General features: G+C 63.6%; 52 protein-coding genes and 1 tRNA gene (1 of these 53 cut by a window edge). 32 read left to right on the top strand and 21 right to left on the bottom strand.

What is annotated here, in order from left to right:
* Positions 1-393: the 5' portion of a carbohydrate porin gene (locus tag FFS21_RS06440; protein ID WP_502705155.1), read on the bottom strand. The gene continues 909 nt to the left of window position 1, outside the view; 393 of the gene's 1,302 nt are visible here — the first part of the coding sequence; the start codon lies at positions 391-393; its stop codon lies beyond the left edge, outside the window.
* A 310-nt stretch (positions 394-703) separates the two neighbouring features.
* Between FFS21_RS06440 and FFS21_RS06435 the strand changes: the two genes are divergently transcribed.
* The 6 genes from FFS21_RS06435 (at position 704) to FFS21_RS06410 (ending at position 6,858) form a co-directional block, all read left to right on the top strand.
* Positions 704-1,387, top strand: coding sequence for a TetR/AcrR family transcriptional regulator (locus FFS21_RS06435; protein ID WP_137924081.1), 684 nt, complete (start codon positions 704-706; stop codon positions 1,385-1,387).
* Positions 1,388-1,401: 14 nt separating this feature from the next.
* Positions 1,402-2,364 carry an HlyD family secretion protein gene (locus FFS21_RS06430; protein WP_137924080.1) on the top strand — a complete coding sequence of 321 codons (963 nt, stop codon included), beginning with the start codon at positions 1,402-1,404 and terminating at the stop codon, positions 2,362-2,364.
* Positions 2,361-3,344, top strand: coding sequence for an ABC transporter ATP-binding protein (locus FFS21_RS06425; RefSeq protein ID WP_137924079.1), 984 nt, complete (start codon positions 2,361-2,363; stop codon positions 3,342-3,344). Before FFS21_RS06430 ends, FFS21_RS06425 begins: the two co-directional genes overlap by 4 nt.
* The gene (locus tag FFS21_RS06420; protein WP_202126646.1) at positions 3,341-4,504 is read left to right on the top strand and encodes an ABC transporter permease; all 1,164 of its coding nucleotides are present in this window, start codon (positions 3,341-3,343) and stop codon (positions 4,502-4,504) included. The genes FFS21_RS06425 and FFS21_RS06420 overlap by 4 nt, the downstream gene beginning before the upstream one ends.
* Before the next feature lie 13 nt (positions 4,505-4,517).
* Complete coding sequence (locus tag FFS21_RS06415; protein WP_137924078.1) at positions 4,518-5,975, top strand: efflux transporter outer membrane subunit; 1,458 nt, start codon at positions 4,518-4,520, stop codon at positions 5,973-5,975.
* A gap of 211 nt (positions 5,976-6,186) precedes the next feature.
* Positions 6,187-6,858 (top strand): DUF3800 domain-containing protein, encoded by a 672-nt coding sequence (locus tag FFS21_RS06410; protein WP_137924077.1) that lies wholly within the window; start codon positions 6,187-6,189, stop codon positions 6,856-6,858.
* Positions 6,859-6,869: 11 nt separating this feature from the next.
* On the opposite strand, the gene FFS21_RS06405 is transcribed toward FFS21_RS06410, so the two are convergent.
* Both FFS21_RS06405 and FFS21_RS06400 read right to left on the bottom strand, forming a co-directional pair.
* Positions 6,870-7,700, bottom strand: a complete 831-nt coding sequence (locus tag FFS21_RS06405) for a beta-keto acid cleavage family enzyme (RefSeq protein ID WP_137924144.1) — start codon at positions 7,698-7,700, stop codon at positions 6,870-6,872.
* A 26-nt stretch (positions 7,701-7,726) separates the two neighbouring features.
* Positions 7,727-9,052, bottom strand: a complete 1,326-nt coding sequence (locus FFS21_RS06400; RefSeq protein ID WP_137924076.1) for an aspartate aminotransferase family protein — start codon at positions 9,050-9,052, stop codon at positions 7,727-7,729.
* A 198-nt stretch (positions 9,053-9,250) separates the two neighbouring features.
* Here FFS21_RS06400 and FFS21_RS06395 point away from each other — a divergent pair, with 198 nt between their 5' ends.
* The gene (locus tag FFS21_RS06395; protein ID WP_137924075.1) at positions 9,251-10,156 is read left to right on the top strand and encodes a MurR/RpiR family transcriptional regulator; all 906 of its coding nucleotides are present in this window, start codon (positions 9,251-9,253) and stop codon (positions 10,154-10,156) included.
* 15 nt (positions 10,157-10,171) lie between these two features.
* Here the strand turns inward: FFS21_RS06395 and FFS21_RS06390 are convergent, their stop codons facing one another.
* From FFS21_RS06390 to FFS21_RS06375, 4 genes are all read right to left on the bottom strand, one after another.
* Positions 10,172-11,044 (bottom strand): glutamate/aspartate ABC transporter substrate-binding protein, encoded by an 873-nt coding sequence (locus tag FFS21_RS06390; RefSeq protein WP_249359188.1) that lies wholly within the window; start codon positions 11,042-11,044, stop codon positions 10,172-10,174.
* 210 nt (positions 11,045-11,254) lie between these two features.
* On the bottom strand, positions 11,255-11,500 hold the full coding sequence (locus tag FFS21_RS06385) for a DUF2783 domain-containing protein (RefSeq protein WP_137924073.1): 246 nt from the start codon (positions 11,498-11,500) through the stop codon (positions 11,255-11,257).
* A gap of 22 nt (positions 11,501-11,522) precedes the next feature.
* Positions 11,523-13,259, bottom strand: a complete 1,737-nt coding sequence (locus FFS21_RS06380) for an FAD-dependent oxidoreductase (protein WP_137924072.1) — start codon at positions 13,257-13,259, stop codon at positions 11,523-11,525.
* A gap of 190 nt (positions 13,260-13,449) precedes the next feature.
* Entirely contained in the window at positions 13,450-14,409 is a 960-nt protein-coding gene (locus FFS21_RS06375) for an MBL fold metallo-hydrolase (RefSeq protein ID WP_137924071.1), read from the bottom strand.
* A 208-nt stretch (positions 14,410-14,617) separates the two neighbouring features.
* On the opposite strand from FFS21_RS06375, the gene FFS21_RS06370 reads away from it, so the two are divergent.
* On the top strand, positions 14,618-15,397 hold the full coding sequence (locus FFS21_RS06370; RefSeq protein WP_137924070.1) for an IclR family transcriptional regulator: 780 nt from the start codon (positions 14,618-14,620) through the stop codon (positions 15,395-15,397).
* The gene (locus FFS21_RS06365) at positions 15,394-16,200 is read left to right on the top strand and encodes an IclR family transcriptional regulator (RefSeq protein ID WP_137924069.1); all 807 of its coding nucleotides are present in this window, start codon (positions 15,394-15,396) and stop codon (positions 16,198-16,200) included. The genes FFS21_RS06370 and FFS21_RS06365 overlap by 4 nt, the downstream gene beginning before the upstream one ends.
* Here the strand turns inward: FFS21_RS06365 and FFS21_RS06360 are convergent.
* Positions 16,164-17,897, bottom strand: a complete 1,734-nt coding sequence (locus FFS21_RS06360) for a SulP family inorganic anion transporter (protein WP_137924068.1) — start codon at positions 17,895-17,897, stop codon at positions 16,164-16,166. The two genes, FFS21_RS06365 and FFS21_RS06360, sit on opposite strands and share 37 nt — an antisense overlap.
* A gap of 195 nt (positions 17,898-18,092) precedes the next feature.
* Here FFS21_RS06360 and fliD (FFS21_RS06355) point away from each other — a divergent pair, with 195 nt between their 5' ends.
* From fliD (FFS21_RS06355) to FFS21_RS06345, 3 genes are all read left to right on the top strand, one after another.
* Entirely contained in the window at positions 18,093-18,878 is a 786-nt protein-coding gene (fliD, locus tag FFS21_RS06355) for a flagellar filament capping protein FliD (protein ID WP_137924067.1), read from the top strand.
* A 33-nt stretch (positions 18,879-18,911) separates the two neighbouring features.
* Positions 18,912-20,327: a flagellar filament capping protein FliD gene (gene fliD / locus FFS21_RS06350; protein ID WP_137924066.1), complete on the top strand. Its 1,416-nt coding sequence runs from the start codon at positions 18,912-18,914 to the stop codon at positions 20,325-20,327.
* Positions 20,328-20,486: 159 nt separating this feature from the next.
* Positions 20,487-21,482 (top strand): LysR family transcriptional regulator, encoded by a 996-nt coding sequence (locus tag FFS21_RS06345; RefSeq protein WP_137924065.1) that lies wholly within the window; start codon positions 20,487-20,489, stop codon positions 21,480-21,482.
* A 72-nt stretch (positions 21,483-21,554) separates the two neighbouring features.
* On the opposite strand, the gene FFS21_RS06340 is transcribed toward FFS21_RS06345, so the two are convergent.
* Together FFS21_RS06340 and FFS21_RS06335 are read right to left on the bottom strand one after the other, a co-directional pair.
* Positions 21,555-22,121, bottom strand: a complete 567-nt coding sequence (locus tag FFS21_RS06340) for a single-stranded DNA-binding protein (RefSeq protein ID WP_137924064.1) — start codon at positions 22,119-22,121, stop codon at positions 21,555-21,557.
* A 219-nt stretch (positions 22,122-22,340) separates the two neighbouring features.
* Positions 22,341-23,618 (bottom strand): MFS transporter, encoded by a 1,278-nt coding sequence (locus FFS21_RS06335; RefSeq protein ID WP_137924063.1) that lies wholly within the window; start codon positions 23,616-23,618, stop codon positions 22,341-22,343.
* Positions 23,619-23,931: 313 nt separating this feature from the next.
* On the opposite strand from FFS21_RS06335, the gene uvrA reads away from it, so the two are divergent.
* Positions 23,932-26,796: an excinuclease ABC subunit UvrA gene (gene uvrA / locus FFS21_RS06330; protein ID WP_137924062.1), complete on the top strand. Its 2,865-nt coding sequence runs from the start codon at positions 23,932-23,934 to the stop codon at positions 26,794-26,796.
* A 94-nt stretch (positions 26,797-26,890) separates the two neighbouring features.
* Here uvrA and FFS21_RS06325 read toward each other — a convergent pair whose 3' ends face one another.
* From FFS21_RS06325 to FFS21_RS06315, 3 genes are all read right to left on the bottom strand, one after another.
* Positions 26,891-28,567 (bottom strand): Na/Pi cotransporter family protein, encoded by a 1,677-nt coding sequence (locus FFS21_RS06325; protein WP_137924061.1) that lies wholly within the window; start codon positions 28,565-28,567, stop codon positions 26,891-26,893.
* Between the two features lie 163 nt (positions 28,568-28,730).
* Entirely contained in the window at positions 28,731-29,303 is a 573-nt protein-coding gene (locus tag FFS21_RS06320; RefSeq protein ID WP_137924060.1) for an adenine phosphoribosyltransferase, read from the bottom strand.
* A 149-nt stretch (positions 29,304-29,452) separates the two neighbouring features.
* Positions 29,453-31,432 (bottom strand): monovalent cation:proton antiporter family protein, encoded by a 1,980-nt coding sequence (locus tag FFS21_RS06315; RefSeq protein WP_137924059.1) that lies wholly within the window; start codon positions 31,430-31,432, stop codon positions 29,453-29,455.
* Between the two features lie 167 nt (positions 31,433-31,599).
* Here FFS21_RS06315 and FFS21_RS06310 point away from each other — a divergent pair, with 167 nt between their 5' ends.
* From FFS21_RS06310 to FFS21_RS06260, 11 genes are all read left to right on the top strand, one after another.
* A complete protein-coding gene (locus FFS21_RS06310) occupies positions 31,600-32,583 on the top strand; it encodes a KpsF/GutQ family sugar-phosphate isomerase (protein ID WP_137924058.1) in 984 nt (327 codons plus the stop codon).
* Positions 32,584-32,585: 2 nt separating this feature from the next.
* Positions 32,586-33,215 carry an LPS export ABC transporter periplasmic protein LptC gene (lptC, locus tag FFS21_RS06305; RefSeq protein ID WP_137924057.1) on the top strand — a complete coding sequence of 210 codons (630 nt, stop codon included), beginning with the start codon at positions 32,586-32,588 and terminating at the stop codon, positions 33,213-33,215.
* Positions 33,216-33,282: 67 nt separating this feature from the next.
* The gene (lptA, locus tag FFS21_RS06300; protein WP_137924056.1) at positions 33,283-33,942 is read left to right on the top strand and encodes a lipopolysaccharide transport periplasmic protein LptA; all 660 of its coding nucleotides are present in this window, start codon (positions 33,283-33,285) and stop codon (positions 33,940-33,942) included.
* Positions 33,943-33,973: 31 nt separating this feature from the next.
* Complete coding sequence (gene lptB, locus FFS21_RS06295) at positions 33,974-34,774, top strand: LPS export ABC transporter ATP-binding protein (protein ID WP_137924055.1); 801 nt, start codon at positions 33,974-33,976, stop codon at positions 34,772-34,774.
* 133 nt (positions 34,775-34,907) lie between these two features.
* Positions 34,908-36,389 carry an RNA polymerase factor sigma-54 gene (locus tag FFS21_RS06290; protein WP_137924054.1) on the top strand — a complete coding sequence of 494 codons (1,482 nt, stop codon included), beginning with the start codon at positions 34,908-34,910 and terminating at the stop codon, positions 36,387-36,389.
* A 50-nt stretch (positions 36,390-36,439) separates the two neighbouring features.
* Positions 36,440-36,790 carry a ribosome hibernation-promoting factor, HPF/YfiA family gene (hpf, locus tag FFS21_RS06285; RefSeq protein WP_137924053.1) on the top strand — a complete coding sequence of 117 codons (351 nt, stop codon included), beginning with the start codon at positions 36,440-36,442 and terminating at the stop codon, positions 36,788-36,790.
* Between the two features lie 483 nt (positions 36,791-37,273).
* Entirely contained in the window at positions 37,274-37,729 is a 456-nt protein-coding gene (gene ptsN / locus FFS21_RS06280; protein ID WP_130392199.1) for a PTS IIA-like nitrogen regulatory protein PtsN, read from the top strand.
* Positions 37,730-37,787: 58 nt separating this feature from the next.
* A complete protein-coding gene (gene hprK / locus FFS21_RS06275) occupies positions 37,788-38,759 on the top strand; it encodes an HPr(Ser) kinase/phosphatase (RefSeq protein WP_130392198.1) in 972 nt (323 codons plus the stop codon).
* A gap of 181 nt (positions 38,760-38,940) precedes the next feature.
* Positions 38,941-39,276, top strand: coding sequence for a PsiF family protein (locus FFS21_RS06270; protein ID WP_137924052.1), 336 nt, complete (start codon positions 38,941-38,943; stop codon positions 39,274-39,276).
* Positions 39,277-39,441: 165 nt separating this feature from the next.
* Complete coding sequence (gene rapZ / locus FFS21_RS06265) at positions 39,442-40,362, top strand: RNase adapter RapZ (protein ID WP_137924051.1); 921 nt, start codon at positions 39,442-39,444, stop codon at positions 40,360-40,362.
* Positions 40,363-40,444: 82 nt separating this feature from the next.
* Positions 40,445-41,098, top strand: coding sequence for an LON peptidase substrate-binding domain-containing protein (locus FFS21_RS06260; protein WP_137924050.1), 654 nt, complete (start codon positions 40,445-40,447; stop codon positions 41,096-41,098).
* A 15-nt stretch (positions 41,099-41,113) separates the two neighbouring features.
* On the opposite strand, the gene mutY is transcribed toward FFS21_RS06260, so the two are convergent.
* Positions 41,114-42,286: an A/G-specific adenine glycosylase gene (mutY, locus tag FFS21_RS06255; RefSeq protein ID WP_137924049.1), complete on the bottom strand. Its 1,173-nt coding sequence runs from the start codon at positions 42,284-42,286 to the stop codon at positions 41,114-41,116.
* A gap of 95 nt (positions 42,287-42,381) precedes the next feature.
* Positions 42,382-44,325: a dynamin family protein gene (locus FFS21_RS06250; RefSeq protein WP_137924048.1), complete on the bottom strand. Its 1,944-nt coding sequence runs from the start codon at positions 44,323-44,325 to the stop codon at positions 42,382-42,384.
* Here FFS21_RS06250 and FFS21_RS31955 point away from each other — a divergent pair.
* On the top strand, positions 44,296-44,631 hold the full coding sequence (locus FFS21_RS31955) for a hypothetical protein (protein ID WP_171020335.1): 336 nt from the start codon (positions 44,296-44,298) through the stop codon (positions 44,629-44,631). The genes FFS21_RS06250 and FFS21_RS31955 overlap by 30 nt on opposite strands.
* Here the strand turns inward: FFS21_RS31955 and mutM are convergent.
* Complete coding sequence (gene mutM, locus FFS21_RS06245) at positions 44,607-45,503, bottom strand: bifunctional DNA-formamidopyrimidine glycosylase/DNA-(apurinic or apyrimidinic site) lyase (RefSeq protein WP_137924047.1); 897 nt, start codon at positions 45,501-45,503, stop codon at positions 44,607-44,609. The genes FFS21_RS31955 and mutM overlap by 25 nt on opposite strands.
* A gap of 232 nt (positions 45,504-45,735) precedes the next feature.
* Here mutM and FFS21_RS06240 point away from each other — a divergent pair, with 232 nt between their 5' ends.
* The 7 genes from FFS21_RS06240 to pth all read left to right on the top strand — a co-directional run bounded on the left by FFS21_RS06240 (position 45,736) and on the right by pth (position 51,894).
* Positions 45,736-47,637, top strand: coding sequence for a tetratricopeptide repeat protein (locus tag FFS21_RS06240; protein ID WP_137924046.1), 1,902 nt, complete (start codon positions 45,736-45,738; stop codon positions 47,635-47,637).
* Between the two features lie 104 nt (positions 47,638-47,741).
* On the top strand, positions 47,742-48,338 hold the full coding sequence (gene lolB / locus FFS21_RS06235; RefSeq protein WP_137924143.1) for a lipoprotein insertase outer membrane protein LolB: 597 nt from the start codon (positions 47,742-47,744) through the stop codon (positions 48,336-48,338).
* Positions 48,335-49,216: a 4-(cytidine 5'-diphospho)-2-C-methyl-D-erythritol kinase gene (gene ispE / locus FFS21_RS06230; protein ID WP_137924045.1), complete on the top strand. Its 882-nt coding sequence runs from the start codon at positions 48,335-48,337 to the stop codon at positions 49,214-49,216. Before lolB ends, ispE begins: the two co-directional genes overlap by 4 nt.
* 64 nt (positions 49,217-49,280) lie before the next feature.
* Positions 49,281-49,357: transfer RNA gene (locus FFS21_RS06225), tRNA-Gln, on the top strand.
* A 92-nt stretch (positions 49,358-49,449) separates the two neighbouring features.
* Positions 49,450-50,403 (top strand): ribose-phosphate pyrophosphokinase, encoded by a 954-nt coding sequence (locus tag FFS21_RS06220; protein WP_137924044.1) that lies wholly within the window; start codon positions 49,450-49,452, stop codon positions 50,401-50,403.
* Positions 50,404-50,580: 177 nt separating this feature from the next.
* Positions 50,581-51,195, top strand: coding sequence for a 50S ribosomal protein L25/general stress protein Ctc (locus FFS21_RS06215; protein WP_137924043.1), 615 nt, complete (start codon positions 50,581-50,583; stop codon positions 51,193-51,195).
* Between the two features lie 102 nt (positions 51,196-51,297).
* Positions 51,298-51,894: an aminoacyl-tRNA hydrolase gene (gene pth / locus FFS21_RS06210; RefSeq protein WP_137924042.1), complete on the top strand. Its 597-nt coding sequence runs from the start codon at positions 51,298-51,300 to the stop codon at positions 51,892-51,894.
* Between the two features lie 120 nt (positions 51,895-52,014).
* On the opposite strand, the gene FFS21_RS06205 is transcribed toward pth, so the two are convergent.
* The 5 genes from FFS21_RS06205 to FFS21_RS06185 all read right to left on the bottom strand — a co-directional run bounded on the left by FFS21_RS06205 (position 52,015) and on the right by FFS21_RS06185 (position 56,681).
* Entirely contained in the window at positions 52,015-52,275 is a 261-nt protein-coding gene (locus tag FFS21_RS06205) for a YfhL family 4Fe-4S dicluster ferredoxin (RefSeq protein WP_137924041.1), read from the bottom strand.
* 66 nt (positions 52,276-52,341) lie between these two features.
* On the bottom strand, positions 52,342-52,827 hold the full coding sequence (coaD, locus tag FFS21_RS06200; RefSeq protein WP_130392185.1) for a pantetheine-phosphate adenylyltransferase: 486 nt from the start codon (positions 52,825-52,827) through the stop codon (positions 52,342-52,344).
* Between the two features lie 219 nt (positions 52,828-53,046).
* Entirely contained in the window at positions 53,047-53,688 is a 642-nt protein-coding gene (rsmD, locus tag FFS21_RS06195; protein ID WP_171020336.1) for a 16S rRNA (guanine(966)-N(2))-methyltransferase RsmD, read from the bottom strand.
* A 62-nt stretch (positions 53,689-53,750) separates the two neighbouring features.
* Positions 53,751-55,115: a M16 family metallopeptidase gene (locus FFS21_RS06190; protein ID WP_137924142.1), complete on the bottom strand. Its 1,365-nt coding sequence runs from the start codon at positions 55,113-55,115 to the stop codon at positions 53,751-53,753.
* A gap of 15 nt (positions 55,116-55,130) precedes the next feature.
* Positions 55,131-56,681: a M16 family metallopeptidase gene (locus FFS21_RS06185; protein WP_137924039.1), complete on the bottom strand. Its 1,551-nt coding sequence runs from the start codon at positions 56,679-56,681 to the stop codon at positions 55,131-55,133.
* Positions 56,682-56,812: the final 131 nt, after the last annotated feature.

Raw genomic sequence — 56,812 nt, 5'->3', positions numbered from 1 at the left:
TTCTTCGCCGCCGCCCAAGCCCCAATACTGCCGAATGAACGCGCGTGCGCGATAGAACTTGGGACTCGTGCTGGCCGTCTTCGCCAGTTCACCATTCGACAAACCGCCCAGCCCGTGCAGATCCGAAAACGGCACACCCTGTGCCACTTCCGGATTGAAGTGAAACTCCGCGCCACGCCACAAGCGCAGGCCGAGGTCGAGCGTACTGGTGAACGAGTAGCTCTTGGCGCGCTCCGGCGTCAGGCTGTTCTCGCCCGAATACGCCGCGCCGAACGATGGCTTGCGCTGCCATACCCAGGTGGCCTGGCCGTGGATGGCGAACGGGCTTTCGGTGTCGGGTTCCTGCTGTGGCGTCTCGGAAGTCTGCGCCATCAAAGCGGCGGACAAACTCATGCTTCCCACACCTAACAGCGTGGCAAGACGATGGGCCAAACGCGGGCGCAGCCGCTTCGGAGCAGCCGGAGAGCAGAAACGCAGCATAGGAAAAACCGGAGGGAACCGATGCGCAGGACGCGCACCTGTCATTTGTGCGCGAAGCATAGCCAAGCCCACATGACATGTCTACCGGGTCTTGTTGCGACGCACCAATTCCATTTGCCGCCCATGTGCCGCCCATGTGCCGGTAAGGCGACGTTGTAACACTCGTTGATTTAATTAATTCAAAAATTAATATAGCCATGGTGTCAACGAAGCGTTTTTTCCCATGCCGACCCGATCGTCCGATGACCCGAAGCGCCGTCCCGGCCGCCCTGCCGCGCAGGCCGATGATGCGGGGCAACGCGATCGCCTGATCGACGCTGCGGTCACATTGTTCGCCCAGCACGGCATCGCCGCCACCTCCACCAAGGCCATTGCCGCCGAGGCCGGTGTCACGCCCGCGCTGGTGCATTACTACTTCCGCGACCGCGAAGCGTTGCTCGACGCCGTGTTCGACGAACGCCTGCAGCCGCTGATCGGCCACGTATTCGGCACGCTCCAGTCCGGCCCGTCCGATCCCGTGGCGCGCATCCAGTCTCTGGCCGAGCAACTGATTCGCACGGCTTCGGCCACGCCGTGGTTTCCGGGCTTGTGGATTCGCGAGATCGTCGGCACCGATGGCCAGTTGCGTGAGCGCCTGCTCCAGCGTGTGGCCGTGCAGCGCGCCGAACTGATCGCCGGCCCCATTGCCGCGGCGCATGCGCGCGGCCTGCTCAATTCCGGGCTGGAGCCAGCGCTGATCCTCGTGTCGCTGATCGGCCTCACGCTGTTGCCGCTGGCCACCACGCATATCTGGCGGCAACTGCCCGGCGCCGCCGACATCGACACCAATACGCTGGTGCGCCACGTCACCGCACTGCTTGGCCACGGCCTCTCCGGTCCTTCCTCCACCCCATCCACCCCATCGTGATGCACGGAGTCGTCATGACACTCTCCTCTTCCACCCAACTTCGTCTGGCACTCGTCGCAGCGCTCACGCTGGCTGGTTGCAGCAACGACCGCGCCACCTCATGGCAAGGCTATGTCGAAGGCGAATTCGTCGCCGTGGCGTCACCGTTTGCCGGACGTCTCGACAAGCTTTCCGTCGAGCGCGGCCAGCAGGTCACCCCTGGCGCACCGCTGTTCGTGCTGGAATCCGACGATGAACGCGCCGCACGCCAGCAAGCCGCCGAGCAGGTGCGCGTGGCCGAGGCGCAGCTTGCCGATATCCAGACCGGCAAGCGTCCCGTGGAAGTGGCCGTGAATCAGGCGCAACTGGTGCAGGCGCAAGCGCAGGCCGTGCGCAGTGCGGCACAGCGCAAACGCGACGACGCGCAGTTCGAGATCGGCGGCATCTCGCGTGCGCAGCTCGACGAAAGCCGTGCCACTGCCGAGGCCGATGCGGCACGCGTGCGCGAGTTGCAGCGCGATATCGACGTGGCGCGACTGCCGGGTCGCAAGGACCAGCTCGCCGCGCAGACCGCGCAGATCGATGCCGCACGCGCGGCACTGGCGCAGGCCGAGTGGAAGCTCTCGCGCAAGACAGTGAGCGCCACAGTCCCGGGCCTTGTCTACGACGTGCCGTTCCGACCGGGCGAATGGGTGCCCGCCGGCAGCGCCGTGGTGCGCATGTTGCCGCCCGCCAATGTGAAGGTGCGCTTCTACGTGCCCGAGGCCGTGGTCGGATCGCTGAAGAACGGCCAGGCCATCACCATCCGCTGCGATGGCTGCGCCGCGCCGGTATCGGCAAAGATCACCTATGTCTCGAACGAAGCCGAGTTCACGCCGCCCGTGATCTACAGCAACGAGACACGCAACAAACTGGTGTTCCTGATCGAAGCACGCCCCAGCACCGACGATGCGTCGAAGCTGCGTCCCGGCCAGCCCGTGGAAGTGGTGCAATCATGAGTGGCACGGCAAACGGGAACGGCGAACTCGTCATCGACGTGCATGGCCTGAACAAACGCTTCGGCAACAAGCATGTGGTCAACGACCTGACCATGCAGGTGGCGCGCGGCGAGATCTTCGGCTTCCTCGGCCCCAACGGCAGCGGCAAGACTACGTCGATCCGCATGATGTGCGGCCTGCTGACGCCCGACTCCGGCACGGGCACTTGCCTGGGCTACGACATTCTCACCGAATCCGCCGAGATCAAGCGCAACGTCGGCTACATGACGCAGCGCTTCTCGTACTGGGAAGACCTGTCGATTCGCGAGAACCTCGACTTCGTCGCACGCGTCTACGACATGCCCAATCGTCGCGACGTGGTGGACCGCGCGCTCGAAGACCTCGGCCTGCAATCGCGTGCCGAGCAACTGGCGGGCTCGCTTTCCGGCGGATGGAAGCAGCGCCTCGCACTCGCTGCGTGTCTGCTGCATGAACCGCGTCTGCTGCTGCTCGATGAACCCACTGCAGGCGTCGATCCGAAGGCACGCCGCGATTTCTGGGAGCAGCTGCATCAACTCGCCGCGCGCGGTATCTCGGTACTCGTCAGCACGCACTACATGGACGAGGCCGAGCGTTGCCACAAGCTCGCGTATATCGCCTACGGCAAGCTGCTCGCACAAGGCACTGCCGATGAAGTGGTGGCGAGCCAGCATTTGAGTACGTGGAGCATCGAAGGTGGCAATCTTGCCGAACTGTCCGCACGATTGCAGGGCAAGCCCGGCGTCGATCAGACCGTGGCATTCGGCACCGCACTGCATGTGACCGGCCGCGATGCGCAGCAACTCGAACAGACGTTGAAGCAAGCCGCCACTGCCGATCAGCACGTCACCGAAACGCAGACCAGTCTGGAAGACGTGTTCATCCACATGATGGGCGGCGCGCAGGACAACATGGCCGCTGCGGCATCGGGCAAGACCGCGAAGCGCAAGGAGGGGACATGAGCACTGTGCGCAAACTCAACGGTATGCGTCGCTCGTTCTCGGTGCAGCGCTGGTGGAGCATCGTGCTGAAGGAGTTCCTGCAGCTTCGGCGCGACCGCATTACGTTCGGCATGATCGTCGGTCTGCCCATCGTGCAATTGCTGCTGTTCGGCTTCGCCATCAATAGCGATCCGCGCCACATGCCCACCGCCGTGATCGTGGCCGAGCACAGCGATTTCTCTCGCACGTTCCTTTCCGCACTGGAAAACACCACGTACTTCAAGATCGTCCGCACATTGCCCGATGAAGCCGCAGGACGCGAAGCACTGCTGCGCGGCGATGTGCAGTTCGTGGTCAGCATCCCCGCCGATTTCTCGCGCAAGCTGCTGCATGGCGACCGGCCAGCGATTCTCGTCGAGGCGGACGCGACCGATCCCTCGGCGACGGGCCCCGCCATCGGTGCGCTGGCGCAACTGCCGGTGAGCGTGGCACGCATCGACCTCAAGGGCGCACTCGCGCCGCTGGCTGGTGGCAAGACCGCTTTCGACGTCAACGTGCAGCGCCTTTACAACCCGGAAGGCATCACGCAATACAACATCGTGCCGGGGCTGATGGGTGTGATCCTGACGATGACGATGGTGATGATGACGGGCCTCGCCATGACACGCGAACGCGAGCGCGGCACGATGGAGAATCTGCTTGCCACGCCGGTGCAGCCTATCGAGGTGATCTCCGGAAAGATCGTGCCGTATATCTTCATCGGTCTGATCCAGGCGACGATCATCGTGCTGGCCGCACACTTCGTGTTCGCGGTGCCGTTCCTCGGCTCCGTGGTCGCGGTGTACCTCGCGGCGCTGCTGTTCATCGCCGCCAACCTGACAGTGGGCATCACCCTGTCGTCACTGGCGAGCAATCAGTTGCAGGCGGTGCAACTCACATTCTTCTACTTCCTGCCCAACATCCTGCTGTCCGGCTTCATGTTCCCGTTCGCGGGCATGCCGACGTGGGCGCAGTGGATCGGCAACGTACTACCGATGACGTACTTCAACCGCATGATCCGCAGCATCATGCTCAAGGGCAGCGGCTGGATCGAACTCTGGCCCAACGTCTGGCCCGTGCTGCTGTTCACGGTCATCGTGATGACTATCGCCGTGCGCTTCTACAAGCGCACGCTGGACTGAAGGAATCCACACCATGTCCAACGCTCACAAGCGGATTGTTGTCGTCGCCGCGCTGCTGGCTGCAGGCTGCACGGTCGGTCCCGATTTCCGCACGCCCGATGGTGTGCCCGATGCGCGCTACACGACAGGTCTGCAGCCCACGCAACTGGCTTCGACCGGCTATCCCACGCAGACACTTGCACCCGGCGACGTGCCGGCGCAATGGTGGACGCTGTTCCGCAATCCGCAGCTCGACGAGACCATCCGCATCGCGCTTGCGAACAGCCCGACGCTGACGCAGGCCAGTGCACGATTGCGCGAGGCGCAGGAGAATCTCGCCTCGCGCACGGGCGCCACGCAGTTTCCGCAGATCGATGCGAAGTTCGATGCCACGCGCCAGCAGGTGAACCTGCAATCGGTGGGGATCACGCAGTTGCCGAGTCCGGGGCCGTTCACGCTCTACAACGCCAGCGTGCAGGTTTCGTACGCACTCGACCTGTTCGGTGGACAGCGCCGCGAACTGGAAGGACTGCAAGCCGCTGTGGACTATCAGCGCTACGAACTCGAAGCCGCGCGTCTCTCGCTGGCCGCGAACGTCGCGACGACTGCGATCCGCGAAGCCGGTCTGCGCGCGCAGTTGGGCGACACGGTTGCCATCGCCGATGCACAACGGCGTCAACTCGGCATCATGCAACAACGATTGAATCTGGGCGGCGTGGCGCGCGTGGATGTGCAGCGCCAGCAATCGGAACTTGCACAGACCGAGGCATTGATTCCGGGACTCTCGCAGCAGATCGACGCCACGCGCCATCAGCTTGCGGTCTACACGGGGCAGACACCGGCCAGCGCGCAGCTTCCCGAATTCAGGCTCGAAGACTTGCAGTTGCCCGAATCGCTGCCCGTCAGCCTGCCCTCGGAACTCGCGCGCCGGCGTCCGGACATTCGCGCGGCGGAAGCGCTGCTGCATCAGGCATCGGCCAACATCGGCGTGGCCACCGCAAACCTCTATCCGCAGATCACGCTGACCGCGAGCGGCGGCACGCAGGAGATGCGCATGCGCGACCTGTTCAGCAGTTTCAATATCTGGAGCCTCGCGGCGGGTGTCGTGCAACCGGTCTTCCACGGCGGAGAACTACGCGCACAGAAGCGCGCAAAGGAAGCGGCGTACGAACAATCGCTCGGCGCCTATCGGCAAGCCGTGCTGCAAGGACTGCAGAACGTAGCCGATGCACTACGCGCGCTCGACGCCGATGCCGGCACACTGCAGGCCCGCGCCGACAATGCGAAGCAAACGCGCGACACGCTCGCCATCGTCAACGAGCAATACCGGCTCGGTGGCGTCAGCCAGTTCACGGTGATCGATGCAGAGCGCCAGGCACGGCAGGCAACACTGGACCTGGCGCAGGCCCGCGCGACGCGACTGGCAGATTCGGCGGCGTTGATGCAGGCGCTGGGGGGTGGATGGTGGACGGAGGAGGTGGCGGCTCGCTGATTTGAGACGAATCTGAAAGCGCTCTGCGCCTATTGACGGGGCGACCAGCATTCGCCAATATCGGTCCCTGTAGCGGCGCAGCGGTTTAAACTGCATTGACGGCCCAGGGCCCCTGCGACAAAACGCGTCGTAATCGTAAGCGTACTTTGAGTGCGTCAGACCTGGGTACCGCATCACTTCAATAGCCTCCCTTCGGGGAGGCTATTTCACTATGGCGATCACGATCTATCTCGACGAATGCGGATGCCTCGGATGGCAATTGGACAAGCCCTACCAAAAGGGCGGCTCCAGCCGCTACTTCACGTTAGCAGCTGTTGTCATTGCCGATGGCGATGAGGCGATTCTGGACCGACCCGTGCGCGGCCTCTACAAAAAACGGCGCCGCGCGTTGTCCAACGAACTCAAAGCCGTGCAAATGTCCGCGCCCGAGCGCCAGGTATTCGCGAAGGATATCGCGCGAATTGCGTCCGCAGGACAGAGCGTCCAAATCAGGAGTATCACGGTTCGCAAGGCCAACGTAAGTGAAGCCTTCCGGTCGCACCCCAATGGTCTCTATCACTACATGACACGGCTACTGCTGATCGACGTCATGGCGGACTATCGCTCGGTGTCTTTCATCCCCGATGCTCGCTCGACGAAGGATCAGTTGAAGTACTTCATGCACGACTACCTTCGTCTTGAACTGGCGATACGAGACGCGAGCACGTCGCTGCAGACAACGCCTTGGGAAAGCAAGGTCAGTCTGGCCCTGCAATTTACAGACATTGTCGCAAGCATTGTTTGGGCACATCACGAGTTCAGCAACAGCGCCCCGTTCAAATGTCTGGAGCCAGTCATTTCACAGCGAACCTTGTTCTTCCAGGGCAGAACGTCGCAGCGCTGACGCTGTTTCAACTACCCCACCAACGCCCGCAACCCATCCGCCGTCAGCGCCTGATACCCCAGCCCCACCAGCGGTGTACGCACTGCGTTGAGCAACGCTGCGTTGTCCGGAGCCGTCGCGCCATCGGGCAGCGTCATGTTGTTTTCGAATCCGATCCGTGCGTGGCCGCCGAGCATGACGGCGGCGGCGGCGCAGTCGGCTTCCTGCTTGCCGAAGGCGCACACGGCCCATTCGACGCCGGACTGGGCGAGGCCCATCTCGTCCCATGCGGCGAGGAATGGCAACAGATCGAGCGGGGACGATTTCTGGCCGGCGGAATAGCGGCCCAGCACGAACAGCACCCAGTGGCGACCTTCGGGAATCACGCCGCTGGCGCGCAGCGAGGCGTAGCGGCGTACGTCGGCGGCATCGTAGAGGATGTACTGGGCCACCACGTGCTCGCGGTGCATCCAGTGGAAAAATTCGTGTGCAACGGGCAAGGCGTCTGCATGCGGCGCGAGTTCGCGCACAGCAATCGACGCCGCTTCGGGACGCAGCGCGCGCACGGTGGCGATCTGCTGCGCCGGCTGGTAGATGCCGACTGCCTCTGTGGTCAATTGCAGCACCAGCGCATTGCCTACGGCCTTGCGCACCGCGGCGATAGCGGGTTCGTAGTCGGCCACTTCAAGGCTGTGCGTGGCATCGGCACGTCGCACATGCAGATGGATCATCGCCGCGCCGGCATCCACGCACTCGCGTGCACATTGCGCCAGTTCATCGGGAGAGATTGGCAGGCGTGCGTGGTCGGTGTGGGTCTTGCGTGCACCGTTCGGTGCCACGGCCAGCGAGAAAGGGCGGCGCATCGTATCGTTTGTCATCTCTGTGCGTCTCAAACCGGCAGTACCGCGTGAACGGCCTGCGTGAATCGATCGACGATATTGTCGATGTCGGCTGCCGTGCAGATGAATGGCGGCGCGAATAGTACATGGTCGCCATGCACGCCATCGACGGTGCCGCCCATCGGATAGACCAGCAACCCGTGTTCCATGCAGGTGCGTTTTAGCACAGCATGCGTCTTGCGCGCAGGATCGAGCGTGGCCTTGGTGCCGCGATCCGCAACAAACTCGACACCGACGAACATACCGCGTCCGCGCACATCGCCAAGATTCGGATGATTGCCGAGGGACTCACGCAGCCGGGTGCGCAGTTGCTCGCCGCGTGCCAGTACGTTGTCGAGCAGCTTGTCTTCAACGATCGTCTGTTGCACGGCCAGCGCCGCCGCGCATGCCGTGGCATGGCCGATATAGGTGTGCCCGTGCTGGAAGAAGCCGCTTCCGGTGAGAATCGCGTCGTAGATGCGCGCCGTCGACAGCATCGCGCCGATTGGCTGGTAGCCCGCGCCGAGGCCCTTGGCAATCGTGACAATATCGGGCACCACGCCGTCTTCCTCGCACGCGAACAGGTAACCCGTGCGACCCATGCCGGACATCACTTCATCGAGAATCAGCAGCACGCCGTACTTGTCGCAGACCGCGCGGATGCGCTTGAGGTAGTCCGCGACCGGGGGCACTGCGCCGGCTGTGGCACCCACCACGGTTTCCGCCACGAAACCCGCCACCGACTCGGGTCCCAGTTCGAGGATCTTGGCTTCGAGTTCATCGGCCAGACGCTGCGCGTATTGCACATCGGTTTCGCCAGCCGCCTGATCGCGATAGGCATAGCAAGGGGCGACGTGATACGCCGGCACCAGCAACGGCAGGAACGGCTCGCGACGCCATGCGTTGCCGCCAATCGCCAGCGCACCCAGCGTGTTGCCGTGATAGCTCTGGCGACGCGCGATGAAGTGGCGGCGCGCTGGCTGCCCCACCTCGACGAAATACTGGCGCGCGAGCTTCAGCGCAGCTTCCACGGCCTCCGACCCACCCGATACGAAGTAGACGTGGTTCAGGTCGCCGGGCGCGGCATCGGCCAATGTTTGCGCCAGGGTCTCGGACACTTCGGTCGTGAAGAACGACGTGTGCGCATAGGCCAGCGTATCCACCTGCGACTTGATCGCCTCGATCACGCGAGGATGGCCGTGTCCCAGGCACGAGACCGCTGCACCACCCGAGGCATCAAGGTAACGTCGGCCTTCGCTGTCGAACAACTCGATACCCCGGCCGCCGACGGCAACGGGCAGTTTCTGTTTGGGATGGCGATGGAATACGTGCGTCATGTCAGGGGCTTCGAGTGATGACTACAGGGGACTGCGCTTTTCAGGTGCCCAGTATAGGAACATCGGATGTTGTTTGCAACGTTTGTTTCATTCAACAACAAACGAGAAACATACAAATCCAAGACATCCTCACGGCGTTCCAGTGACTCCGGCCCAACCTGTGCAACAATCGTTGCACTTCATTCCATTCCTGCGCCGATGTCCGTCATCCCCAATCCGCCGCAAACGCTCGATGCGCTGCTCACGCAATTGCGTGGCGAGTTTCCGAATCTCAGTGTGCAGTTCCAGGGCGGCGCCCGATATCTGCTCGACCATCCGCGCGACATCGCCATCCAGTCGATGCGAAAAGTGGCTGCCAATGCGGGCGTGCAACCGGCCACGCTGGTACGGCTATCGCAATCGCTGGGATTCGAGGGATGGCAGGGGCTGCGCGAACTGTTTGTGGATGCGGTGCGCGAGGACGGCCGCCAGCCGTATGCGCGGCGCGCGCGCAAGGTGGTGCAGGCATCGGACAAGAGCAGCGGACCTGGCCGCAGGCTGGCGGAGATGGTGGAGGTACAGCATCACAACCTCGACGCGCTGCTCGCGAACAACACCGAGACGTTGCCACTCGCAGCGGATCTGCTGGCCGCAGCGCCCACCGTACACGTGGCGGGTTTTCGGTCGTGTTTTCCGATCGCCTTCACGTTCCACTACATCTATGGACTGTTCCGCAGTTCGGTGCGCCTGATTCGCGGCGATGCCGGCACGCTCGAAATGGAACTGCGTGCACTTGGCGCGAAGGACGCGGTGCTCGTGGCCGGGTTCGCGCCGTACTCGCAGGAAAGTCTGCGCGTGGCCACGGCCGCACGCGAGGCGGGCTGCAAGGTGATTGCGCTGACCGACAGCACCGTGGCGCCCATCGCGCTCGATGCAGACGTGACGCTGCTGTTTGCCGTCGACAGCCCGTCGTTCTTCCCGTCGATCACGTCAGGCGTGACGATGGTCGAGGCACTCGTCGAGCAATTGCTGGCCCGCAAGGGCAAGGGCGCCATCCGCGCGCTGGAGCAGACCGAAGGCCAACTCCAGCGCACCGGCGCCTACCTGCCCGAGCGCGGGCGCTGATCTGCGGCGTCAGGCTTACTCGAACGCCTCGTCGCTCGGGCTCGCGTAAGCCTTCTTGATCTGCTCGTTCTGCGGCAGGTCGAACGACAGGTTCTTCGGCGGCACCGGCTTCTGAAGCCACTTCGTATAGAGCGTGTTGATCTCGCCGCTGCGCATCAGGCCGGTCATCGCGCCATCCACTACCTGCTTGAAGCCCGGATCGTCGCGGCGCATCATGAAGCCGTAAGCCTCGAACGATTGCGGCGTGCCGACCACGGCCCAGTCATCCGGCCGGGGCGACAACGTGCGCGCACCGGATAGCAGCACATCGTCCATCATGAACGCCGCGGCACGACCCGATTGCAGGATCAGGAACGATTCGCCGTAATCCTTGGCGCTCTGAATCGTCATGTTCGCGCCCTTCTCGTCGTTGAGTTTGCGCAGGATGCGTTCCGACGTCGTGCCGGCATTGGTCACCACGCTCTTGCCCGAGAGATCGGCGAAATCGCGCACCGGACTGCCCTTCTTCACCAGTAGCCGCGTGCCGGCCACGAAATACGTGGTCGAGAACGACACCTGCTGCTGACGTGCCTTCAGGTTGGTGGTCACGCCGCACTCGATGTCGACGGTGCCGTTCTGCACCAGCGACATCCGGTTCTGTGACGTCACCGGCACCATGCGTACCTGCAGGTTCGGCGTACCGGTTTCCTTCTTCACGGCTTCCACCACGCGGTCGCAGATGTCCTGCGCGAAGCCCACCACCTTCTGGTTGCTGTCGTAATAGGAAAACGGAATCGAGGAAGTGCGATGCCCGATCGATATTGCGCCGGCCTGCTTGATCTTGGAAAGCGTGGGGCTGGCGGCCACGGCAGCAGCATCGGCAGCCAGTGCCGGCGCGGCGACTGACATGGCACCCGAAGCTGCGGCCAGCACGACAGCGGCACGGATTGCGGATGGGGTCATGGAATCACTCCTCTCGATGGGATGCGTCAGGATGCGTCGACGAAGCATCAACTGTTGCAATGTTAGACATTGAGCAACAAGTGTTCCATCATGGATTACCATGAAACAACCGTTCTCCGACTCCGGATGCACCGGAGCCGGGCGCCGGCTCCACCTTCACGCCCGATTTTGGGGATGGCTGCGCGATTCAGCGCTGGGTATGGCCTGTGGATCTGCGGCCTCGCGCGCCAGGTGCAGCGCATCGAGCAAGACGTCGTGATCGCCAATATGGTTGGCCAGCAGCAGGATCAGCCGCGCGTTGGCGGCCTGGCTTTGCGCGTCATCGAGATCGCGATGCATCTCGATCAGCGCCTCGTAGAAATCATCGGCGCGCGCGAGGTTGGGGGCAGTATTGAGCGGCATCGGCCTGTCTCCGGGATCGATATCAGGCCATGGCCGGCGTATTCACCGGCGCTGACTGCGAGGTCGTGCTCGACGATGTAGCGGTGCATGTGGCGCGGGCCATGGCCTCGGCGATGCGCGTGGCATCCACCTGGCGCCAGCGCGCGCAGACGTGCTGGTCCGGCCGTACGAGGTAGCAGGTGCCCGCATTCGCATCGTAGCGACGCGCGGCCAACCCCAGCGCATCGCGCAGCACGGTGGCACCCGGCCACGCTTGCGCGGACATGCCCGCATCGGTGACGAACACCACACGAAGCGGAACCTCGCCATGCTGGAGTTGCCGCAACGCCCCGGCGTTCGCGGCATCGAGTCCGGCCGGTGCACCGAAGATCAGCGCCACGAATGCATCGCCCAGATGCGGCAGCAACCACGGCGTGCCTGCAGCTTCGGCCACGGGCGCATCAACGCACACCGCGCCGGGCATCAGACCACCAGTGAATTCATCGACATCGGCTGTATTGAGCGACGATTCGCGCAACACGGCAGGCACCGACAGGCGCCCGCTGTTGACGAGTTGCCGCGCGAACGCGTGATCGCGCGCCAGCGTCAGCGCGGCATCGCGGAAGACGCGGCTCATCGCGCTCTTTGGCGTGATGAAATCCGTGGAACGTGTGGAGTGGCGGATGTTCTCGTCGGCGGCGTATTCGCGTTCGCTGGCGTAGGTGTCGAGCAGGCGGTCGGGCGCCTTGCCCTGCAGCACATACGCAAGCTTCCACGCGAGGTTCTCGGCATCCTGCACGCCGCTGTTCGCACCGCGCGCGCCGAATGGCGACACGCCGTGCGCGGCGTCACCCGTGAACAGCACGCGACCATGCCGGAAGCTGTCCATGCGCACACACGAAAACGTGTAGACGCTGACCCATTCGATCTCGAATTTCGCATCGGCGCCGAGCAGCGCCTGCACGCGCGGAATGACCCGCTCGGGCGCTTTCTCTGCCACGGGATCGGCGTCCCAGCCGAGTTGAAAGTCGATGCGCCACACGTTGTCCGGCTGACGATGCAACAGCACCGACTGGTTCGGATGGAACGGCGGATCGAACCAGAACCAGCGCTCGGGCGGGAACGGCGCATCCATCTTCACATCGGCAATCAGGAAGCGGTCACGGAAGGTGTGGCCGTGGCTCTCCTGTCCGATCATCTTGCGCAGCGCGCTGCGCGAACCATCGGCCGCCACCACGTAGCGCGCGCCGAGCGCATAGCAGCCATCCGGAGTCTCGATGGTTAGCACCGCGTGGTCGTCGTGCTGCGCAATGCCCACGGCGCGGCTCTTCCAGCGGATGTCGATGTTCGGCATCGTCAGCGCGCGTTCGAGCAGATAGCCTTCCACGTAGTACTGCTGCAGGTTGATGAACGCCGGACGCTGATGACCGGACTCGGGCAGCAGATCGAACTCGTACACCTTCTGGTCGCGCAGGAACACCTTGCCGACGTTCCAGCGCACACCCTTCTTCACCATGCGGTCGCCGCAGCCGAGCCGATCGAAAATCTCCAGCGTGCGCTTGGCAAAACAGATGGCACGCGAGCCCGTGGACAGTGAGCAGTCGTCGTCAATGAGCACGACCGGCACACCGTGACGCGCGAGGTCGATGGCAGTGGCAAGACCCACCGGCCCCGCACCCACGATCACCACGGGACGCGGCCCCTCGGCAACATGCCCCGCCTGCTGCTCATCGCATGGCGAATAGGCGTAGGTCTGCCGCTGGTAGTCGATGTCGGTCATGGTGTCTCCGTGCGAATTTCTTTTTTGTTTTCGTGTTTGCTCCCCTCTCCCATGCAATGGGAGAGGGGTTGGGGGAGAGGGCTGGAAGTTCTGCTTGCCAACTGATCGCAATTTGCACCGCTGGCCCTCTCCCCCAGCCCCTCTCCCGCAACGCGGGAGAGGGGAGAAAACCATCAGGCTTGCGTGCGCCTCACCCCTGCAGCGCCGCCCACATCTCCTGATCCCGTTGCGCGGTCCAGATGCGCGGATGCTTGATCCCCGCCGCTTCATCGAACGCGCGCGAGACATCGAACGGCAGGCAGTGCTCGTAGATAAACACCTGGCCGAACTTCGGGTCCATCGATTTGCGCGTATGCGCCATCGCCGCCTTGAGATCCATCTGCCCAGCCACGGCCTCGCGGCCCGCCTGCAGCAGCGTGGATACGAAATCCTTCGTATAGGCGAGCCCCTTTGCCACTTCGTCGCGGTTGGTCAGTGCGGGGCCACGACCCGGCACGAGTTTCTCGGGCTGCAGCGCGGCCAGTGCATCGAGCGTGGCGGGCCATTGCTCCAACTGCGCGTCGCCGCAATAACAGGCCGCGTCGTACTCCACCAGATCGCCCGAGAACAGCACCTTCTGCTGCGGCAGCCACACGACCGTATCGCCCTTGGTGTGCCCCGCGCCCAGATGCGCGATGCGCACTTCGAGCTTGCCCATGAACAGCGTGATTTCTTTCTCGAAGACAAGCGTGGGCCACGTCAGGCCCGGCACCGTTTCCACACCGGCGAACAGGCGCGGAAAGCGCTCGATCTCGGACTTCATGTCGGCCTCGCCACGCTCGACGATCATCTCGTACGTGCCACGGCTGGCGATGATCTGCTCCGCACCCTCCGCAAAATAGGCCGAGGCACCCAGCACGCGCACCGCGTGGTAGTGCGACAGCACCACGTACTTGATCGGCTTGTCAGTGACCGAGCGGATCTTCGCAATCAGGTCCTGCGCCATGGCCGGGGTGGCCGTGGTGTCGATGATCATCACGCCATCGTCGCCAATGATCACGCCCGAGTTCGGGTCGCCCTCGGCCGTGTAGGCATAGGCGTTGTCCGAGAGTTTCGTGAAAGTGATCTGCTTGGCTTCCAGGTCTGCCTGCGATGCAAATGCCTTTGCCATTGTCTGCCTCGTATTTTTTTCGATGTGGGGGGAGCGGTATACGCCGCTGGTAGTCGAAGCTTAGGAAAACGACTATGCTTAGTCAATGACAAATACGATTGCTATTCACTAAGTAATGGCAAACCCCTACGTGGCGGAGATGCCAATGCGCTTGCCGCGCCGCCTCGCGCTACCATGTGGACCTTTCGCTAACCCGCCTTCCGAACGTATGGCACGCTCCCCGGCCGAACCTGCTGGCAAAACCCAACGCGGCATCCAGAGCGTGGAAGTTGGCGGCCGCCTGCTGCAAGCGCTGGCCGATGCACGACGCCCCTTGTCGCTGGCCGAACTGGCTGCTGCCGCGCAAATGGCACCGGCGCAGGCGCATACCTACCTCGTCAGCCTGACTCGGCTCGGTCTCATCAAGCGTGACCATCTCGATGGCCGCTACGAGCCGGGGCCGTTGTCGCTGCGACTCGGCATGCTTCATCTCGATCACGAACCCGCCTATCGCGCCGCCGTGCCACGCGTGCAGGCGCTGGCGGCAACCATCGGTTGCAACGTGGCAATCAGCCTGCCAACCGCGCAAGGGCCGACCATCGTCCATTACGCACCGGCCGGCATGTCATTGCACGTGAACCTTCATGTGGGAACAGTCATGGCACTGGCCGCCACGGCGACGGGCCGCGTCTACTGCGCGTTCCAACGGGCATCGCACTGGCAGCCGATCTGGCGCAGCCAGCAACCATCCGCATTGACGGATGCACTGCACGACTTCGCCGCGTCGCTCGACATCATCCGCGAGCGCGGGATGGAATACAGCATCGATGCGCCCAGCCCGGCTGTGAGCAGCCTGGCGATGCCGCTGATCGGCGCGGATGGCACATTGCGGCTGGTGCTGACCGCGATTGGCTCTACCGGCACCATCGATGTGGACGCGCAAGGTCCCGTGGCGCGCGCCATGCGTGCGGCGCGCGAAGAGATGATGCAAACGCTGGAGCCAGCATGAGCGATCACGCCGATCACAAACCGCAGCGCGGCATCCAGTCGCTCGACAACACCGGCCAGTTGCTCGATGCACTGGCAGACGCAGGCCGACCGCTCTCGCTGGGCGAACTCGCACGCGCCGCCGACATGGCACCAGCGAAGGCCTTCCCGCATCTGGTGAGCCTGCAGAAGATCGGCCTGCTCTGCCGCAATGCCGATGGCGATTTCGAAGCTGGCGTGCTCGCGCTCGAACTCGGACTCGTCGCGCTGCAGCGTCTCTCGCCAACACGCGAAGCCGAACCGGAAATCATCGCCCTTGCACAAGCCACCGGGCTATCTGTAGCGATGGCCGTCTTCGGTCCCCTCGGTCCCACCGTGATCCGCCTCGAGGAATCGTCACGTCCGCAGCACGTCAGCCTGCGCGTCGGCACGGTGCTGTCAATGGTTCACACTGCCATCGGCCGCACTTTCGCTGCACACCTTCCCGACGATGTCCGCGACGATGCGCTGAAGCTGGACGCGATCCGCATGGCCAGTGCTTCCGTACCGGCACGTGCCGATCTCGTTTCGCGCTGGCAAACCATCCGCAAGTCAGGCATCGACCACGCCATCAGCCGCCCCGTACCCGGCATCGACACCCTTGCCGCGCCGGTCTTCGATCACACCGGCGCGCTGGCACTCGTCATTGCAGTGATGGGCAGCAGCGGCAGCTTTGACAGCGCGCTGGACAGCGATGTGGCAGAGGTGGTGAAGCAGGCGGCGGCAAGATTGTCGTGGCGGTTTGGGGCCTACTCCTCCAGCACCACCCCCAGACTCGTCAAGTAATCATCCACCGCACTGCCGATCGTTGGATGGAAGCGGTCGTTGCCGAAGATTTCAGTCAGTTCGAAGCGTCGCAGCTTGTCGCGCACGGGGTCTTTCATTTCGGCGAAGTGCAGTGCGATGCCTTGTGCCTGTAGCGCGTGGCTCAGTTCGCGCAGCATGTCCGCCGATGTGACATCGACGCTCGTGACCGGCTCCGCTGCCACCACCACGCGTCGCACCGGCGAGGGTGCTGCCTCCACCGCCTCGGTCAGCCGTTGCTGGAACAGTTCGGCATTGGCGAAGAACAGCGGCGCATCCCATCGAAACAGTACGAGTCCATCGATCAGCGCAGCTTGCGGATAGCGTTTCAAATCGTGGTAGCCGCGCAGACCGGGGACGCGGCCCAGCACCGCGAAGTGCGGACGCCAGCCGTCCCACAGGAATTCGATGATGGCGAGTACTACGGCCAGGCAGATGCCCGGAATCGCACCGAAGACCGCCACCGCCACGAAGCACAGCATCGACAGCCAGAACTCCCATTGCTGGATGCGATAGATGCGCTTGAGGTCCTTGAATTCGAACAGGCCCAGCGCGGCGGCGATCACCACCGCGGCCAGCGCGCTGTTGGGCAGGTTGCGCAGCAGGTTCGGTGCGAACAGCAACAGTGCGGCCACGGCGATGGCGCCGACCACACCAGTCAATTGCGTCCGCGCCCCGGCTGCCTCGGCCACCGGCGTGCGCGATGCGCTGCTGCTGATCGGAAAGCCCTGAAAGAATCCCGCTGCAAGATTTGCCACGCCGAGTCCGACCATTTCCTGGTTCGGATCGACGCGCGTATGCGAGCGCGCCGCAAAGGTGCGCGACAGTACGCTGGTATCCGCAAAGGCAATCATCGCCACGGCGCAGCCGCCCAGCACGATGCGCACGTAATCCGCACTGCCCAGCCACGGAATCGCGAACCCCGGCAAACCCTGCGGAATCTCGCCCAGCACCTTCACACCCGCATCGTCGAGCCGCAGGACCGTCACCGCCACCGTGGCGACAATGACGGCGATCAGGATGCCCGGCACGCGCTCGTATCGCTTGAGCAACAGAATCAGCAGCAACGTGCCGAGACCGACCAGCAGGCTGTAGGCGTGCGTCTCGCCATCGGCAATCGCCTGCCCCAGTTGCCACAGTTCGCGCAATGGCCCCGCATCGTCAATCGAAATGGCGAACAGCTTGGGCAACTGGCTGACCAGCACGGTCAGCGCAATGCCGTTCATGTAGCCGTAGCGAATCGGCTTCGACAGCAGCTCGGTGATAAAGCCGAGCCGCAGCAGGCCAAGCACGACACAGAACAGCCCCGCCACAATCGCCATCAGGCTCGCCGTGGCCACGGCACGCGCCGGATCTCCTGCCGATGACGCGATGACCACCGCCAGGATTGGCGCCGCCAATGCGGAGTCGGGACCGAGCACCAGAATGCGGCTCGGACCGAACATCGCGTACGCCAGCAGCGGAATGATCGTGGCATAGAGCCCGTACACGCCGGGTACGCCCGATGCCTCGGCATAGGCAATGCCCACCGGCACCAGCATCGTGGTCAGCACGAGTCCGGCGGCGATGTCCCTGGGCAGCCAGCCCGGCTCGTATTGCCTGAGCGTGGCAAGGCCCGGAAGCCAGCGCAGCCATTGCGAAGCGGGCGCATCGCGAGTGGTGGAAGGGTTCGATGCCATAAATCGGTGGAAGCCGGAAGAAAGCGCTGATTACAGCATAGGACCCAAGGCGCGGGAATGGCATTGGCCTTACGGCCCAGTAGATTTCGCTTCCTGCTTTTTCGGATTTACGCAAAAGTCATTATTCTCTTCTCGAATAATTAACCATCGCCCGCCAGTCGTTAGCCTCCGTATCTACTTCTCGGACTAACAGCGATGAGTTCTGTCACCACACTGGGTTACGCCGCCGGCATCGACCTGAATCAAGCTTTCGCGGCAAAGGGCAGAAGCGTTACGTCACGACTGAGCCTCTACGATCAGCAGGCGAACTCCTACAACAGCAAGCTGTCGGCCTACGCAAAGGTCCGAGGCCGCCTGGACGATCTGGCCGGTGCAGCCAATGCCATCGCAAAGCTCAGCGATATCAAGGCACCGGCGGACGGAGAAGATTCCTCCGCCCTGGCTGCGGTAAAGAAGCTCGTTGAAACCTTCAACGCCGTACGTAGCGAGATTGGCAACCAGACTGGCATCGGACCGGGCGCGACACCGGGCGCCCTCACGGGTGACGCCGCGCTCAGGGCGATATCGACTTCGCTGCAGGGGGCGTTCCGCGATGTCGATGCCAGCAGCATCGGCCTGTCCTTCGACAGCAACGGCGACTTGAAGCTCGATAGCGCAAAGTTCGAGCAGGCACTGAAGGATGATCCGAAGGCCGTCAAAGACCTGCTGCAAGGCGACGGCAAGGGCAACGAAGGTCTTGCCAAGGCGGTCTCCGACGCGGTGACGGCACTGACCAAGCCCGGTGGCGCCCTCAGCAAGGCAACTGGGCAGATCGGGGCCGATCTTCGAGACCTTGCAGGACGCCAGTCCGACGAGGTGACCAGGGCAGCCGCAGTGATGGAGACCTATCGCATTCAGTACACCCGGCTCGACATGCTGATCAACGGAAGCAACGCGGCGAACAGTTTCTTCTCCGATCAACTGGCATTGCTGGGCGGCTGATCGCCGATCGCAGTCTTAACAACACATAAGAACATGGCAATCTCCTCCATTGGCATCGGCTCCAATCTCCAGTTGGCAGACCTGCTCGACAAGATCGAGGCCAACGAAAAAATCCAGCTCACCGCGATCAACAACCAGGCCAAGAGTTTCCAGGCCAGGCTGTCCGGCTACGGCACGATCAAGAGCGTGCTCGACGCCTACTCAGCCGCCGCCAAGACGCTGGCCAGCGCCTCGACGTTTGCCGCCGTAAAGCCGTACGTGGCGAGCGAGAGCGTGCTGACCGCCGCCGCTAATTCCAGCGCCGTCGCTGGCAGCTACAACATCAACGTCACCTCCGTGGCCGCGGCCCAGTCGCTGGTGACGAAGGCCGTCACGGATCAGAAGGCTGCCATCGGTGGAGGCAGCATTACCTTCGATTTCGGTGCAGACCTGGCAACGGGCGGCACGCCGTCGTCCACCAAGACCGTGACGCTCGTCTCGGACACGTCCCTGCAAGGCATCCGCGACTCGATCAACAAGGCCGGTGTAGGCGTCAGCGCCAGCATCGTCAACGATGGCAGCGGCACGCCGTATCGACTGGTGCTGACTTCGGAGAAGACCGGCACGAAGTCACAGATGAAGGTCACCGCCAGTGATGCGGCCGTAGGCGACATCGTCAACTTCGACCCGACGCAGGCCACGCAGGCCAATGGCATCAGGGAGACGGTCAAGGCTTCCGACACCAGGATGACCATCAACGGCACCGAAGTCGTCAGCCAGAGCAACACCGTCGAGGAAGCCGCGCAGGGCATCACGATGACCATCAGGTCCATCGGCACGACCACGATGGCCGTGACCCGCGACGACAGCGCGATCACCGCCGCCGTGAAAGGCTTTGTCACCGCCTACAACAATGTGCTGTCGGCCGCCAAGACGCTGACTGCGTACGACACGGAGTCCGGCACCAAGGCCGCACTCAATGGCGACAACACGCTGCGCAACATCATGGCAAGCATGCGTTCGATGTTGAACACGGCCCTGCCCGATGGCGCCGGCGGCATGAATACGCTGTCGAATTTCGGCATCGAGTTCAACGTCGGCACCGACAACGCTGGCAAGCTCGAAGTCAACGACGACAAGCTCAAGACGGCCTTGTCGACCAACTTCAAGGCCCTGACCTCGTTTTTTACGGGCGTGGACGGCACCAGCGGCATGGGCAAGACCATCACGGACTATGTGGATGGCCTGAACAACAAGGGCGGCGCACTCGATGCGGCCACCAGCGGCATCACCGACACGCTGAAGGGCCTGGAAGACAAGTACGCCGCCACCGCGGATCGCATCGACGTGGTGATGGATCGCTACCGCGCGCAGTTCACGCAACTGGACCTGCTGGTGTCGCGGCTGGACAAAACCAAGACCTACCTGACGGAGCAGTTCGCGGCGCTGAACGGCAACCGCGGCAAGTAGCCCACACCCTCCACGCACCCGGGACCCAGGAGTGCACGCACTGTTTCTTTTTGCGCGACTCAGTGCGTCCCGGCTGCGGCTTGTGCCCGGCGGCGCAAGAACGTAATTTCGCACCTCTTGTCGAGATCGCGCCCGCCGCCACGAGAGGAGTACTTCTGCATGGATCGACTCCGTGCCATGTCTGTCTTCACACGAATCGTCGACGCCGGAAGTTTCGGTCGCGCCGCCGATTCCCTGGGTATGTCTCGTGGGGCCGTGACCCGCATCATCCAGGAGCTCGAAGAACATTTCGCAGTCCAGCTCATCCATCGCTCCACCCGAAGCCTCCGCCTGACGAGCATCGGTGCCACCTACTACGGGCACTGCATCAATATTCTCGATGCCGTCCACACCGCCGAAGCGGGTTTTCGGAACCCGGCGCGGGGCCCACATGGAAGACTGCGGATTGTCATGCCAGACTCCGTCGGACGGTGCCTCATCCTGCCGGCACTGGACCGCTTCCACGCGCAGCATCCCGATATCGAACTCGTCGTCCGTTTCGGCGAAGACCGCGTGGACATGGTGCAGGACGGCATCGACTGCGCATTTCGCATCGGCGAACTCGAAGATTCCTCACTGATCGCCCGCCGCCTGGGCCCCTACCCGTACATCACGGTCGCCAGTCCTGCATATCTCGCCCGCTACGGTTCTCCATCGAATCCCGGCAGCCTGCAACACCATGTCGCGGTGAACTGGGCGAAGCGCGAATCCATGTCGCAATTTGGGCTGACGTTCACCTTCGACGGCAGCACCCGCGTGGTTCGCGTGCCATCGCGGCTAGCTACCGACTTCAGCGACGCGCATCTGCATAGCGCACTGCTCGGCCTCGGCATTGTTCAAGTTCCATCCATCCTGGCCGCCCCCTATATCGAAGGCGGCGAACTGTGCGAAATCCTTGCCGATTTCCGCCCCCCGCCACCGCTTCTGTCAGTGATCTTCTCGCGGCAGAAACTGACCCCGGCGTTGCGGGCTTTTGTGGATTGGGTGGGTACGGTGTGCCATCTGGATGGGCCGCTCGACAACGTAAAGCCGTCGAGCCGCCATGCGCTTGCACTGGTCGCCCAATCAGAGCCGCAGCCGCTAGCAGTACAGCCGACCAGGGACACCGCCAGCTAGCCAGAAAAACAAAAGGCCCTCCGTGAAGAGGGCCTTGCATACTTTTACTCTCTACTGTCAGAGAGGTGCATCTCAGAACGGAATGTCGTCATCCATATCCTCGAAACCGTTCGAGGGTGCCTGCTGCTGGCGGCGCTGACCGCCCTGCTGGCCGCCTTGACCACCCTGGCCGCCGCCCTGGGCACGGCCACCGCCGTAGCCGCCACCGCCGCCTTGCGATTCGCGGCTGTAGCCACCGCCGCCACCGCCCGCGCCGGCACCACCACCGTAGCCGCCGCCACCTTCTTCACCGCCGCCACCCTGGCCGCGGCCACCCAGCATCTGCATCTGGTCGGCGACGATTTCGGTGCTGTATTTGTCCTGGCCCGACTGGTCCTGCCACTTGCGCGTGCGGATGCGGCCTTCGATATAGACCGACGAACCCTTGCGCAGGTACTGGCCCGCGATTTCGGCCAGCTTGCCGAAGAACGCGATGCGGTGCCACTCGGTGGCTTCCTTGAACTCGTTGCTCTGCTTGTCCTTGTAGCGATCGGTCGTCGCCAGCCGGATATTGGTCACGGCATCGCCGCTGGGCATGTAACGCGTTTCAGGGTCGGCGCCGAGGTTGCCGACGAGGATCACTTTGTTGACCGATGCCATGTTGAATTTCTCCAGGGACCGCGCCCTTTCAGCGCGGCGTTAAACGTAAAGCGAAAGTGTGGTTCGCGAAAAATATCCGCCAGACCGTAAACGACATCACGCGCCGTTCGGAAGCTCCGTCGGGCGCGTGTCGAATGCTACAGCCGATACTACGGAAAAACGTGTCGGCGTGATGCGGAAACGTCAAATGTTGTGTCCGAGCCGCAACGCCAGGGGATTTCAGACCGTGGCGCTCGCGGCATCGCCGGCCTTGTCCGCGCCTGCGCGGGCGGGTGGCGCCTTCATGCTCCACGCGATTATAAGCCAGACCAAAAGTACCGCGGCGCAGCCGACGAACACCGCCGGACGGCCTTCGTGCTGGAGCAGCCAGCCACCGGCTACCCCGCCCAGGGCCAGGCCCAGCGCCTGCGTGGTGTTGTAGACGCCGAGCGCGGCGCCCCGGCTGGCGGCGGCATAGCGCGACACCAGCGAAGGCTGCATCGCCTCCAGTACGTTGAATGCGACAAAGAACAGCAGCAGCACACCACTGATCGCCCAGAGACCGTGTACCGTGGCGAACAGCAACTGCACGGCCGTCATCAGTGCGACGGATGCCAGCAGTACCGGCCGGATCTTGCCGTAGCGTTCGGCGGCCATCATCGGCCCGAGCATCAGCAGGAACGAAACCAGCACCACGGGCAGGTAGATCTTCCAGTGCTGGTCCAGCGGCATGCCTGCGTCGCTGAGCATGGCCGGCACCACCATGAACATCGCCACCTGGCTCGCATGCAGCGCCAGCACGCCAACATTCATGCGGATCAGGTCGGGATTGAGCAACACGGTGCGGAACGGCAGCCGCACCGGATGCGGCGCCGGAGGCGTCGGCACGATGAAGAGCGTGACCAGGATTGCCAGCACACCGAGCACGGCCATCAACCCGAAGATGCCCGACATCCCGATGCTGTGCAGCAGCGGCGACGCAATGACCAGCGACAGCGCAAAGGTCAGGCCGATGCTGCCGCCCACCATCGCCATGGCCTTGGTGCGATGCCTCTCGCGTGTGAGGTCGGCGATGCATGCGGTGATCGCCGCCGAGATGGCGCCCATGCCCTGCATGGCACGGCCAATGGTGATACCGGTCAGCGTATCGGACATCGCAGCTACCACGGCGCCAGCCACGAACAGCAGCAGGCCCGCCACCATCACGGGCTTGCGGCCGATGCGGTCGGACAGCCAGCCCAGCGGGATATGCAGGAACGCCTGCATCAGCCCATAGATGCCCATGGCGATCCCCACGCGCTGGGCGTCATGGCCGTCCGGCAGCGTGCGTGCAAATTCGGCAAAGACAGGCAGGATCAGGAACAGGCCCAGCATGCGCAAGGCAAATATGCTGGCCAGCGAGAGACTGGCACGCATCTCGCTGCGCGTCATGCGGTCGCGCACGGGCGCCACGGGTTCCGTATGGGCGGACGCGTCGGCGAGGGTTGCGGCTTGAGAGGAAGGCGGGATCGACGGCATTGCGGTCGTTTGTGGAATTCTGACTCGGTCGGTGGCGCCGCTTCGACAAGCGCCCGCGCAGGGAAGTTGCCTCGGCCGGACGTCTGGCGCCGGGCAACCCCGGAAACCGAAGTTCGGTATATTAGCAGGTTTGCTTCCCCGGGCTTTTCCGGTCACGTGCACTGACAGCATGGTCCGAACGGTCCCGAAGCGGCACACATCCCACGCGGTGGCTAGCGCGGGCGCCGGGTGTTGCGCAAGGCACTTTGATGTTTCCGTGAGACCGGGACCTGCATGCAGCAGGCTGCGGCCCCAGCGGGCGAACCAACGGTATATGGAAGAAATCAAGATCCGTGGGGCGCGTACCCACAACCTGAAGAACATCAACCTCGACCTTCCCCGCAACAAGCTCGTGGTAATCACGGGCCTGTCGGGCTCGGGCAAGTCGTCGCTGGCGTTCGACACGCTTTATGCCGAAGGTCAGCGCCGCTATGTGGAGTCGCTGTCTGCCTATGCGCGCCAGTTCCTGCAACTGATGGAAAAGCCCGACGTCGACCTGATCGAGGGCCTGTCCCCGGCCATCTCGATCGAGCAGAAGGCCACCAGCCACAATCCGCGCTCCACGGTGGGCACTGTCACCGAGATCCACGATTACCTGCGCCTGCTGTACGCCCGTGCCGGCACACCCTACTGCCCGGACCACAATATCGCCCTGCAGGCCCAGAGCGTGTCGCAGATGGTGGACGCCGCCCTGGCGCTGCCCGAAGACACCCGGCTGATGATCCTGGCGCCGGTGGTGGCGGACCGCAAGGGCGAGCATTCCGACCTGTTCGATACGATGCAGGCGCAGGGTTTCGTGCGATTCCGCATCCGTTCGGGCGGCGGCACCGCGCACGAGGCCGAGGCGAAGGTCTACGAGGTCGATGCGCTGCCCAAGCTCAAGAAGACCGAGAAGCACAGCATCGACGTGGTGGTGGATCGCGTCAAGGTGAAGGCCGACATCAAGCAACGCCTGGCCGAATCGTTCGAGACCGCGCTGCGCCTGGCCGATGGCCGCGCCCTCGCGCTGGAGATGGATACCGGGCGCGAGCACATGTTCAGTTCGCGCTTCGCCTGCCCCATCTGTTCGTACTCGTTGCAGGAGTTGGAACCGCGCCTGTTCTCGTTCAACAACCCGATGGGTGCTTGCCCGAGTTGCGACGGCCTGGGCCAGATCACGTTCTTCGATCCGAAGCGCGTGGTGGCATTCCCGAACCTGTCGCTGGCGTCTGGCGCCATCAAGGGCTGGGATCGCCGCAACCAGTTCTACTTCCAGATGCTGCAAAGCCTGGCGGCCTACTACGACTTCGATACGGAAACCGCCTTCGAGGACCTGCCGGCCGAGGTGCAGCAGGTGGTGCTGCAGGGATCGGGCGAGCAGGAAATCCCGTTCACGTATATCAACGAGCGTGGCCGCACCACGGTGCGCGAGCATGCGTTCGAAGGGATCATCCCGAATCTCGAACGCCGCTATCGCGAAACGGATTCGGTGGCCGTGCGCGAGGAACTGGCCAAGTACCAGAACAACCAGGCCTGCCCGGCCTGCCATGGCACGCGGCTGCGCACCGAGGCGCGGCACGTCAAGATTGGCGAGGACGAACAGGCACGCGCGATCTACGAGATCAACGGTCTGCCGCTGCGCGATGCGCTGACGTGGTTCCTGACGCTGAACCTGCATGGCGCCAAGCGCGAGATCGCCGACAAGATCGTCAAGGAAATCTCGGCACGGCTGAACTTCCTCAACAACGTGGGGCTCGATTACCTGTCGCTCGAACGCAGCGCCGACACGCTCTCCGGCGGCGAAGCGCAGCGCATTCGTCTGGCGTCGCAGATCGGCTCGGGGCTGACGGGTGTGATGTACGTGCTCGACGAGCCGTCGATCGGCCTGCACCAGCGCGACAACGATCGCCTGATCGGCACGCTCAAGCATCTGCGCGACATCGGCAACTCCGTGCTGGTGGTGGAGCACGATGAAGACATGATCCGCGCGTGTGACTACGTGGTGGATATCGGCCCCGGTGCCGGTGTGCACGGCGGGATGATCGTGGCCGAAGGAACGCCGCAGCAGATCGAGCAGTCTCCCGGCTCGCTGACGGGCCAGTACCTGTCCGGCCAGCGCAGTATCGAAGTGCCGAAGCAGCGCGCCGCACCCGACGAGGAACGCATGCTGCGCATCGTCGATGCCACGGGTAACAACCTGCGCAATGTCTCGGCGGAGATTCCCGTTGGCCTGCTGACCTGCATCACCGGTGTTTCGGGATCGGGCAAATCCACGCTGATCAACGACACCCTCTACAACGCGGTGGCGCGCCACCTGTATGGCAGCACGGCGGAACCGGCACCGCACGCGCAGATCGAGGGACTTGAACATTTCGACAAGGTCATCAACGTCGATCAGAGTCCCATTGGCCGCACGCCGCGCTCGAATCCTGCGACCTACACGGGGCTGTTCACGCCAATCCGCGAACTGTTTGCGGGCGTGCCGTCGGCCAAGGAACGTGGTTACGATCCGGGCCGGTTCTCGTTCAATGTGAAGGGCGGGCGCTGCGAATCTTGCCAGGGCGATGGCGTGATCAAGGTGGAGATGCACTTCCTGCCTGACGTCTACGTGCCGTGCGATGTCTGCCACGGCCAGCGCTACAACCGCGAGACGCTCGAGGTGCTGTACAAGGGCCGCAATATCTCCGAAGTGCTGGACCTGACAGTTGAGCAGGCGCACGAATTCTTCAGCGCCGTGCCCGTGGTGCGCCGCAAGCTGCAGACGCTGCTCGACGTGGGCCTCGGCTATATCCGCCTCGGCCAGTCGGCCACCACGCTATCGGGCGGCGAGGCGCAGCGCGTGAAACTTTCGCTGGAACTGTCGAAGCGCGACACGGGCCGCACGCTCTACATCCTGGACGAGCCGACCACCGGCCTGCACTTCCACGATATCGAACTGCTGCTCAAGGTCATCCAGAAACTGCGCGACCACGGCAACACGGTTGTGATCATCGAGCACAACCTCGACGTCATCAAGACCGCCGACTGGCTGATCGACATGGGCCCCGAAGGTGGCGCCGGCGGCGGACTGGTGATTGCGAAGGGCACGCCGGAAGCCGTGGCGGCCAGCAAGGCAAGTTTTACGGGGAAGTATTTGAAGCCGTTGTTGAAGCGGGCGTGATTGTTTCCTGCTGCTGAGTGTTTGCTCCCTTGCTGGTTTTCTCCCCTCTCCTACTTTGTGGGAGAGGGGAGCATAAAGCAGGGAAGTCAGCGCTCTACCGCGCCCCCACCACCTCCCCCACCTTCTCCGGCCCCTCGTCCTTCATCCGGCTCCGATTCATCAACCCGGCTTGTTCCAGCACCGGATACGCCGTCGCGCAGAACAGCGAGTTCAGGCGCTTGAGTTCGCTGATGATGTCCAGATGCAGCGAACTGGTCTCGATGCTCTCGGCGGTCTGCACCGCCACGCGCTGCAGGTGCGAGCGTGCGTATTTGCGCTCCAGGTCGCGGAAGTTGGCCTTCTCGGCCATCAGTTGCTGGGCGCTGCGGATATCGCCGGTCAGGAACACTGACAGCCCAAGCCGCAGATTTGCCACCACGCGGCTGTGCATTTCCGCGATTTCCTGCATGCCGGCCTCGGAAAACTGCAGGTTGTGCGCGATCTTCTTTTCCTTGGCGTCGACGATCACCCGCTCGATCAGATCCCCCGCGTGCTCGAGATTGATGGTCAGCGAGATGATTTCAGTCCAGCGCTGGCCGTCGCGCTCGTCCAGCGCCTCGGTGCTGATCTGCGTGAGGTAAAGCTTGATGGCCGTGTAGAGATCGTCTACTTCATTGTCGATGCGGCAGGTGGCGTTGGCCAGCTTCACATCGTTGGTGCGCAGTACGCGCAGCATGTTGCCGAGCATCTGCTCGACGCGATCGCCGATGCGCAGCACTTCGCGGGCGGCGTTGGACAGCGCCAGCGTGGGCGTGGACAGCGCCGCGGCATCGAGGTGGCGCGGCGTCACCTGGCTGTCGCCGGTATTGCGGCCAGGCAGGATCGCTTCGCAAAGGCGTGCCAGCGGCGCCGTGGCGCCAATCAGCAACACGGCCAGCGCCACGTTGAACAACAGGTGGAAATTCACGACCAGTCGCTGCGGATCGGCATCGAGATGCGACAGGATGGTCTCGGCCTGCCCCAGCACTGGCAGCGCGATCACGCAGCCAAGCAACCGCGACAGCAAGTTGCCGAGCGTCACGCGCTTGCCCGGCTGGTTGTTGCCCGAGGTAGTCAGCAATGCCGACACACCCGAGCCCAGGTTTGCGCCAAGTACCAGCGCCAACGCCACATGGATCGACACCACGCCCGCCGAGGCCAGCGCGCCGCAGAACAGCACCACGGCCAGGCTGGAATAGCAGAGGATGGTCAGGAACGCGCCCACCAGCATGTCCAGCGCCGCGTCGCCGGTCAGCGAGCTGAACAGCACCTTCACACCGGCCGCCTGCACCACGGGGCGCGTGGCAATCGAAATCAGTTCCAGCGCCAGCGTGATCAGACCCAGCCCGATCAGCACGCGACCCACGTGGCCCGGCTTGTTGCCCTTCCACGTCAGGTGCAGGATGACGCCAACGAAGATCAGCAACGGCGACAACCAGGAAAGGTCGAGCGAGAAGACCTGCACCATCAGCGCCGTGCCCACGTTGGCGCCCAGCATGATGGCCAATGCTGGCGCCACGGCGATCAAACCCTGGCCCACGAAGGAACTGACGATGACGGCGGTGGCATTGCTGCTCTGCACGAGCCCGGTCACACCGAGACCGGCCAGGAATGCCTTGAAGCGGTTGGAGACGCTGACCGACAGCACGTGGCGCAGGTTGGCGCCGTACACGCGCAGGATGCCGACCTTGACGATGTTGGTACCCCAGACGAGCAACGCCACGCCGGAGAGAAGATGAAGCAAAACGCCCATGGTGCGTCCCTTTCGTGACCGGTGCCGGCTGGGCAGAAGCGAGGGCGCGCCGCCCGGTCATCGCCATTGTTATATCAATGGGGCATTATGCGCCCCGCATGGGCACGGGGCAAATGGACGACTGCAACCCTGCAACGGGCCGCTAAAACCTGGAAACGCCGACTCAGTGACCGGAGAAATCGCACACCGTGAACAGCGGCAGGCCGCTGGCATGCAGTAGCTTCGAGCCGCCCAGTTCGGGCAGGTCGACAATGGCGGCACCCTCCACGACCGTGGCACCCAGGCGCTCCAGCAGCTTGCGGCCAGCCATCATCGTGCCGCCCGTGGCAATCAGGTCGTCCACCAGCAACACGCGGTCGCCGGACTTGCAGGCGTCGGCATGGATTTCCACGGTGGCGCTGCCATATTCGAGTTCGTACTCTTCGGCCACGGTCTGGAACGGCAGCTTGCCCTTCTTGCGGATCGGCACGAAACCAAGATTCAATTCGTACGCGATGATCGAGCCGAGAATGAAGCCGCGTGCGTCGATACCGGCCACGAGGTCCAACTGCTGGTCCATGTAGCGATGCACGAACACGTCGATCAGCACGCGCAACGTCTTGGGGTTCTGCAGCAGCGGCGTGATGTCGCGGAACATCACGCCTGGCTGGGGCCAGTCCGGCACGGTGCGGATGCGGTCACGGAGGTAGCCGGTGACATTGCCGAGGTCGGGGGACTGGATGAGGGAATCGGGCATGGGGAATCTGTCTGGGTTGGATCTGGTGCGGCCGGCCGCGTCGCTTTTGTCCGCCGCCTGTTTCGGCCAGCCGTAACCATACAGCAGTGCGATGCCACGAAGAAGCTTCCGCATGCAGCCGGCGGCACACGGCGCGGCGGCCCCGCCCGCTACTGGCGGGTCAGCCGGTCCTCGGCCGATTCCAGCGCTTCCGGTGTGCCGCGCAGCACGACGATATCGCCAGGCTCCAGCACCGTTTCAGGTTGCGGATCGAATGCGCGGATGCCACGTCGGCGCACCGCCGTCACCTCCACGCCAATCCGCTCCAGCCCCAGCGTGCCAAGCCGGCGGCCCACCGCGGTGTGCTCGGGGCCGAGCGAAACCGAGTGCAGCCGCACCGTATCGCGTTCGACCATGTCTTCTTCGTCGTCGCGCCCGTGGAAGTAGCCGCGCAGCAGGCTGTAGCGCGCGTCGCGCGCCTGCTGCACCCCACGCACCACGCGGCGCATCGGCACGCCCAGCAGCACCAGCGCATGCGAGGCCAGCATCAGGCTGCCCTCGATGATCTCCGGCACCACCTCGGTGGCACCGGCCTTCTGCAGCGTATCGAGTTCGGAATCGTCCACCGTCCGCACGATGACGGGCAAGGCCGGCTCCAGCTCCTGCACATGGTGCAGCACCTTCACCGCCGATTGCGTGTTGGCATAGGTGATCACCACCAGCGCCGCACGATGGATACCCGCCGCGATCAGCGATTCCCTGCGGCCCGCGTCGCCATAGACCACGGTGTCGCCCGCCGCCGCAGCCTCGCGCACGCGGTCGGGGTCGAGGTCCAGCGCCACATAGGTAATGCCTTCCCGCTCCAGCATATGCGCCAGGTTCTGCCCGCTGCGCCCGTAGCCGCAGATGATGGCGTGCTTCTCGGTTTGCAGGCTCTGCGCGGCAATGCGGGTCATGTTCAGCGACTGCATCAGCCATTCGTTGGCGGCAAAGCGCAGCACAATCTTGTCGCTGTACTGGATCAGGAACGGCGCGGCCAGCATCGACAGCAGCATCGAGGCCAGGATCACCTGGATCAGCACCGGGTCCACCAACCCCATGCCGTCGATCTGGTTCAGCAGCACGAATCCGAATTCACCGGCCTGTGCGAGACCCAGCCCGGTACGGATGGCCACACCGGGCCGCGAACCGAACAGCCGCGCCAACCCGGTGATCAGCAGCAGCTTGAACAGGATCGGCACCACCAGCAGGGCCAGCACCAGCCAGATATGGTCGATCACCACCCGGATGTTCAGCAGCATGCCGATCGTGACGAAGAACAGCCCCAGCAGCACATCGCGGAAGGGCTTGATGTCTTCCTCCACCTGGTGGCGATACGGCGTCTCGGAAATCAGCATCCCCGCCATGAACGCGCCGAGCGCCATCGACAGGCCCAGCCGCTCGGTCAGCGCGGCCATGCCCAGCGTGACAAGCAGCAGGTTCAGCATGAACAGTTCCTGCGACCGGCGCGCCGCCACGATGTGGAACCAGCGGCTCATCAGCCGCTGCCCCAGGAAAAAGATCACGCCCAGGGCCACGACGATCTTGACCGTGGCCAGCCCCAGCGCCCAGGCCAGGTCGCCGGGGTCCCGGGACAGCGCCGGGATGATGATCAGCAGCGGCACCACGGCCAGATCCTGGAACAGCAGCACGCTGATGATGTTGCGGCCGTGCTCGCTCTCCAGCTCCATCCGCTCGGACATCATCTTCACGACAATGGCCGTGGAAGACATCGCCAGCGCGCCGCCCAGCGCCACCGATGCCTGCCAGGACAGCGGAAACAGCCAGTTGAACATCCAGCTGGCTGGAATCACCGCAAGCAATGAAAGCATCACTTGAGAGCCGCCCAGCCCGAATACCAGCCGCTTCATCGCGTGAAGCTTGCTCAGGCTGAACTCCAGCCCAATCGAAAACATCAGGAAGACGACGCCAAATTCCGCCAGATATTTGGTCTGGGCCGTGTCGCTGGCCAGCCCTAGCGCATGGGGGCCGATGAGGATGCCCACTGCCAGATAGCCCAGCATGGGCGGCAGTTGCAGCATGCGGAAGGCCACCACGCCAAGAACAGCGGCGGCCAGCAGCACGAGGGTCAGTTCCAGCGGAGAATGCATTCGGCGGGCTTGAAGGGCTTCAGCTATCCGGCCGGGCACGCGCCACGACCGGCTCTGCACCCCGCCGGCAAAAGACGGCAAACGACGGCAAGTGCGGCGGTCGTCTCAGCTGGAGGGCAGGAAAGCCGGGCCAGACGCCATCGCATTCGTTGGTATACTCCAGCGCCATGATAGCCAATTTCGATGCGAATCGAGCACTCGCGCTCGCTCGCCACACTCTCCAGATCGAGGCAGACGCCGTTTCGGCGCTGGCCGGACGCCTGACGCCCGCCTTCGCGAAGGCCGTCGAGATCATTCTCGGCTGCACGGGCCGCGTGGTCGTCTCCGGTATCGGCAAGTCCGGCCACATCGGCCGCAAGGTGGCGGCCACGCTGGCTTCCACCGGCACGCCCTCGTTCTTCGTACATCCTGCCGAGGCCAGCCATGGCGACCTCGGCATGATCACGCGGGACGACGTCCTGATCGCATTCTCCAATTCCGGTGAGACCGCCGAACTGCTGTCGATCATCCCGATCGTCAAGCGGATTGGCGCCAGCCTGATCTCTATTACCGGCAACCCGGAATCGAACCTGGCCAAGCTGTCCGACGCCCATCTCGATGGCGCCGTGGCACAGGAAGCCTGCCCGCTGAACCTGGCGCCGACGGCCAGCACCACCGCCGCACTGGCGCTGGGCGACGCGCTGGCCGTGGCCGTGCTCGACGCGCGCGGCTTCGGCGAGGAAGATTTTGCCCGCTCGCACCCGGGCGGCGCGCTCGGCCGCAAGCTGCTGACTCATGTGCGCGACGTCATGCGCTCGGGCAACGCCGTGCCGGAAGTCCGCGAGACCACGCCGCTGGCCCAGGCACTGATGGAAATCACGCGCAAGGGCATGGCCATGACGGCGGTCGTCGACCCCGAGGGCCGCGCCGTGGGCGTGTTCACCGACGGCGACCTGCGCCGCCTGCTGGAGACCTCGACCGACTGGAAGACCGTGCCCATCGGCGAGGTCATGCACCGCAACCCGCGCATGGTCAACCAGGACCAGCTCGCGGTGGAAGCGGTGCAGGTCATGGAAGCAAACCGCATCAACCAGTTGCTCGTCGTCGACAACGACGGCCGCCTGGTCGGTGCCTTGCACATCCATGACCTCACGCGTGCCAAGGTCATCTGAACATGCCGGACTTCCTGTCCAGACTCACGGGCGTGATCATGCGGCTGTTGCCGCTGCTGCTGATGGCCATCGTCGCCGGCAGCACGTTCTGGCTCGTCCAACTGAACTCGCCGAGCACTGGCACAGACCAGTCACGCACCAAGCGCCACGAACCGGACTACTGGATGGAACGGTTCTCGGCCACGGAACTGGCTGCGGATGGCACGACCAAGATCCGCTTCACCGGCGTGAAGATGGTCCACTTCGAGGATGACCAGACCTACGACGTGACCAAGCCGGCCATGCGTGCCTTCCAGCCGGACCGCCCGCCCGTGACCGCCAACGCCAATCGCGGCGTCATGAACGCCGAGGGCACGATCATCGACCTTTACGGCAACGCCGTGATCGTGCGGCAGGCCGGCGTGGATCCGTCGAAGGATCCGCGCATGACCGCCACGTCGCAATACTTCCAGCTGCTCGTCAATGACGACATCGTCAAGACAGACAAGAACGTGGAGCTGACGCGCGGACCTTCGGTCATGACGGCCAACGGGCTGATCTTCAACAACGTCACCCGCGAAGTACAATTGCTGGGCAACGTACGCGGCACGATCGTCATGAACCCGCCGCAGGGGCAGGCCAGGACCCAGTGACACCCGGCTGGCAGGCTCGTCCTGCCGCATCGCCTGGCCGCCTTCCCTATCTCATCATTTGCCAAACATGACTGCATCCCTGTCGACATCGTCCTGTCGCCGCCCGGCGCCCGCCCGATTGACGGCCCTAGCCGCCCTCGGACTCGCGCTCGCCATGAGCATGGTCCAGCCCGCTTTTGCCGAGCGCGCGGACCAGGCCAAGCCCCTCGTGCTCGAAGCGGACAATGCCAGCTACGATGACGTCAAGCAGATCTACACCCTCACCGGCAACGTGGTGCTGACCAAGGGCACGATGGTGCTGAAATCCGACGCTGCCGAACTGCGCACGGACCCCGAGGGCTACCAGTACGCCATTGCCACGTCCAAGCCGGGCCGCCAGGCGTACATCCGCCAGAAGCGCGACGGCGTGGACGAATACATCGACGGCTGGGGCGACCGCATCGAATACGATGGCAAGACCGAGGTCAACAAGCTGATCGGCCACGCACGCGCTGCACGTGTCTCGGGCGTCGGCGCCAAGATCCTCGACGAAATCCGCGGCGCCGTGATCACCTATGACAGCCGCAACGAGTACTACACCGCCACCGGCGGCGACAACAACACCACCGCGGGCAACCCGTCGGGCCGCGTACGCGCCGTGCTGTCGCCGCGCGCCGATGCCAGCGCCCCCGCCGCGAGCGGCGCCCCGCTGGACCTGAAGCCGTCCACGGCCCCGGCCAAGCCCTGAAACACAGCCCCTTCTATCGCCTCCGTATCCGATGAACGACTCCGCCACCCTCGCCTCCCCTGCCGCCTCTTCCGCTGCGAGCGTCCGCACCGACAGCAGCACGCTGGTCGTCCGCCATCTGAAGAAGCGTTACGGTACGCGCACGGTGGTCAAGGATGTCTCGCTTGACGTGAAGAGCGGCGAAGTGGTGGGCCTGCTGGGTCCGAACGGCGCGGGCAAGACCACATCGTTCTACATGATCGTGGGGCTGGTGGCACTCGACGAAGGCGACATCGTGCTGGACGACAAGCACATCAGCGGCCTTGCGATCCACGAGCGCGCGCGCATGGGCCTGTCCTATCTGCCGCAGGAAGCGTCGGTCTTCCGCAAGCTCAATGTCGAGGAAAACATCCGCGCCGTGCTGGAGCTGCAGGTGGAAAACGGCAAGTCGCTGACCAAGGCCGAGATCGACCGCCGGCTCGACTCCCTGCTGGACGACCTGCAGATCGCGCACCTGCGCAACAACCCGGCACTGTCGTTGTCGGGCGGTGAGCGCCGCCGGGTGGAAATTGCCCGCGCGCTCGCGTCGTCGCCGCGTTTCATCCTGCTGGACGAACCGTTTGCCGGTGTGGACCCTATCGCCGTGGGCGAAATCCAGCGGATCGTGAGTTTCCTGAAGGCCCGCAACATTGGCGTGCTGATTACCGACCACAATGTTCGCGAGACGCTGGGCATCTGCGACCACGCGTACATCATCAGCGAAGGTACGGTGCTGGCATCCGGCCTGCCAGAGGAAATCATCGCCAACGAATCTGTGCGCCGCGTCTATCTGGGCGAGAATTTCCGCATGTGATGCGTGCGGTGCGGCAATTTCTGCCCACGCTGCACACCGTTTTTCCAAAGCCGTTTCCGATCACGCAAGGTTGGGCGATAGGTTCTAGCAAATTCCGTTCCAACAACGGAAAGATGCGCATAGAATAGGTCGCATGAAACCTTCGCTTCAGCTCCGCCTCTCCCAGCATCTGGCCCTGACCCCGCAGCTGCAACAGTCGATCCGGCTGTTGCAGCTTTCCACGCTGGAACTGCAGCAGGAAGTGGAGCAGGCGCTGACGGAAAATCCGTTGCTCGAGCGCGAAAACGACTGGCTGGATAGTCCGCTGCGCGTGGCCGCGGACGGGTCGGTCAACCTCCAGACCGCACCGGCACCCGCACCGGCCGAACCCCAGGCCAACGGCACCGAACGTGCCGATGGCGCGGCGGGTGGCGAAGAGGAAAACTACAACGATACCGGCAGCGAGGACTACGGCAACGACTGGAGCCTCGACGACTTCGCGCGACGCCCGCAAGGCGACGAAGACGAGAAGACGCCGATGCAACTGCGCGACGCCGATCCGACGCTGCGCGAGTTCCTCATGGAGCAGCTCACGCCACTCAAGATCTCGGTGCGCGACAAGGGCCTGGCCATTTTCCTGATCGAGTCGCTCGACGACGACGGTTACCTGAGCGCCTCGCTCGAGGAAATTTGTTCGGAACTCCCGGAAGAACTCGAGTTCGAAGTGGATGAGGTGCAGGCGATACTTACGCTGCTGCAGAGCTTCGATCCACCCGGTGTCGGGGCACGCAACGCTGCGGAGTGCCTGAGTTTGCAGTTGAAGCGGTTGAAGCACCCGCAGCGCGAACTGGCGCTGACTATCGTCAATCATCATCTGGAACTGCTGGCCGTACGGGATTACACCCGGCTCAAGAAAGCCCTGCAGGTGGACGAAATAGCATTGAAGGCTGCGCACGAATTGATCCGCTCCCTCGCACCGTATCCAGGACACGCGTACAGCCGTCCGGAAGCGGACTTCGTGGTGCCGGATGTGTTTGTGCGCAAGAGCGGCAGCGGATGGATCGCGCAGCTCAATCCGGACGTGATGCCGCGCCTGCGCATCAACGATATGTACGCGCAGATTCTGCGCGGTGCGAAGGGCGAGGCAGGGGCTGCCGGACTGCAGCAAAAGTTGCAGGAAGCACGGTGGCTCATCAAGAACATCCAGCAACGATTCGATACGATCCTGCGGGTGTCGCAGGCGATTGTGGAGCGTCAAAAGAACTTTTTCTCGCACGGGGAAATCGCGATGCGCCCCTTGGTTTTGCGTGAAATTGCCGATACACTGGGTTTACACGAGTCGACCATTTCCCGGGTCACAACGAACAAGTACATGGCCACGCCGATGGGTACTTTCGAGTTGAAGTACTTCTTCGGAAGCCACGTCTCCACGGAGACGGGTGGCGCGGCCTCATCCACGGCTATACGCGCGCTGATCAAGCAACTGATAGGAGCCGAAGACCCCAGGAATCCTCTTTCCGACAGCCGCATCGCCGAACTGCTGGGCGAACAGGGCTTTGTGGTCGCACGCCGCACGGTGGCGAAATATCGCGAAGCATTGAAAATCCCCGCAGTGAATCTCCGCAAGTCTTTGTAGCCGAGCCGTAACCGCCTGCCTGGTGCGGCTCTTTCAGAAGGAGAAGCGCTATGAACTTCAAGATCAGTGGACACCACCTCGACATCACGCCCCCGCTGCGTGAGTATGTGGAAACGAAACTGGAGCGAATTGTCAGACATTTCGATCAGGTCATTGGCGTAAGCGTGCTGCTATCAGTCGACAATCACAAGGAAAAGGACAAGCGTCAGTACGCGGAAATCAATCTGCACCTCAAAGGCAAGGACATCTTCGTCGAAGCCCATCATGAAGACCTGTACGCGGCGATCGACTGTCTGGTCGACAAGCTCGACCGCCAGGTGATCCGCTACAAGGATCGCGTGCAAGGGCATGACCGCGAGGCGGTCAAGTACCAGATGGCCGAAGCGCAGCTACAGCAATAATAACCAGCGCAATGAAACGACAGTTTCAGTTGTCCTGAGAGGACTGACAGGAAGAGAGCAAAGCCGCGCATCTGCGCGGCTTTTTTGATGGGGCGTCCGGTTGCCGCACAACTTTCCATTCCTCACGCGTTACCTCGACACCACTAAGCGACGAATTGATACACCGAAGGTGTTCGCATCTCTCGCATGTCGGTGTATGCTGCACCACAAATCACAGGCAGAACGGTCCCGTCATGCGGAACCGGCGGTGCGCCCTGAAGGCGCACGGGTCGGGCAGCATTTCGGGTGGGCAAACCGGTCGACGACCTCGCGGCGGAAGTCCGCAGGCGCGACGCTGCAGCGCACAAGTGCGTGGCAGCCCTGCTCTATAATGGCCGGACGCTCCAATGCGGGCGACTGGCACCTCAATATCCTGATTGCCCCCAACTCGGCGGGCCGGTCCATGCGCGCCGGCTTGTCACTCGGACTTCTCGTGCATCGCCCATGAATCGTTTGGCCAAACTGCTGCCACCTGGCAACATCCATCTCGACGTCACCGTCACCAGCAAGAAGCGGGTCTTCGAGCAAGCCGGGCTCCTGTTCGAGAACAACCATGGCGTGGCGCGGGCCACTGTTACCGACAACCTCTTTGCGCGCGAGTCCCTGGGTTCCACCGGGCTTGGCGCTGGAGTTGCCATTCCGCACGGCCGCATCAAGGGCCTGAAGCAGCCGCTGGCGGGCTTCATGCGCCTGGCGGAACCCATCCCGTTCGAATCGCCCGATGGCAAGCCGGTCTCGCTGTTGATCTTCCTGCTGGTGCCCGAGCAGGCCACGCAGCAGCATCTGGAAATTCTTTCCGAAATTGCGCAGTTGCTGTCGGACCGCGAAATGCGCGAAGGGCTGGCGACGCTGCCCACGCCGGAAGCCGTCCACCAGTTGCTATCGGACTGGCATCCCTAACGCCGGAATCGCCCGCCGCAGCCCACTGTCCTACCGCCCCTCCTGAAAGTCATCCCGCATGGAACTCACCGGCGTCACCTCGCAGTCGATCTTCGACGACAACGCAGCAGACATCAAACTGTCGTGGGTCGCCGGCCTTGAAGGTGCGGACCGCGCCTTCGATGTCGAGTTCGCGCGTGAAGCCACCTCCGCGGCGGACCTCGTGGGCCACTTGAACCTGATCCACCCGAACCGGATCCAGGTGCTCGGCAAACCCGAAATCCTTTATTACCAGCGTCTCGACGACGAGCCGCGCAAGCGTCAGATGGGCGAGCTGATCCTGCTCGAGCCGCCCTTCCTGGTCATCGCCGACGGCATGGAGCCGCCGCCCGACCTCGAACTGCGCTGCACGCGTTCGTCCACGCCGCTGTTCACCACGCCGGTATCGTCGGCGGCCGTGATCGATCACCTGCGCCTGTACCTGTCGCGTATCTCGGCACCGCGCGTGACGATGCACGGCGTGTTCCTCGACATCCTCGGCATGGGCGTGCTGATCATGGGCGAATCGGGCCTGGGCAAGAGCGAACTGGGCCTGGAACTGATTTCGCGCGGCCATGGCCTCGTGGCCGACGATGCCGTGGATTTCGTGCGGCTGGGTCCAGACTTCATCGAGGGCCGCTGCCCGCCGCTGCTGCAGAACCTGCTCGAAGTGCGCGGCCTTGGCCTGCTCGATATCAAGACGATCTTCGGTGAAACGGCCGTACGCCGGAAAATGAAGATCAAGCTCGTGGTTCAACTCGTCCGCCGCAACGATGGCGAGTTCGAGCGCCTGCCGCTGGATTCGCAATACCTCGACGTGCTCGGCCTGCCCATCCACATGGTGAAGATCCAGGTGGCAGCCGGTCGAAATCTCGCCGTGCTGGTGGAAGCCGCCGTGCGCAACACGATACTGCGCCTGCGCGGCATCGACACGCTGCGCGACTTCATGGACCGGCAGCGTGCGGCCATGCAAGCCGATGTGGTGTCACGCGGACAGGGCCGGTTGCTCTAGGCATTTTCCGAACATCGCTTTCCCGCAAACGCCCGCTTCATTCAGCGGGCGTTTTCATTTCCTTACAAGCTGGCCTGCCGCTGCGTCAACGGCAGCCGCACACGCGCCGTTTTGTGCTGTAATGGCCGCCATCCCGTTCGGATTGCCCATGAAAGTGTTTTTCCACAGCCAGGAGAGAAGCATGAAGAAACTGATCGCGATGTGTGTGCTGGTGACCCCGCTGTTCGCCACGGCAGCGTTTGCCCAAGGCGCATCGGCTCCGGCTGCGGCCGAGAAATCGGGCAAGACGGCACAACAGGAAAAGATGGCAGCCTGCGCCAAGGCTAACAAGGGCAAGAAGGGCGACGAGTACAAGAAGGCCCAGAGCGAATGCCTGTCCGGCTCTGGCCCGGCCGCCGCAGCCGAGCCGAAAACCCAGCAGGAAAAAATGGCTGCCTGCGCCAAGGCCAACAAGGGCAAGAAGGGCGACGAATACAAGAAGGCGCAGAGCGAGTGCCTGTCGGCCAAACCGGCCTGATCCTGATCCGCCCTGTGGCGGTTCCAGGCGATAAATGGCGAATCGGATGCGGTTCGCCATTTTTCTTAGCATCTGTCGCGTTCTGTCGTTAAATGCCCGCCGCAACCTCCAATCGAGAAGCGCTGTCATGACGCGGCCATCATGCGGTGCTATCCTTGCGTCGCTATGCGGATCATTCTTATCACCGGGATCTCCGGCTCGGGTAAGTCGGTCGCCCTGAACGTTCTGGAAGACGCGGGCTACTACTGCGTCGACAACCTGCCAGCCCAGTTCATCCCCGAACTCGCCACCTATCTGGCCGACCAGGGCTACTCGCACCTGGGCGTGGCCACCGATATTCGCAGCCGCGAATCGCTGGCGCGCCTGCCCGATACCGTGCGCGAACTGTCGGCCCAGCATCAGGTGCAGGTGCTGTTCCTGACTGCCAACACCGATGCGCTGGTGCAGCGCTATTCCGAAACACGACGCCGCCACCCGCTCTCGACGCGTGTCGGCAGCGCAAATGGCGGAACAGGGCCGGACAAGGCCGAGGCGGAAGCAGAAGCTGCCGCCAGCGATACCTCGCTGATCGAAGCCATCGAGATGGAGCGGGAGCTGTTGAGCCCGCTATCCGAATCGGCCCATCGCATCGATACCAGCAACGTGCGAACCAATACGCTACGCAGCTGGATCAAGGAACTGATCAGCAGCAACGGTGGCACCGAGAGCGAACCGCTCACACTGCTGTTCGAATCGTTCGGATTCAAGCACGGGGTACCCAGCGATGCCGACATGGTGTTCGATGTCCGCTCGTTGCCCAATCCCTACTACGACCTGGCGCTGCGCCCGCTGACGGGCCGCGATGCACCGGTCGTGGATTTCCTGCAGAGCCAGCCGATGGTGCTGGCGATGGCCGAGGACATCCGCGCCTATGTGGAGAAGTGGCTACCGAGTTTCATTGCCGATAACCGTAGCTACCTGACCGTCGCCATCGGCTGTACGGGCGGGCAGCACCGCTCGGTGTTCATCGCGGAAAGACTCGCCAACTATTTCCGGGCGCATGGTAATGTGCTGGTCAGACACCGCGAAATGGCCTCTGGCGGCTGAGATGCGGTCTTGAGCGGACGGCGCGCCGGGCGTCGTCACGTCACCGTCGCGTTTCTGTCGCGTCATTGGAGCGGCCCTTCGCATGTCGACATCCTCTACCGACACCGCATCCCCACTTCCCATCCTGGATGCGTTGCCACTGTTTCCCCTCAACACGGTCCTGTTCCCCGATGGCCGCCTGCCGCTGCGCGTCTTCGAAAAGCGCTACGTGGACATGGTGCGCAACTGCATGCGGGACGGCACACCGTTCGGCGTCTGTCTGATTGCCAGCGGCGAAGAGGTTGCGCGTCCCGGCCACGCCACCACGCCCGAAGAGATCGGCTGCCTGGCCGAGATCGTCGACTGCAACGTGGAGCAACTTGGTGTGCTGCTCATCGAGACACGCGGGCGGCAACGCTTCCGTGTGCTGTCCCACACCACGCGTGACGACGGACTGGTAGTGGCCGAGGCTGAAGTGCTCCCCGCCGATGTCATCGACTGCAAGCTCGAACTGCTGGGCGAATGCCTGTCGGCACTACGCAGAATCGTGTCCTCGCTGCACACCGAGCAGCCCGATAAGTCGAAGCTGCCTTTCTCCGAACCGTATCTGTGGGATGACCCGAGCTGGGTCGCGAACCGTCTATGCGAACTGCTGCCTGTGCCCCTCAAGGCCAAGCAGATGCTGATGGCGCTGCCCGACGCGGGCATACGCATCGAGATCGTGCATCGCTATATGCGGCAGCATCACATCGTCTGACTTTAGGTCAGGTGCTCAGAACAGTCCGATACGCGCCTGATCGTCGAGCAGCTTTCGCACCGGCGCAGGCGTGCCCAGCGCGTCCAGATCGTCGAGCGACAGCCAGCGGCTACTGGCATCGCCCTTCCAGTCCGTTCCTTCCATATCAATGCGAATCGCGCGAATCAGCAATCGAAAGTGCGTGAAGACGTGCGTGAGCTCGCCTGCGAGCCAGGCACGCTCCGGTTTTCCATACTGGCGCGCCATGTCGAGTGCGGCGTCTTCGGCGGCTTCGGCATCGAAAGGCACGGACTCCACGGCCATCTCCGGCAGGCTCCACAGGCCGCCCCAGATGCCACTGTCGGGGCGCAGTGTCACCAGCACGTCGCGCCCATTTCGCACGATCAGCATGACAGTGCTGCGCTCTGGAATCGCCGCACGCGGTTTGGGCGTAGGCAGCACGGCCGTCAGGTTATCGCGGCGCGCCACGCAGTCCGCAGCCAACGGGCATGCCGAGGCATCGGTCACGCAGGTGGGCTTACCGCGCGAGCACAGTGTGGCACCGAGATCCATCACGCCTTGCGTGTAGGCCACCATGTCCTCGGCCTGCTGCGGACCAGCCGGCGGCAAGGCCTGTTCTGCCAGCGCCCACATGCGCGTCTCGATGGCGCGCTCGCCCGGATAGCCGTGGATACCGAACACGCGCGCAAAGACGCGCTTCACATTGCCGTCGAGAATCGGCGAACGAACACCCGCGCTGAACGCAGCAATTGCCGCCGCAGTGGAGCGTCCGATGCCCGGCAACGTGACGAGCACGGCCGGATCGGTCGGGAAGACACCACCATGCTCGTCGACCACAGCCTTCGCGCAACGATGCAGGTTGCGTGCGCGCGAGTAGTAGCCCAGGCCAGCCCATAACGCCATCACCTGATCCGCCGGTGCCGCAGCCAGATCGGCCACGGTAGGCAGTGCGGCGAGGAAGCGCTGGAAATACTCGATCACGGCCGCCACCTGCGTCTGCTGCAGCATGATCTCGGACAGCCAGATGCGATAGGGGTCGCGGGTGTTCTGCCACGGCAGGTCATGCCGGCCATGCTGGCGCTGCCAGTTCACCACACGCATACCGAAATCCGGCGGAACGGTGATGTCCCGGACAACGGCTTCAGGAGCGGGGACGGAGGCGCGAGCAGCGGCGGACTTGCGGGGCATTGCGGGGTATCTTGGAATGAAAAAAGCGCCGCTCCGAGGCGGCGCCACATGATACATCGGGGGCAGCGCGCCCCCTGTCGATTCGACTGCAAGCCCTACGCCGCTTTCACTTCTGCTTCAAGCTGCGGGGTGATCATCTTGCGCGCATACAATTCGATCTTCCCGCTGCGCTCGTCCAGGCCATTGAGCACTTCCTCGAGTTCCGCGATGCGGCTTTCGAGCGTGTCGGTGGCTTCGTGAATCCGTTCGATCGAATCCACGCGGCGGCGCAGTTGCTTCTGGTGCTCGCGCACCTGCGCTTCGAGCGGCGTCATTACGGACTTGAGCCAGATCTCGATATCGCGGTTCAGATCGCGGAAATTCTCCAGCACGCGGCTGGCCATCGTCGCGAACGCGTTCTGCACCAGTTGCGGCCGCGAACGCGTGAGCATGCTGACCGTGCCGAAGTGCGCATTGACCAGCGCCAGAGTTTCCTGCAGCTCGTTGGTGTAGCGCGAGGTCACGAATTGCATCGGCGAAGGCAGCGTGAAGCCATGCTCGGCGTTGAAGCGCCGGTACATGCTCTCCACGAGTTGATGCAGCCCCGCAATCTTCTGGTCGGCATCTTCGATCAGGCCGATCAACTGGCCGAACAGCCCTTCCATGTCTTCGCGCAGGCCGCGCGAGAAGAAGCGCTCCTTCATCTGTTCGCGCTTGTCGCGCATCGTGCGGCGCACGTCGCGCAGTTGCAGGCTCTTGATGATGTCCGCGCTATGGCGGCCGAACACCAGACGCAGCGCCTGGAACTTGGCGATGCTCTGCTCGAATTCTTCCTTCTCGCCCTGCACGCGCAGCAGCATGTGCTTGACCATCGCGTGGTTCTTGCCACGCAGCCCGCGCAGTTCGAACAACTGCTCGACGATATCGCGGCGGCGACTTTGCAGCAGTTGCTGCGCACCGCGCGACATATCCTGCACCAGCCGGTGCACCTGGTCCGAAACAATCTCCCGGCGTTGCGGAATGAGCTGGTCGCTCAGCACGCTCTCGAACTGCATCAGGTTGCTGCGTACGAGCATGGCCGGGTCGTTCGTGACCTTGGCCACCAGCCCCTTCTGGGCGGACACCGGATACACGCGGCGTTCCTCGATCCCCAGCGTCTGCGCCGTGGACCGAACCTGTCGCGCGATTTCGCCAGCGATTTCCGGCGACGACTTCAGCGGGTCCCACAGCCCGTCGATCTTGTTGAGCACGGCCAGGCAGCCGCGACGATGGCCAGCCCCCACATGCGAACGCCACAGGGCAAGGTCGCTCTTGGTCACGCCGGCATCGGCGGCCAGCACGAACACCACGACGTGGGCATCGGGAATCAGCCGCAGCGTCAGTTCCGGCTCGGTGCCGATCGCGTTCAGACCCGGTGTGTCGAGGATGACCAGACCCTGGCGCAGCAGCGGATGCGGAAAATTGATCACCGCGTGGCGCCAGCGCGAGACCTCGACCATACCATCGGCATCCACCGCATACGCGGCGTCGGGATCGTTCTCGTTGTAAAGGCCCAGCGATTCCGCCATGGCCGGCGTCACGCGCGTGGTTTCCACCACGTGCTGGAACGCGGCGAGCATGCCTTCCGGCGACGACGGATCGAGCGGCACCGAGGTCCAGTGCGAATTCGCCGAGCCCGGCTCCATGAAGTCGGCCGTGGAAGCGTCCTGCAGGCGCGTCTCGATGGGCAGCAGGCGGATGCATGGCTGCTCGTTCTCGTCGTAGCGCAACTCGGTCGGGCACATCGTCGTGCGCCCGGCCGAAGACGGCAAGATGCGGCGGCCGTAGTCGGCAAAGAAGATCGCGTTGATCAGTTCGCTCTTGCCGCGCGAAAACTCGGCAATGAACGCGACCTTGAGCCGGTCGCTCTTGAGCACGCTCTGGATGCGCTGCGCACGGTCTTCCGTGGTGGCGTCGTGCAGATCGTATTGCTGCAACCAGGACTGGAATTCCGCGAGTGACTGAAGGACCCCGGTTCTCCAGGCGCCGTATTGTTCGAATTGATGGGCGAGGCTCGTCATGGAGTGATCGCTGTTCGGCTGGATTATGGTTTTGGGCGCTACCTGTTCACGCCTGGGACCGGGCTGCCCGCTGACCCTGCGGACCCGATGTCAGGCGCCGCGCCTATCCCCCACGAGGTGGGGATAACGGCGCTTTTTGTAACTTTTTATGTCTGCGCACACGATACAGGGTTCTTATCGAAATTTGTTGAATTCGAGTCTCTTCCAGCCTTCCTGTTACGCGAAGTGTTGCGCCGGCCCATCGGCACGCCGACGATGCCTTATCTGGCCTCAGACGCCACTCAACGCTGGCACGTCGGACAATAGAACGAGGACCGCTGTCCCTGCACGATCTGGCGGATCGGGGTGCCGCAAACTCGACATGGCTCCCCTGCCCTGTCGTAGACAAAACAATCGAGCTGGAAGTAGCCGGTGCTGCCGTCGCTATGCACGAAATCGCGCAGCGTACTGCCGCCGCGCGCGATGGCTTCCGTCAAGGTTTCGCGGACGGCCACGGCAAGCTTTTCGTAGCGCGCCAGACTGATCCGGCCGGCCGGCGTGGTGGGACGAATGCCCGCGCGGAACAGGCTCTCCGAGCAATAGATGTTGCCCACCCCAACCACGATCTCGCCGGCAAGCAGTGCCTGTTTGATCGCCACGCTACGGCCACGCGTGAGCCGGTACATCCAGGCGCCATCGAAACGCGGATCGAACGGTTCGATACCCAGCCGGCGCAGCAAGGGATGTTCGGAAAGGGCGGATTCGGCAAGCGGCGTCCAGATGATGGCGCCGAATCGTCGGGGATCTCGGAAGCGAAGGACGACATCGGCCTCGGCGCCTGGACTGGCACCGGGCGACGCGGACAGCACCAGATCGAGGTGGTCATGCGCACCGGCTGCCGGCGGATCGGTATAGACACGCAGCGTGCCGGTCATGCCCAGATGCACCAGCAGCCAACCCGCGACGTCCGTGTCGGGCGTGTCGGGCGGTTCAGGCGTTTCGGGCACACACTCCAGCAGCAGGTATTTGCCCCGGCGTTCGATGCGGCGCACCACGCGTCCGGTCAGCCGGCTTTCGAGTTCGGGTTCCACCGGCCAGCGCAAGCCGCGATGGCGCACTGTTACCTCGGTGATGCGACGGCCCACCACATGGGGTAGCAACCCCTGCCGCGTGACCTCGACTTCTGGCAATTCTGGCATCTCGCCCGTGTCTCCCAACCGGCATCCCGAGCGGCTTTCGAGCGGACATCCGCAGATCCGTCGAACCTCCGCCCCGGTTTCGCGCTCCAAGCACGCAGGGAGTTTCCTGCACGACTGCACGTTTGTGCGGGTTCCCATACGCAGCGACCATTGGCCGCCAGCAGCGCATTGTACCGGCAGGCTACAATGCCTCCATCCATCCCTACGCCCCCGTGCGCCGGAGCTTTGTTTCATGCCGGACCAAATCTTGTCCACTCAGGCCATGCGCCCGGAATCCTCGACGATGAACGCTTCTGCCGCCCTCGGTCCGACGGGTTCGCCCGCGGGCCGCTTCCGTCGCCATGCTCGCGCCCTGGGCGTAGCCGCGTGTCTGGCGTTCGCATCGCTTGCTCATGCCGCACCGGCCACGCTGGCTCAGAACGACGACGAGGCGATCGACATCCCCGCGCCGGCCACCGCACGGTCTGCCCGCACGCCGCTGCCCAATGTGCCGCTGACAGCGGATATTCTCTATCGCGTGCTGGCTGCCGAGATTTCGCTGCAGCGCGGGCTGGTGGGTCCGTCGTACCGCACGTACATGGATCTAGCACGTGAAACGCGCGATCCGCGCCTGGCGCAGCGCGCCACGGAAATTGCCTTTAATGCACGTGCTTCTCAACAAGCCCTTGACGCCGCGCGGCTCTGGACCGAACTCGCGCCGAAGTCGCCTGCAGCGCGGCAGGTCCTGTCCACGCTGCTCGTACTCAGTGCCCGTTGGGAAGAAGCCGAGCCGTTGCTGAGCCAGCAACTGGCACTCGCACCTGCCAACCATCGCGGCGAGGCCATCCTGCTGCTGCAGCAGCAGATGTCGCGCACGAGCGATCCCGCTGGCGCCGTGGGTGTGCTCCAGCGCATCACCGCCAGCGATACCAAGCTCGCCGAGACGCATCTGGCGTTGGCACGGGCGCGTGAAGCCGCGGGCGACAGCCCGGGCGCGCTGACCGAACTCGACCAGGCGCTGCGCATCAAGCCAGACCTCGAAGCCGCGGCACTGATGTCCGCAGAATTGCAGGCCGAGGCCGCCACGGACAAGTCCATCGAGGTGCTGAAGCGCTTCCTGGCCAAGTCTCCGTCGTCGGTCAACGGTCACATCACGCTGGCACGCCTCTATCTGCAGAAGAACGACATGGAGGCCGCGCGCACCCAGTTCGAGGTCTTGCGCAAGGTCGCTCCCAACGATCCCCGTGTACCGCTGGCACTCGGCCTGACCAGCCTGCAGGCGCGCAGTTATGACGAAGCCGAGCGCTATCTGAAGGAATACCTGCAGATGGCCGAGAAGTCGCCGGCGGCCAACCCGGACGTCGCGTACCAGTACCTGGCCCAGATCGCAGAGGAAAAGAAGGACTACGCCACCGCCATCACCTGGCTGGACCGCATCGACGACAGCCGCCTGGCCACGGCAGCGCAGGCCAAGCGCGGCCAGTTGCTCTCGCGCATGGGCCGGTTCGACGATTCCCAGGCCGTTTTCGGCGAACTGCTGGCCGATGCCGAGGACATCCCGGACCCGGCCCAGCGCGCCCAGCGCATCACGGCCATCCGCCAGGCGGAAGTGGCCGCCATGCTCGACGGCAAGGCATACGACCGCGCGCGCAAGGTGCTCGACGAACGCGTCAAGGCCGAGCCGGACAATGCCGACTGGATTTATGAACTGGCCATGCTCGACGAGCGCGAGAAACGCTACGACCACATGGAAGCCCGCCTGCGCCGCGTGATCGCGCTGCAGCCGGAACAGAAGCAGGGCTACAACGCGCTGGGCTACTCGCTGGCCGATCGCAACGAGCGCCTGCCCGAGGCGCGCAAGCTGCTGGAACGTGCGACCGAACTCGGCCCCGACGATCCCTACATCATGGACAGCCTCGGCTGGGTCAAGTACCGACAGGGCGAATTGCAACCCGCGGCCGATCTGCTGCGCACCGCGTATGCCAAGGCACCCGAGGCGGAGATCGGCGCGCATCTGGGCGAGGTGCTCTGGCACCTGGGCCAGCACGAAGAAGCGCGCAAGACCTGGAACGAGGCGGCCAAGGTGGAGCCTGACAACCAGACGCTGATCGAGACGCTGCGCCGGTACAACCAGAACATGCTGCTATCCCGTTGATCCGCATTGCGTATCATGCCAACGCCCGGGCCCCGCGCCCGGGCGCTGCATTCTGAAGCTGCCACGCGCTGCGCCTTTCATCGCCAACCGTTTCTTCCATGACGATCTTCCGATCCCGACGCCTGGCCCTGCTCGGCCTGGCTGCTCCGCTATTCCTGGCTGCATGCGCCAGCGTCACGCCTACGCGAGGCTTCGACACCGGCGAGACCGCCAGTGCCCAGCAGTACACGGGCCGATTTGCCGCCAACTACACGCGCTATGGCCGCGAAGAAGGCGTGCAGGGCAGCTTCCGCTGGGAAGAACAGGGGCGCAACGTGCGGCTCGACCTGATTTCGCCACTCGGCCAGACCCTGGCCGTGGTCACGAGCACGCCGTCCGGCGCCACGCTCGACCTGCCCAATGAAAAGCCGCGCAACGCCCCGGAAGTGGACACCCTGATGGAACAGGCACTGGGCTTCTCCTTGCCCGTGGCCGGCATGCGTGACTGGCTGCACGGCCGGCCTGCCCCGGGCTCGACATCGAACATCACGCGCGATGCCGGCGGCCGCCCTGACACCCTGAAGCAGAACGGCTGGACCGTGCGCTACCTGGCATGGCAGGAAGCCGCCGCCACGCAGCCGCGCCGTATCGACATGGCGCGCGACAGCAACGAATCGCCGCTGTCGGTGCGGCTCGTGATCGACCCGGAGGCGAAGCAATGAGCACCATCACCACTACCCTGCCCCCGGCAGACCTGCGCGACTGCCCTGCGCCCGCCAAGCTCAACCTGTTCCTGCATGTCACGGGACGCCGCCCAGACGGCTATCACACGCTGCAGACGGTGTTCCAGTTGATCGACTGGTCGGACACCCTGCATTTTCACCGCCGCGACGATGGCGCGATTGTTCGTACCACGGACATTCCCGGCGTGCCAGCCGACACTGACCTGGTGGTCCGTGCAGCCCGCGCACTCCAGCAGGCCACTGGCACGCAATTCGGTGCCGATATCGCCATCGACAAGATCCTGCCGATGGGCGGCGGCATTGGCGGCGGCTCGTCCGACGCGGCCACCACGCTGCTGGCGCTGGACCACCTCTGGGGCACGCGCGTACCGCGCGAGGAACTGATGCGCATTGGCCTGGGGCTGGGCGCGGACGTGCCCGTCTTCGTATTCGGTCAGAACGCCTTTGCCGAGGGCGTGGGCGAGGAACTGAGTCCGGTCGACCTGCCCGAGAGTTGGTTCGTGGTCATCCATCCGCGCCAGCACGTACCCACTGCAGCAATATTTTCGGACGAACGCTTGACAAGGAATTCTCCGATCTCTATAGTTGCGGACTTCGCTGCTTGCACAAACAAATTCGCTTTCGGTCGCAACGACTTGCAAGCGATAGCAACAGCGAAGTTCGGCGAAGTTGCCCGAGCCCTTGAATGGCTGAGACACTACAGTCCGCATGCAAGGATGACCGGTTCCGGAGCCTGCGTATTTGCCCGTTTCGAAGACGAGCAAGCAGCGCAGAGAGTGATGGAAAGGTTGCCGTCCGAATGGGATGGCAGGGTTGTGAAAAGTTTGTCACAGCACCCGCTCGCAAGGTTCGTCTAGCGGTTTTTGCTTGGCGCAGTACGGAACTAAAGTTTTGTGCAGCGACAGGCGATAAAGGTTGTGTAGGGGAGTCGCCAAGTCGGTTAAGGCACCGGATTTTGATTCCGGCATACGAGGGTTCGAATCCTTCCTCCCCTGCCATTACTTCCTATAGTGTTTGCGACTAGCAAACATTCGCTATCGGAAATTTCTGATAGCGCAAAGCTCCCCCAGCAGCAAGACAGGTGCCCCGAATGAGCGTCGAAGGCTTGATGGTATTTACCGGCAACGCCAACCCCAAACTCGCGGAGGCTGTTGTACAGCACCTCGGCATTCCTCTGGGCAAGGCGCTGGTCGGCCGTTTCTCCGACGGTGAAGTCCAGTGCGAAATCCAGGAAAACGTTCGCGGCAAGCACGTCATCGTGCTGCAGTCCACCTGCGCGCCGACCAACGACAATCTCATGGAACTGATGGTGATGGTCGATGCGCTCAAGCGCGCGTCGGCGCGTAGCATCACTGCCGCCATGCCCTATTTCGGTTACGCACGCCAGGACCGCCGTCCGCGTTCGGCACGCGTCGCCATCTCGGCCAAGATCGTGGCCAACATGCTGGAAGTGGCGGGTGTGGAACGGGTCCTGACGATGGACCTGCACGCCGACCAGATCCAGGGCTTCTTCGATATCCCCGTCGACAACATCTACGCATCCCCGGTACTGCTGGGCGACCTGCGCGAGAAGAGCTACGGCGACCTGCTGGTCGTCTCGCCCGACGTCGGCGGTGTGGTGCGTGCGCGCGCGCTGGCAAAGCAGCTCGACTGCGACCTGGCGATCATCGACAAGCGCCGCCCCAAGGCCAACGTTTCCGAGGTGATGAACATCATCGGTGAAGTGGCTGGCCGCAACTGCGTGATCATGGACGACATGATCGATACCGGTGGCACGCTGTGCAAGGCCGCGCAGGTGCTCAAGGAACGTGGTGCACTGAAGGTTTTCGCGTATTGCACGCACCCGGTGCTGTCCGGCGGCGCTGCTGCCCGCATCGCCGCGTCGGAACTCGACGAAGTGGTGGTATGCGACACGATTCCGCTGTCCGACGAAGCCCGCCAGTCCGGCAAGATCCGCCAGGTATCGACCGCCCCGCTGCTGGCCGAGACCTTCACGCGTATCGTCAAGGGCGACTCGATCATGTCGCTGTTCGCGGATCACTGATCTGGCGAGCCAGCGTCGGTCCGGCGCGATGTCGCCGGATTCCTGCTAGAATTTTGGGCTTTACCGCATTGGCTGCCTTCGGGCGGCCAATGTGATTCAAACGGTACGGTATTTTCATCGTGCCGTCAGTCGAGGCTGTCTGGTCGCGGACAGCCTTCTTCACATCTGGAGTTGAACATGAAAGTAGTAGCTTTCGATCGTAGCGTACAGGGTACGGGTGCGAGCCGCCGCCTGCGCAATTCGGGCAAGACGCCCGGCATCATCTACGGCGGCGCCGCCGAACCGAAGATGATCGAACTGGACCACAACGCCCTGTGGCACGCCCTGAAGAAGGAAGCGTTCCACTCGTCGATCCTGGACCTGGAAGTGGCTGGCAAGACCGAAAAGGCCCTGCTGCGCGCATTCCAGATGCACCCGTTCAAGCCGATGGTCCTGCACGTTGACTTCCAGCGCGTGTCGGCTTCGGAAAAGATCCACGTCAAGGTGCCCCTGCACTTCATGAACCAGGAAACCGCTCCTGGCGTGAAGCTGGGCCACGGCATCGTGAACCACATCATCAATGACCTGGAAGTGTCGTGCCTGCCGGCCGACCTGCCCGAGTTCATCGAAGTGGACCTGGCCGCAGTGGAACTGAACCAGACGCTGCACCTGTCGGACCTGAAGCTGCCGAAGGGCGTGACCGCCATCACCCACGGTGATGACAACCCGGCCGTGGCAAGCATCTCGCTGCCGGCTGGTGCACAGTCCGCCGAAGCTGGCGACGCTGCCGCAGGCGACACCCCGGCTGCCTAAGCTGCCTGTGTTTCCGAAGGAAACCGCCGGTTCGCCGGCGGTTTTTTTTCGTGCGCAGTTTTCGCGTATCCTTTCACGCCTGCTTTCCGCTTTCTTGCACGCATGATCAAGCTCATCGTCGGCCTCGGTAATCCCGGGGCGGAATACGAAGCCACCCGCCACAACGCGGGCTTCTGGTTCGTGGACCAGCTCGCCCGCATGGGCAGCACCACCCTGCGCGTGGAAGGCCGTTTCCACGGCCTGGCGGGCCGCGCCCGGCTCTGGGACCAGGACGTCTGGCTGCTCAAGCCATCCACGTTCATGAACCGCTCCGGCCAGTCCGTGGTGGCACTCGCTCGCTTCTACAAGATCCTGCCCGACGAGATCCTGGTCGCCCATGACGAGATGGACCTGCCAGCCGGCTCGGTCAAGCTCAAGAAGGGTGGTGGATCCGGCGGCCATAACGGGCTGAAGGACATTTCGGCCCATCTGACCACGCAGGACTACTGGCGTCTGCGCATCGGCGTGGGACACCCGCGCAATGCGCCGGGTGGCAACGCTGGCGGTCGCGAGGATGTGGTCAACTTTGTGCTCAAGCCGCCGCGCAAGGAAGAGCAGCAAGATATCGACGAAGCGATCGACCGCTGCATTGGACCTATCGGCATTCTCGCGAAGGGCGAGCCAGAAAAGGCGATGATGGAACTGCATACCGGCCGATAGCACCTCGCTCCCGAGGTCCGGACGTAAAAAACCCCGCCAGCCTTGCGGCTGTGCGGGGTTTTTCATTTTCTGCTTTGTGGGGTGGGGGCCGGAACGAAGTGGCCGGATGTGTCTCCGGCTTCAGGTGACGTGCTTGGCGGCGGTCAGCAGCCGGTAGCGTTGCATCAGCACCTCTTGTGACTCGATGCGGTTCGGGTCCTTCGGAATGCAAGCCACAGGGCAGACCTGCTGGCACTGCGGTTCATCGAAATGGCCGACGCACTCGGTACACTTGTTGGGGTCGATCTCATAGATTTCGGGCCCCATCGAGATGGCTTCGTTCGGGCACTCCGGTTCACAAACGTCGCAATTGATGCAGTCGTCGGTGATCAGTAGCGCCATGATGATTCCTTCCAGCGACCCCGCCCATGCCCGACTGGCCACGTCGGCGGGACCGAAGGCGGTATTTTATTCCTCTTTGCCGATTTTCTCGTTAAGCCACCGCTCGACGGAGGGGAAGACGAATTTGCTGACGTCGCCACCGAGCACGGCAATCTCTCGCACGAAGGTGCCGGAGATGAACTGGTACTGGTCCGAAGGCGTCAGGAACATGGTCTCGACGTCCGGCAACAGATAGCGGTTCATGCCGGCCATCTGGAATTCGTACTCGAAGTCCGAGACGGCGCGCAAGCCGCGCACGATCACGCGCGCGTTGTTCTTGCGCACGAAATCCTTGAGCAGGCCCGAGAAGCCCTCGACCCTGACGTTCGGATAATGGCCCAGCACTTCGCGTGCAATGCCGATGCGCTCTTCGAGCGAAAAGAACGGGCGCTTGTTGGGGCTGTGCGCCACGCCGACCACGAGTTCGTCGAAGATATTCGACGCACGACGGACGAGATCCTCGTGTCCCCGGGTCATGGGATCAAAAGTACCGGGATAGACGGCGACGACCATGTTTCCTCCTTGGGGGGTGCCCGTTGGCGGCCTGCCATTGGCGATGGGCCGCTTCTAATACTGTCTAGGCGACGAGCGTTGGACAATCAACAGCGGCGTAGTGTAACCCCAAAATCCAGCAATGGAAGTCCGCCCGACGCGATTTTGCGGCATCGCAGCACACCCGCAAACGCTTGCCCGGCGCGGGAAACCGCCAGGCAGTCATCATACGTCCCGGACTTAGCCAGCGCCGTTGGCGGTGCGATGCTGAAGAAGGTGGAAATGCACGGCGCCCGCCCTGGCATGGCGCACGATCTCCAGCGACGCCGGGATCGGTGCGTCGGCACCAACCAGCGCCTGGTCCGACTCCACATAGACCACTCCACCGGGACGCGTCAGCCGCGCCGCATGTTCCAGCGCAGGGCCGATCCAGTCTTCTGCGAAAGGCGGGTCCAGGAACACCACGTCGAAGCTGGCGGCGGGCATCTGTGCGGCGGCGGTGAACGCATCGCTCTGCACGATCCTGACCTGCGAAGCATCGAGCTTGTACTGGTTGTCACGCAGTTGCTTCGCCACGCGCGGGTTGGATTCGACCAGCGTCACGGCGGCGGCGCCGCGCGATGCCGCCTCGAAACCCAGCGCGCCAGATCCCGCGAACAGATCGAGGCAGGTCACACCGGAGAGATCCTGGCCAAGCCAGTTGAAGAGCGTCTCGCGCACGCGATCAGGCGTCGGGCGCAGTCCTTCGGCTTCGAGTACCGGCAGCAGGGAGCGTTTCCAGCGACCACCGATGATGCGCACCTGGGCAGGTGCCTGGCGGGGAGGCCGGGGGGCAGAAGTTCGCCCGCGCGGTGCGGGCGAAGGTCGGGATGGCGAATTCATGCCGTGATTGTAGAGCCTGCCCGCGCCGAACACCGTGGATCCGCGCTGAGCAGGCGCCTACATCACTTTTCCGGGCCGCCGACGATCACCGTGGCCATTGCGTCCGGATGCACATGGCGCTGGAACGCCGCACGCACCTGTTCGCGCGTGACCTTGTTGATCTGCGCCGTCCACGTATCGAGATAGTCGAGCGGCAACCCATACCAGCCGATATTCGCCACGTTCGTCAGCAGCTTGCGGTTGCTGTCGATGCGCAGGGGGAAGCCATTGACGAGGTTGTCCTTGGCCGCCTTCAACTCGGCATCGGTCGGTCCCTCTGCCACGTACTTCGCCACGATCTGACGCACCAGCGCCAGTGCCTCGTTCGTGTTTTCCTTCTTGGTCTGCAGCGAGATGCCGAACGGGCCCGGCTGGCGCGACGGCGCGAAATAGCTGTCCACGCCGTAGGTGAGTCCGCGCTTCTCGCGCACCTGGTCAGTCAGGCGCGAACTGAAACCGCCGCCGCCGAGCACATAGTTACCGACCAGCAGCGCGAAGTAGTCAGGGTCGCCACGCGCGATGGACGGCTGGCCGAGCACCACGCTGGCTTGCTGGGCCGGGTGCGGAATCCGCTTCTCGCTGGCCGGGATCGTCATCTGCACGTCCGGCATCTTCGGCGGCGTGGCGCCTTCCGGCAGGCCACGCGTCAGGGCCTCGGCAATCTGCTCGGCCTGCTTGCGGTCGATGGCGCCGATCAGCGTCACGACGGCCCGCTTGGCCGTGTAATTGTCGCGCCAGAACTTCAGCAGATCCTCGCGCGTGATCGAGCCGACCGACTCCACCGTCGCCGACACCCCATACGGATGCGCAGGATAGATGGCCTTCGACAGCGTCTTGTCGGCAATCACGCCCGGCCGGCTATCGCCTTCGCGGATCGCCGTGATCAGCCGCTGCTTCTCGCGTGCCACCACGGCATCGGGATAGGTCGGCGCCTTGATCAACTGCCCTGCCAGCCGAAGTGACTGCTCGCGTTCCTGCGTCGCAGTCAGCGTGCGCAGGCCGATGCCGCCACGGTCGCTGCCGGCCGCACCACCAAAATCGGCGCCGGTATCGGCAAAGGCGTCGGCGATCTGCGCCTCGTTCCGGGCGGGCTGGCCGTCCTGGGCATTGCTGCCCTTGTCGAGCAGCGCGGCAGCCAGCGTGGCCACCCCGGACTTGCCGGGCGGGTCATAGCGGCTGCCCGCATCGAAATCGATATTGACGTCGAGCATCGGGATCGACGGACTCGGCACGAAGAACACCTTCGCGCCCGTGGAGGCTGTCCAGTTCTCGATGGGAATGGCCGCCTGGGCAGCCGTGCCGGCCAGCAGCGCGGCCGTGCCGCAGACTGCCGCGGCCAGCCGGCGCACCAGGCGCGGGGACGCCAGGGTCATGACGGAGAGAGACATCGTCATCGCAATTCCTCAGTGACGCAGGCCCTCGGGGGCAGCGGTCTTGGGCTTGTTGGGATCGATTGGCTGGGGCAGCAGCGTGGCTACCGTCAGGTTGTCGTCATTGAAGTATTTCGCGGCAACGGCCTGCACCTGGGCCGGCGTGACTTCCTTGATCTTGTCGAGCATGCGGTCGATCTGGCGCCAGGAAATGCCGGCGATCTCGGACACGCCGATTTCCATGCCCTGCCCGAACACCGAGTCGCGCTTGTAGATCTGGCCGGCCACCACCTGTGTCTTGACGCGCTTGAGTTCTTCCTCGGACACGCCATTCTTCGCGATCCGCTCGATTTCCTCGCGCAGCGCCTTTTCGATTTCGTCGGTGGTATGGCCGCTGGCCGGCGTGCCGTCCAGGACGAACAGCGACTCGCCCCGGTTGATGCTGTCGTAGCCGACGTTCACGTCATCGGCCAGACGCTTCTCGCGCACCAGTTCGCGCGTCAGCCGCGCGTTGTCGTAGCCGTTCAGTACGGCCGACAGGACTTCCAGCGCGTACGGATCGACATCCTTTTCGACGTCATGCAGGCGCGGCACCTTGTAGGCCATGACCATGTACGGGTTCTCGGCTGGCGCCTTGACCCAGATCCGCTTGATGCCCTTCTGCGGCGCCTCGAGCTGCGTCTTGCGCAGGGGTAGCTCGCGCGGCTTGAGCTTGCCGTAGTAGCGTTCGGCCATCGCCCGCACCTCGGCGGGCTTCACGTCGCCCGTGACCACCAGCAGCGCGTTGTTCGGCACGTACCAGGTCTTGTACCAGTCCTTCACGTCCTCGACGCGCATGTTGACCAGGTCGTCCATCCAGCCGATCACCGGATGCCGGTATGGCATCGACGTATAGACCGTAGCCAACAGTTGCTCGTACACAGTGCCACGCGGGGAGTCGTCAGTACGCAGCCGGCGCTCCTCCATCACCACCTTCATCTCGCGCTCGAACTCGCTCTTGCTGAAGATGACGTTGGCCATGCGGTCGGCCTCCAGCTCCATCATCTTCGGCAGGTACTGCTTGGCGATCTGCTGGTAATAGAGCGTGAAATCGCGGTTGGTCAGCGCGTTCTCGCGGCCCCCCAGCAGCGCGATCTGCCGCGAGAATTCGCCGATCGGCACCTTGGGCGTGCCCTTGAACATCATGTGTTCGAGCATGTGGGCCACGCCCGTGGTGCCGCTGACCTCGTCGTAGCCGCCCGTGCGGTAGTAGATCTGATGGGCAACCGTCGGCGCGCGATGGTCTTCCTTGACGATGACCCGCATGCCGTTAGACAGCCGGAACTCGGTCGTACCCGCTTCCGACTGACCGACCTGCCCAGCCGTGGCCATGCCCGATGGCGGCCCCTGCGGCGTGGTGGCCCGGGCGGTTTCCCCCTTGGCTTGTGCCCATGCGCCGCCAGCCAGCGGTCCGGCAAGGGCGAAAGCGATCAGCGTGGATAGAATGGGCCGCGAAAACCTGGGCCGGGAAGGCCGGGCGGCGTGGGAAGGCAGCGACTGGATTCGGGCGGCGCCCGGTCCGGACAAGTCAGCGCAATGGTTCATGCGACCCCGTCTGCTAGAATTTTGGCGATTGATTCTACCGGGGTATTGACCCCTTTCCCAATGTTTAGTTTCTGGAAAAAGCGCAAGGCCGAGCCGGCTCCCACGCCTGCCGAGCCGCCGGTGGCGGCGCC

It is taken from the genome of Cupriavidus sp. 2SB, assembly GCF_005503625.1.
GTDB lineage: Bacteria > Pseudomonadota > Gammaproteobacteria > Burkholderiales > Burkholderiaceae > Cupriavidus.
Note: the sequence above shows the minus strand (reverse complement) of the source record. Positions and strands in the feature narration are given on the sequence as shown.

What these genes read in the sequence shown, in the direction of transcription:
- FFS21_RS06375 (WP_137924071.1), bottom strand. Translation starts at nt 14,409, where the DNA reads ATGGCAAAGGCATTTGCATCGCAGGCAGACCTGGAAGCCAAGCAGATC.
- FFS21_RS06395 (WP_137924075.1), top strand. Translation starts at nt 9,251, where the DNA reads ATGTCCGTCATCCCCAATCCGCCGCAAACGCTCGATGCGCTGCTCACG.
- FFS21_RS06260 (WP_137924050.1), top strand. Translation starts at nt 40,445, where the DNA reads ATGTCGACATCCTCTACCGACACCGCATCCCCACTTCCCATCCTGGAT.
- rsmD (WP_171020336.1), bottom strand. Translation starts at nt 53,688, where the DNA reads ATGAATTCGCCATCCCGACCTTCGCCCGCACCGCGCGGGCGAACTTCT.
- FFS21_RS06215 (WP_137924043.1), top strand. Translation starts at nt 50,581, where the DNA reads ATGAAAGTAGTAGCTTTCGATCGTAGCGTACAGGGTACGGGTGCGAGC.
- FFS21_RS06250 (WP_137924048.1), bottom strand. Translation starts at nt 44,325, where the DNA reads ATGACGAGCCTCGCCCATCAATTCGAACAATACGGCGCCTGGAGAACC.
- FFS21_RS06385 (WP_137924073.1), bottom strand. Translation starts at nt 11,500, where the DNA reads ATGCCGCTCAATACTGCCCCCAACCTCGCGCGCGCCGATGATTTCTAC.
- FFS21_RS06190 (WP_137924142.1), bottom strand. Translation starts at nt 55,115, where the DNA reads ATGTCTCTCTCCGTCATGACCCTGGCGTCCCCGCGCCTGGTGCGCCGG.
- FFS21_RS06320 (WP_137924060.1), bottom strand. Translation starts at nt 29,303, where the DNA reads ATGCCCGATTCCCTCATCCAGTCCCCCGACCTCGGCAATGTCACCGGC.
- FFS21_RS06325 (WP_137924061.1), bottom strand. Translation starts at nt 28,567, where the DNA reads ATGGGCGTTTTGCTTCATCTTCTCTCCGGCGTGGCGTTGCTCGTCTGG.
- FFS21_RS06435 (WP_137924081.1), top strand. Translation starts at nt 704, where the DNA reads ATGCCGACCCGATCGTCCGATGACCCGAAGCGCCGTCCCGGCCGCCCT.
- FFS21_RS06415 (WP_137924078.1), top strand. Translation starts at nt 4,518, where the DNA reads ATGTCCAACGCTCACAAGCGGATTGTTGTCGTCGCCGCGCTGCTGGCT.
- FFS21_RS06390 (WP_249359188.1), bottom strand. Translation starts at nt 11,044, where the DNA reads ATGTCAGTCGCCGCGCCGGCACTGGCTGCCGATGCTGCTGCCGTGGCC.
- fliD (WP_137924067.1), top strand. Translation starts at nt 18,093, where the DNA reads ATGAGTTCTGTCACCACACTGGGTTACGCCGCCGGCATCGACCTGAAT.
- lptA (WP_137924056.1), top strand. Translation starts at nt 33,283, where the DNA reads ATGACTGCATCCCTGTCGACATCGTCCTGTCGCCGCCCGGCGCCCGCC.
- hpf (WP_137924053.1), top strand. Translation starts at nt 36,440, where the DNA reads ATGAACTTCAAGATCAGTGGACACCACCTCGACATCACGCCCCCGCTG.
- FFS21_RS06240 (WP_137924046.1), top strand. Translation starts at nt 45,736, where the DNA reads ATGCCGGACCAAATCTTGTCCACTCAGGCCATGCGCCCGGAATCCTCG.
- coaD (WP_130392185.1), bottom strand. Translation starts at nt 52,827, where the DNA reads ATGGTCGTCGCCGTCTATCCCGGTACTTTTGATCCCATGACCCGGGGA.
- FFS21_RS06380 (WP_137924072.1), bottom strand. Translation starts at nt 13,259, where the DNA reads ATGACCGACATCGACTACCAGCGGCAGACCTACGCCTATTCGCCATGC.
- rapZ (WP_137924051.1), top strand. Translation starts at nt 39,442, where the DNA reads ATGCGGATCATTCTTATCACCGGGATCTCCGGCTCGGGTAAGTCGGTC.
- FFS21_RS06430 (WP_137924080.1), top strand. Translation starts at nt 1,402, where the DNA reads ATGACACTCTCCTCTTCCACCCAACTTCGTCTGGCACTCGTCGCAGCG.
- lptC (WP_137924057.1), top strand. Translation starts at nt 32,586, where the DNA reads ATGCCGGACTTCCTGTCCAGACTCACGGGCGTGATCATGCGGCTGTTG.
- FFS21_RS06345 (WP_137924065.1), top strand. Translation starts at nt 20,487, where the DNA reads ATGGATCGACTCCGTGCCATGTCTGTCTTCACACGAATCGTCGACGCC.
- FFS21_RS06425 (WP_137924079.1), top strand. Translation starts at nt 2,361, where the DNA reads ATGAGTGGCACGGCAAACGGGAACGGCGAACTCGTCATCGACGTGCAT.
- ptsN (WP_130392199.1), top strand. Translation starts at nt 37,274, where the DNA reads ATGAATCGTTTGGCCAAACTGCTGCCACCTGGCAACATCCATCTCGAC.
- FFS21_RS06335 (WP_137924063.1), bottom strand. Translation starts at nt 23,618, where the DNA reads ATGCCGTCGATCCCGCCTTCCTCTCAAGCCGCAACCCTCGCCGACGCG.
- FFS21_RS06405 (WP_137924144.1), bottom strand. Translation starts at nt 7,700, where the DNA reads ATGCGCCGCCCTTTCTCGCTGGCCGTGGCACCGAACGGTGCACGCAAG.
- FFS21_RS06205 (WP_137924041.1), bottom strand. Translation starts at nt 52,275, where the DNA reads ATGGCGCTACTGATCACCGACGACTGCATCAATTGCGACGTTTGTGAA.
- FFS21_RS06370 (WP_137924070.1), top strand. Translation starts at nt 14,618, where the DNA reads ATGGCACGCTCCCCGGCCGAACCTGCTGGCAAAACCCAACGCGGCATC.
- FFS21_RS06400 (WP_137924076.1), bottom strand. Translation starts at nt 9,052, where the DNA reads ATGACGCACGTATTCCATCGCCATCCCAAACAGAAACTGCCCGTTGCC.
- fliD (WP_137924066.1), top strand. Translation starts at nt 18,912, where the DNA reads ATGGCAATCTCCTCCATTGGCATCGGCTCCAATCTCCAGTTGGCAGAC.
- FFS21_RS06340 (WP_137924064.1), bottom strand. Translation starts at nt 22,121, where the DNA reads ATGGCATCGGTCAACAAAGTGATCCTCGTCGGCAACCTCGGCGCCGAC.
- FFS21_RS06220 (WP_137924044.1), top strand. Translation starts at nt 49,450, where the DNA reads ATGAGCGTCGAAGGCTTGATGGTATTTACCGGCAACGCCAACCCCAAA.
- FFS21_RS06290 (WP_137924054.1), top strand. Translation starts at nt 34,908, where the DNA reads ATGAAACCTTCGCTTCAGCTCCGCCTCTCCCAGCATCTGGCCCTGACC.
- mutY (WP_137924049.1), bottom strand. Translation starts at nt 42,286, where the DNA reads ATGCCCCGCAAGTCCGCCGCTGCTCGCGCCTCCGTCCCCGCTCCTGAA.
- FFS21_RS06360 (WP_137924068.1), bottom strand. Translation starts at nt 17,897, where the DNA reads ATGGCATCGAACCCTTCCACCACTCGCGATGCGCCCGCTTCGCAATGG.
- uvrA (WP_137924062.1), top strand. Translation starts at nt 23,932, where the DNA reads ATGGAAGAAATCAAGATCCGTGGGGCGCGTACCCACAACCTGAAGAAC.
- mutM (WP_137924047.1), bottom strand. Translation starts at nt 45,503, where the DNA reads ATGCCAGAATTGCCAGAAGTCGAGGTCACGCGGCAGGGGTTGCTACCC.
- FFS21_RS06315 (WP_137924059.1), bottom strand. Translation starts at nt 31,432, where the DNA reads ATGCATTCTCCGCTGGAACTGACCCTCGTGCTGCTGGCCGCCGCTGTT.
- FFS21_RS06270 (WP_137924052.1), top strand. Translation starts at nt 38,941, where the DNA reads ATGAAGAAACTGATCGCGATGTGTGTGCTGGTGACCCCGCTGTTCGCC.
- FFS21_RS06420 (WP_202126646.1), top strand. Translation starts at nt 3,341, where the DNA reads ATGAGCACTGTGCGCAAACTCAACGGTATGCGTCGCTCGTTCTCGGTG.
- ispE (WP_137924045.1), top strand. Translation starts at nt 48,335, where the DNA reads ATGAGCACCATCACCACTACCCTGCCCCCGGCAGACCTGCGCGACTGC.
- FFS21_RS06310 (WP_137924058.1), top strand. Translation starts at nt 31,600, where the DNA reads ATGATAGCCAATTTCGATGCGAATCGAGCACTCGCGCTCGCTCGCCAC.
- FFS21_RS06185 (WP_137924039.1), bottom strand. Translation starts at nt 56,681, where the DNA reads ATGAACCATTGCGCTGACTTGTCCGGACCGGGCGCCGCCCGAATCCAG.
- FFS21_RS06410 (WP_137924077.1), top strand. Translation starts at nt 6,187, where the DNA reads ATGGCGATCACGATCTATCTCGACGAATGCGGATGCCTCGGATGGCAA.
- FFS21_RS06365 (WP_137924069.1), top strand. Translation starts at nt 15,394, where the DNA reads ATGAGCGATCACGCCGATCACAAACCGCAGCGCGGCATCCAGTCGCTC.
- pth (WP_137924042.1), top strand. Translation starts at nt 51,298, where the DNA reads ATGATCAAGCTCATCGTCGGCCTCGGTAATCCCGGGGCGGAATACGAA.
- hprK (WP_130392198.1), top strand. Translation starts at nt 37,788, where the DNA reads ATGGAACTCACCGGCGTCACCTCGCAGTCGATCTTCGACGACAACGCA.
- lptB (WP_137924055.1), top strand. Translation starts at nt 33,974, where the DNA reads ATGAACGACTCCGCCACCCTCGCCTCCCCTGCCGCCTCTTCCGCTGCG.